The sequence below is a fragment of the Methyloversatilis sp. NSM2 genome (assembly GCF_038066675.1).
Taxonomy (GTDB): domain Bacteria; phylum Pseudomonadota; class Gammaproteobacteria; order Burkholderiales; family Rhodocyclaceae; genus Methyloversatilis; species Methyloversatilis discipulorum_A.
In genome coordinates, this window is the sequence record NZ_JBBUKV010000001.1 from 748333 (window position 1) to 804362 (window position 56030).

The following is a 56030-nucleotide window of genomic DNA, read 5'->3' on the forward strand; positions in this document are numbered from 1 at the left end:
GGTCCGGATCGCTGTTGCGCGCCAGTTCCGCTTCGCCGTAGCACAGGCAGAAGTAGGTCCGTTCCTCGGCCGCTTCGATGTAACAGCCGGTGCCGCGTATGCCTATCGTCGCTGCCGGCGTGGCGATGCGTTTCTGGCCGCGGTCGAACACCGACAGCAGCTTGCCGGTGATCACCCGCATCAGGTCGGCGGCGGCACCGCTGCCGAAGGCGACATGCGATTCGCCGCGCTGCAGGAAGGCGTCGCGACCGAGCACATAGATCGCTTCGGCGCCCGGGCCGGTACGTATCGTGTCGCCCGGACGGATTTCCATGTGAAAGTTCGCTGGCGCGCCATTGACGCTGACGTCGCCACGGAAGCCGCGCAAGCCGGTACGGCTGTCACGGGCGAGCGCTTCGCGCACCAGTGCGTCGAAGGCCAGCGGGGCGGCGGCACCGCCGGCAAGCAGGGTGGTCAGTACGCGTCTTCGATCCATGTCGTTTTTTTCCTTCTTCTGATGCAGCGATTATCGCGCGGGTAGGAGAACAGACCCGTTCATTCGTTCTCGGGCGTCACCGCATCGCCCTGACGGATCAGACCGCTGCGCAGCACGCGCGCGGTGATGCCGCCGTGGCCGCGCATCACGTTGTAGCCGCCCTTGCCCAGATTGGTTTCCATGCGCGAGCACGGGTCGCAGGTGCCGGTGTATTCCAGCAGCGCATCGCCGACGCGAAAGCGCTTGCCTTTGAGTGCCAGCAGATTCAGACCGCTGACCACGATATTGCGTCGCACGAGGCCGGGATCGACCTCGCCCAGACCGAGCAGGTCGGCCACTGTCTGCAGGTGTTCGGCCTGGATCAATGTGACCTGCCGCTTGCCGTCCGGGCTGGCGTAGCGGTCACCTTCGAGGCCGAGCGATTCGATGGCCTGCACCGTGTCGACGACGCGCAGCGGCTGCATCCGCGCCGGACGGACGCCTATCCAGGTGACCTGTCCGGCGTGTGCGAAGGTGGAAGTGAGTGTCTGAAGGGTGTCCATGGTCGTCGTTTCATCGTGCGCAATATGTCGGGACGGATGCTACTTCAGGCGAACAGTCCCTGCAGATACCAGCGATGCGGTGCCCTGTGTTCTCGATAGATCCACAACCGTTCCTGACGTGGTCCGACGGCGATGTAGTAATCGCGCAGTGCTTCGGCCGGATGGTCGTTGTCGCCAGCGTCGTCCCACCAGCCGGCCTCGATCCGTTCGGCGCGGCCGAGGCAATGCAACGGCCCGTTGCGCCAGGGCTGACCGTCGCGTTCGGCCAGCAGTTCGGGTTCCGGCAGCAGCCACAGGGGACGCTGCGGCTTGCCGGCAGCCGGCTGCGCACGACCCGGTTCATCCCGCCGCTGCGCCCGTTCCGGTCGGTGGTCGCCACTCGCCGACAGGCTGTAGACCGCATCGCGACCGAGGCGGGCGCGCAGCCGTTCGACCAGCACGTCGCGGGCTTCCTGCCTGTCCTGTGGCGAGGGCGCCTGGGTGCCAAACAGGTCGCGGCTGCGGCCGGGCAGCTCGATCCAGTCGGGTGCCCGCAGTCTCAGCGCGGTGACCGCTTCCGGCAGGGTGATGCGCGCCAGATGCTCGCGCGTCAGCGATGCAAGCAGGCGGGCGTCGTGGGAAGGGGTACCGGTGCGCAACTCCAGCCGGGTGGGTGCTTCGTGCTCGTGCTGCAGTTCGAGCAGGCATTCGGCGATACCGGCGTGTGCCGCGGCCAGCTGGGTGCACGCACTGTTGAACAGCCGGCTGGCGGCGAACAGCAGTACATCGGCATCGTGACGCGGTACCGGCAGTTCGATCCGGCTGTCGATTTCCGGAGGCGGCGAGAAGAACATGCGCGGATCGGCGGTCTGACCGAGCGCCTGATCGATCAGGCGACGCAGGGCCTGTGCATCGCGCAGCGCCAGTGCGTCGCGCGGCAGCTTCATCGCGTCTCCCACGCTGCGCAGACCGGCTTCGCGCAAGGTGGCCAGTCGTGTCTCGCCAGCTTCGGTCACGTCGAGCGGCAATGCGGCCAGCGCTGCCGGCAAGGCTCCTGGACCGCGTATCGTTCGCCCGGGTGTGCCGAGAGCCAGCCAGCGTGCAGCACGCGGTGTCGGTGCACAGGCGCTGAGTGCATGAAAGCCAGCGGCAGCCAGCGCACTGCGCAAGGCACGCAGCAGACCGTCGAGGCCGCCGAACAGACGGATGCTGCCGGCGACTTCCAGCAGCAGTCCGTCGGTTGCCAGGGCGACATGAGGGGTGAAATGCAGAGCGCAGCCGGCGGCGTCCTTCAGAGCCGCATCTTCCACCCGGCTGTCGCGCGGGCTGATCAGCAGGTCGGGCGCTAGTGCCAGTGCGTCGGCCACCCGCTGGCGGGGGCGCACGCCCTGAGCCAGCGCTGTCGCATCCAGCGCGACCACACGCTGCTTCTCCGCCACCGCCAGCGGCTGTGTGTGGGCCTGAGCACGGAAGCGCGCCTGCAGCGGCCACTCGGGAAAGACCAGTGCCAGCCAGAGCATGTTGTACGCAGATCCATGGCGCAGGCCTGTCAGCCGACCAGCGCCAGGACAGGGCGCTGGCGCGCGATGTCGGCACGCCGTACCGGGAGGCCCGGACGGGTGCCGAGGTGAACCGCTCGGTTGGCTGGGCGACCGCGTCGTTTCAGGATGTCGATGCGCACCTCGCCTTCCGCAGCGCCGGATACCTGCAGGCGCAAGGCGGCTGGCGAGGCCATATGTGCGTCGGAGGCGGGGCGGAACAGCACCAGCGGCAGCGCGGCTTCACGCACCGCCAGCTGCAGCCGGCGCAGCAGGGCCGTGTCCACCCGGTCGAGCCAGCCGGCGACTGCGCTGCACGCACCCGAGTTGAGTGCGTGACGCAGCGCCCAGACACGCTCGCCGGCACTACCCGCCTGAATCATCAGCATGCGAGGCGTGCACAGGCCCGCGGCGGCGAGCGCCGAAACATTCGGATACCAAGGCGGCGCCACCCAGGCCACCCAGCCATCGGCCTGACTGGCTTGCGCCAGCATGGGCAGCAGCAGGGAGACTTCACCGTGCCCGCAGCAGTCGGTCAGCACTTCGCTCATGTCGCCAATCGGCCAGCCTCCGCCGGGCAGTTCGGCGTCGAGCGCCGGATGACCGGTGGACACGGTGGGGCACGCGTCCGCCGCCGTGTCGTTGGCACGCCAGACATCCGGACGGTGCAACAGGGTATGCAGGCTGGAGGCGCTCATCGCGTCAGACCGCGTTGCCGTTGCGGATCAGCCCCACCATGACGCCCTCGATCACCAGCGGGTCGCGCCGGGTGTCGACGACGATGGGGCTGAACTCGGGATTTTCCGGCAGCAGCTCGACCTGTGCGCCACTGCGGCGTAGCCGCTTCACGGTCACTTCATCGTGCAGCCGGGCGACGATGATCTGGCCGTTGTGTGCTTCGGAGGTGGCATGGACGGCGATCAGGTCGCCGTCGAGGATGCCAGCGTCGCGCATGCTCAAGCCCCGCACCCGCAACAGATAGTCGGCGCGTGGCGAGAACATCGACGGGTCTACCTGATAGCGTCCCTGCACGTGGGCGTCGGCAAGAATGGGATTGCCGGCCGCGACCCGGCCTATGAGTGGAATGCCTGCCGGCTCGGACAGCCGGATGCCGCGTGCGCGGCCTTCGTCGAGACTGATGACGCCCTTGCGTGCCAGTGTGCGCAGATGGCTTTCGGCGGCGTTCGGCGAACGGAAGCCGAAGGCCTGCGCGATCTCGGCCCGCGTGGGCGGGCTGCCACGTTCGCTGACGGCGTCACGAATCAGTTGCAGGATTTCCTGCTGGCGGGGCGTCAGGCTGTCGTTCGACATGGGGCAGGTGCTTGCTGTACGAGAACTGTATTTTTATACAGTTATTCGTAAAGGCGCAAGCAGGCCGGGTGTCGATTGTCGACAATTGTTACAGGGTGGTATTTGTTCGCGTGCACCCTGCCAGCCAACGCCGGTCCGTGTGGTTTGTGCAGTGCGATGAAAAGAAATGGATTTTTGCCGTGGCGCCCGGATGACAGGATGTTCGGGCGGGGATCTAATACCGAAGTACTAGGTTCCGGCTGTCGATATTCTTGACAGTGTTGCGGCGCAGCAGGTCCGGATGCTTCGACCAGGCAACAAAAAAGCACCCGAAGGTGCTTTTTTGTTTTCAGGCAGGTGAAGCTCAGCCCATGCGACGCTTTGCCATCAGGCCGATCATGCCTAGGCCAGCCAGCATCATCATGTACGTATCCGCTTCGGGCACAGCTGTGACAGCCACAGAGAGGTCGACGCTCTTTTTCTCGATGAAAGCTGCTGTCGGGAAGGAACCCGGCGGATTGTAAGCAGCGAGAATATTCTGAATCGTGAAGGTTGCGGACTTGGATGCTTCGTCCAGCGTTACCAAGGCAGTGGCGGACCAGTCAGAGGTCGAAAAATCGAACTCTGAGTTGGCAGAGAAGCCGCTTGCTCCGATAGAAGACACACTGGTCGGCGCACCACCAACATCCAGGCTTCGACCACGCAACTGGCCCGTCGCGCTGACGCCTGAGCCCGTCCCGAAGAAGAAGTAATCGCCGGCTTCAACCAAGGACGCACCATTAATCAGGTAATTGTCCTTTGCTGTAACGGTCAGGGCGAAGGTCGAATTCGTTACCTGAATACCGTTTCCGTAGCTTGAGGCGGAAAAACCCGGGCTGCCGGAGGGTGCCCAGGTGATGGTGTTGCCAACCAGGATTGGCGTTCCAAACAGACCAGTCAGTGCGTCGTCGTAGGTAAGGTCGAAGAAGGAGCCGCTCAACGTGACACTTGCGGCTTGTGCGCCACTTACGGCGAAAACGCCGCTAAGCGCTGCTACAAGCAGGGTTTTCTTCATATTCCTGTCCTTTCACAAAAAGTGACAAAGTGGAGCCCAGATTTTTGCAAGAACATCAGCCCCCCACAATCCGGGATGACGCCCTCATTTGCAACGACAAGTAAGGGGTCATTCCGCACACTGCGAGCAGCCCAGCGTTCTGATGAAAAAGGAATGCAAGACTCAGGCCACTTTCTGTTTGTCATTGCTCTTTCTGAAGAAAAATTTTCAACTATTTGAAGTTATTCAATAAAGTCGATTGTTGACGGACGTTCGACTCAGCCGGGGTGTGATGCTCTTTGGTGCGTCAGGGCCACATTTGTGCAATGCGGCGACGGCTTTTTTTACAACGGCGCAGCAAGCCTGCCTGCTAGAATCCGCCGGACTCCAGAGCGTGCGATGTTTCGTGGTCGCGTCGTGTGGATGGGAGGTGCGCATGTTGAATGCAGGACAACCCGCTCCGCTGTTCGAACTGCCGGATGCCGATCTGGAACTGTTCAATCTGGGCGACCAGCTCGGGCAGCACCTGATGGTGCTCTACTTCTACGCCAAGGACGACACGCCGGGCTGTACGGCCCAGGCCATCGAGTTCAGCGATCTGGACGACGATTTCCGGCGTTGTGACTGCACCGTGCTCGGTGTCAGCCGCGACGAATGTTTCACACACGCAGATTTCCGCGACAAGCACGGCCTGACGGTCAGGCTGCTGTCGGACATCGATGGCGAGGTCAGTCGGCGCTACGGCGTCTGGCGCGAGCGCGAGGTCGACGGAAAGCTGCGGTTCTGCATGACCCGCTCGACATTCATCATCGATCGGAAGGGTGTCATACGTTACGCGCAATATGGCGTGAATCCGCGCGGGCACGCCGGGGAAGTCCTCGAACGCGTGCGCGCACTGCACATGAAAGGAATCAGGAATGCTCATCAGCAAGAACTCGGTCGTCACCCTTAAGTACAGCGTGACGGATCCGGACGGCAATATGGTCGATCCGGGCGAAGCCCCGCTGGCCTATCTGCACGGCGGTTACGGCGGTATTTTCCAGCCGATCGAGGAAGCACTTGAAGGCAAGACCGTCGGCGACGAAGTGGTCGTGAAGCTGCAGCCGGAAGATGCCTTCGGCGAGTACGACGAAGAACTGGTCGAGATCGAATCGCGCGCGAACTTCCCGGACAATATCGAAGTCGGCATGCAGTTCGAGCGCGTCAGCGAAGATGGCGAGGAAGAGGGCCTGTACACCGTGACCGACATTGCCGACGACCGCGTCGTGATCGACGGCAATCACCCGCTGGCTGGCACCGCCCTGGTGTTCTCGTGCTCGGTGTCGGCAGTGCGTCAGGCGTCGGCGGAAGAGCTGTCGCACGGTCACGTGCACGGCGACCACGGCCACCACCACTGAAATCGTCCCTCGCCGGGTGCCGACGAAGGCCCCGGCGTTCTCCGCCCGCTGTCGGGCGCTGCATCGAAATCCTGTCGGGGAATATCCATGTCGCGTGTGCTGGTCACCGGTGGCGCGGGCTATATCGGCTCGCACACCTGCATCGAACTGATGGCTGCGGGCCACCAGGTGGTGGTTGTAGACAACCTGTGCAACAGCAAGCGCGAATCTCTGACGCGCGTCGAACGCATCGCCGGGCAGGGGCTGCAGGCCTTCGTGCAGGCCGATGTCCGCGACCGCGCCGCGATGCGCGCGGTGTTTGCGGCGCACGACATCGACGCGGTGATCCACTTCGCCGGCCTGAAGGCGGTCGGCGAATCGGTTGCGAAGCCGCTCGAGTACTACGACAACAACGTCAGCGGCACGGTGGCGCTGTGCGAGGTGATGGCCGAAGCCGGGGTGAAGACGCTGGCCTTTTCGTCCTCGGCCACGGTTTATGGTGATCCGGCGTCGGTGCCCATCCGCGAGGATTTCCCGACCGGGCCGACCAATCCTTACGGCCGTTCGAAATGGATGGTCGAGTACCTGCTGCAGGACCTCGTGGTGGCCGATCCGTCCTGGCGCATCGCACTGCTGCGCTACTTCAATCCGGTCGGCGCGCACGAATCCGGCCTGATCGGCGAAGACCCTAACGGACTGCCGAACAATCTGATGCCTTTCGTCAGCCAGGTGGCGGTGGGCAAGCTGGCCGAGTTGCGCGTGTTCGGCGGTGACTGGCCGACGCCGGACGGCACCGGCGTGCGCGACTACATCCACGTGCTTGACCTCGCTCAAGGCCACGTGCGCGCCATCGACTACCTTGCAGAGCATGCCGGTCTGCTGACGGTGAATCTGGGTACTGGTCGTGGCTACAGCGTGCTTGAGGTCGTACGCGCCTTCGAGCAGGCAAGCGGACGCGCCGTGCCGTACCGTATCGTCGATCGGCGGCCGGGGGACATCGCTCAGTGCTACGCCGACCCGGCGCACGCAAACCGGCTTCTGGGCTGGGTTGCGCGGCGCGACCTCGCGCAGATGTGCGCCGATGCGTGGAACTGGCAGCGCAGCAACCCGCAGGGCTATGCCTGACGCGCGTCGCGCGCGAAGGACAGAAAGTCTCGGCGCGCCGCGATAGATGACGACCGCCGCTTCGTGCTAAATCAGCAGCTCGCCGTCGGTCGGAACCAGCCCGGGAGGATTGCCCATGCATCTGCAAGTCGTGTTCGAAAAGGCGCACGCCGCGGACAGCGGAAACAGCGCATCCATCTTCCGGCAGTTGCTCGACGCGCTCGAGCACGATGCGCCATTCGACCTGCAGTTGCTTTATCAGCTGCCCTATGCCGACTTCGACACCGCACTCAATGCGTTGCGCGAATGGCGTTCGCAGCGCTACGTGTGGCTGCGCGAACACGAGGGTGCTCAGCCCTGGCGCAGTCATCTGAGTTAGGGGCTGTCCGCGATTACCACATGTCTCACCTGGAGCTGAGTCGCGCGGCATGCTTGCCACGCGGTGCGCGGGCTGCACGAGTGAGCTCACGATCAGGTGCGGAAAACCGCCGAGAGGTGCTGTCACGGTGCCGTGATGGTGCTGTGTTAACCTGCGGTGCATGCTGCGTCATACACGTCTTTCCCGCGGTTTCACGCTGATCGAGCTGATGGTGGTGATCGCCATCGTCGGCGTTCTCGCCACCATGGCCATGCCCATGATGGAACTGGCGCGCGTGCGCGCGAACGAGGCCGAACTGCGCACCTCGCTGCGGCAGATCCGTACCGCGCTCGACGATTACAAGAAGGCCTGGGACGAGGGGCGCATCGAGAAGAAGGTCGGTGCCAGCGGCTACCCGCCCAGCCTCGACGTGCTCGTCAATGGCGTGCGCGACGTCAAGCAGCCGAACGACGTGAAGATCTACTTCCTGCGCCGGCTGCCGCGCGACCCCTTCCACCCCGATACATCGACGCCGCCCGAACAGACCTGGGGCCTGCGCAGCTACGCCAGCCCGCCGGACGAGCCGGTACCCGGCGCCGATGTGTTCGATGTCTATTCGCTGTCCGGCCGCACCGGCCTGAACGGCATTCCGTACCGGAACTGGTGATGTTCACTTTCGTCCGCAAACGCGGTTTCACGCTGATCGAGCTGCTGGTGGTCATGGCCATCATCGCTGTGCTGCTGACCATTGCCGCACCTCGCTACTTCGAACATCTCGACCGCTCGAAGGAGGCGACGCTGAAGCAGACGCTGGCGGTCACCCGCGATGCGATCGACAAGTTCCGCGGCGATCGTGGTGCCTGGCCGCAGAGCCTGCAGGACCTGGTCGACAAGCAGTACCTGCGCAAGCTGCCCTTTGACCCGGTTACCGACAGCAGCGAAACCTGGATCGTCGTGCCGCCGCGCGATTCGGCGACCGAGAGCGGTGTGGCCGATCTGAAGAGCGGTGCCGAAGGCACGTCGCGCGACGGCGTCGCCTATTCCGACCTCTGACGCGATGCGGGCGGACCAGCGGGGCTTTTCCTATCTGCTGCTGCTGTTCGCAGTTGCCGCGCTGGGCATTGCTGCAGCCGGCAGCGCGCTGATGTGGACCACGCTGTCGCAGACCGAACGCGAACGCGAACTGCTGTTCATCGGCGGCGAGTTCTCGCGGGCGCTGCAGCGCTACTACGACGCGTCCCCGGCGGAGCCGAAAACCTATCCGGCACGGCTGGAGGATCTGCTCGAAGACAAGCGGCATCAGGTGCCGATGCGTCATCTGCGCAAGATCTATGTCGACCCGATGACCAACAACCGGGACTGGGGACTTGTCATGTCGCAGGGGCAGATCCGCGCAGTACACAGCCGATCGGAAAAGGTGGCGCGCATCCACGTGCTGCCGCGCTGGGTCGATGCGACCGGCGACAAGGTGGCGACCGGCCTCAAGACGCCGCTCGCGCAGCAGTCCGCGCCCATCCCGGGTCAGCCGCAGGCCGTGCCCGGACAGCTCGGTCCGACGGCGCCGTCCGCTGCCCGTCCGGCGGGCGATCTGCGTCATGCCGACTGGCTGTTCGTGCCGGTTGCCGACACGCCTGCGCAGCAGGACACACCGGGTTCGTCGTCTGCGCCCGGATCGGCGGCGGGCAGTACTCCGGTCGTGGTCGGCGAGGGCGGTGATGTTCCGCAACCCGACGGTGCGGCGGGATCGCTGCAGGAGCAATACACCGGCAAGCGCTGAAGCGGCTGTCAAATCAGCCAGGCGGCCAGTGCGATGCCCAGCATCATGAAGGCGATGGCCACCTTGGCGACGGCGGCGATCAGCATGCCGAGCCAGGTCGCCACGCCGACGCGTGCGGCCTGCAGTGCGTCGCGTCGCGCGATGAATTCGCCGATCGCTGCGCCTGCCAACGGTGCGAACAGCAGGCCGATCAGGCCGGCGAACAGCCCGAGCACGGTACCGATTGCTGCGCCGACCAGCGCCAGCGTGCTGGCGCCCACTCGCTGAGCACCGATCACGCCCGACGCGAAATCGATCAACCAGGCGAGCACGGTGAGTGCGCCCAGCAGCGACAGCGTGACGCTGCCGATGTGGGTGAAGTCGTCCAGCCAGGCCATCATCAGGAAGCCGCCGAACATCAGCGGAATGCCGGGCAGGGCGGGCAGCACGACGCCGGCCAGTCCGATCAGCACCAGCAGTGCCGCGATCGCCCACAGCAGGATGTCCATGCCGCTCATTGGGCGAAGGCGGCGACCGCGTCGTCGACCACCGCCAGCAGGTTGCGCGTGCGGGCGTGCACCGCGCGCAGTCGCGTGGCGTCGTTACCGCCGCCGCGGACCATGCGATGCAGCGCGTCCAGTGCGTCCGACGAACGCAGTGCATCGGCGTGCGGTGCCAGCCGTTCGAGCGTGGCGGCGATGTCGTCGCGCAGCGGCAGCGCGGCGTGGCTGCGCGGATGCACGATCAGCCCGTCGAGACCGAAGCGGCAGGCCTGGAAGCGGTTGTAGGTGTACACGAGATAGTCGTCCTCCACCGGCTCCGGATCCTCGCCGGACAGGATGAGCCGGCACAGTGCCTGCAGGTAAACCGCGATCTGTGCTGCCCGATCGACGCCGAGCGGCGTATCGCAGACGCGCAGCTCTATCGTGCCGTACTCGGGCTTGGGCCGGATGTCCCAGTAGAAATCCTTCATGCTGCGCACGATGCCGGTGTCCTCCATCCGCGCGAAGTAGTCGCGCTCGAAGCGCGACCATTCGAGCACGAAGGGGGCACGGCCGCTGAGCGGGAAGGCGAATACCGAATTCAGCCGGGCCGAGTCGAACAGCGTGTCGCTGCCCTGTGAGAACGGCGACGACGCGGACAGTGCGATGAAGTGCGGCACATAGCGTCCGAGCGCGTGCAGCACGCGCAGTGCGCTGTCCGGATCCGGCATGCCGATATGCACGTGCTGACCGAACACCGTGAACTGCTTGGCCAGATAACCGTAGAGGCCGGACAGCTGCTGGAAGCGCGGTGCCGAGAAGATGCGCCGTTCCGACCACTGCTGGAACGGGTGGGTGCCACCGCCGCACAGCGATACATTGAGCCGCGTCGCATCCTTGACCAGCGCATCGCGCATCAGGCGCAATTGTGCAAGCAGCGTGGCGTGGCTGTCATGGATGCCGGTCGCCACCTCTATCATGCTGTCGGTCATTTCCGGCTTGATGTCGCCGGGAAAGGTCTGACGCTGCGCCAATTCCAGCAGGTCGGCCGCCGCCGACGCGAGGTCGCGGTCGTGTTCGCCGACCAGCTGCAGTTCGAGTTCGACGCCCATGCTGAGCGCCGACGAGGCGTGGAAGGTTTCGAGCGGCATCAGGCGTCCTCCGTCCTCTGTGCTTCGCCGGCCAGCACCAGCGCCCACTGGGCGAACACCGGCCCGACGAATTCCATCACGATCACCATGCCGGCGATGGCCGACAGCGCGCTGTCGGCGAGTCCGAAGCCGGCGGTGCGACTGTATTCGAGCAGCAGCAGCGCGAAGGTCGACAGTGGTGCCAGCGCCAGCCCGGTCAGCGCGCCCTTGCGTGTGCTGGTTCCGCTTACATGGGCAAAGGCGGCGGTCGCGCTCATCTTCGCTGCGATGCGGCCGAGCGACAGCAGCACGGCCAGCGCCAGTCCGGCAGCGGTGGTCGGCCAGGTCGCCATGCCGGCAACGAACACGAACAGGAACAGCGTCAGCAGTTCGCCCAGCACCCCGAAGTTGCGCTGCGCCGGCGTCAGCACCAGCCGCTTGCGCCGCATCAGCACGCCCAGCGTCAGCGCGGCCAGCAAGGGCGACACGTTGACGCCCTGGGTGAGCAGGGTGACCAGCATCACCGCCAGCGCGAACACGATGGTGACGCCACGTTCGTCGGCGCGCAGCCGGCGCAGCAGCCAGGGCAGTGGCACGCCGACCAGGATGCCGCAGCCGACCGACACGGCGAGGATGGCGGCGCTGTTCCAAACCGCGCTGACCACGCTGCCGGACGCCAGCAATTGCCAGTAGCCGATCGCACCCTTCATCAGCAGCACCGACAGCAGGCAGTTGATGGCGCACAGATGCAGCGCGCGTTCGGTTACCTGGCCGGAACCGCGCAGGTCGTTGACCACGCGCACCAATGCGGCCGGCGAGGTGGCCACCGACAGTGCGCCGAGCACCATCGCGATGTCCGGCGGCTGGCCCATCGCAATGGCGATGGCGCGCACCACGACGAAGGTGAGCAGCGATTCGGCAATCCCGGTCAGCGTGAGCCAGTAATTGGTCACCAGCCAGCGCAGGTTGATGCGGTGACCCAGCTCGAACAGGAACAGCGCGAGCGAGAAATTAGCCAGGAAGGACATGGCTGCCCGGGTTTCGGCGTCGTGCGGCGCGCCGCCCCAGGCACTGTAGACGATGCCGGCGAGCGAATAGACGCAAACGCGCGGTATCGCCAGCCCGCGGTGAAAGATCTCGCCGGCCAGCCACGCGAGCAGAAGAACAGCCGGCCAGCCGACCAACGTGAATATGCGACCTGCTTCGAAGATCATCGCGTCGCCTCCGTTCTGCACGCACTGCGCGCGGGAAGACAGAAGCCGTGCCTGTGCGGCACGACGGCGGATTTTTCTGCGGGGAATACGGACCGCTTCCAGGCGGCCTCTGTTGTTGCAGTGCGGACCGACTGGCGCCGGTCCGCTTATCGGGCCGGCGGTGCCGGCGTCAGGTAGCGCTGGAGACTATCACGCGGTGGCGACAGGAATCTTCCCGATCTTCGCCTGCCATTCCTTCGGACCGGTTTCGTGCACCGAGGTGCCGCCGGAGTCGACGGCGACAGTGACCGGCATATCGACCACGTCGAACTCGTAGATCGCTTCCATGCCAAGGTCCTCGAAGCCGACCACCTTCGCCGCCTTGATCGCTTTCGACACCAGGTAGGCGGCACCGCCGACCGCCATCAAGTAGGCGCTCTTGTGCTTGCGGATGGCCTCGATCGCCGCCGGGCCACGCTCCGACTTGCCCACCATCGAAATCAGGCCGGTCTGCGCCAGCATCATTTCGGTGAACTTGTCCATGCGGGTGGCGGTGGTCGGGCCGGCCGGGCCGACCACTTCGTCGCGCACTGGATCGACCGGACCGACGTAGTAGATGACGCGGTTAGTGAAATCGACCGGCAGCTTCTCGCCCTTGGCCAGCATGTCGGCGATGCGCTTGTGCGCGGCATCGCGGCCGGTCAGCATCCTGCCGTTCAGCAGCAGGGTCTGGCCCGGCTTCCACGAGGCGACCTCTTCCGGCGTGAGCGTGTCCAGATCGACCCGCTTCGAGGTCTTCGTGTCGGCCTGCCAGGTCACCGCCGGCCAGTCTTCGAGGCGCGGCGGTTGGAGCTTCGCCGGGCCCGAGCCGTCGAGGTGGAAATGCACGTGGCGGGTGGCCGCGCAGTTCGGGATCATCGCCACCGGCAGCGAGGCGGCGTGCGTCGGGTAGTCGAGGATCTTCACGTCGAGCACGGTGGACAGGCCGCCCAGGCCCTGGGCGCCGATGCCCAGCGCGTTCACCTTCTCCATCAGTTCCAGCCGCAGTTCCTCGATGCGCGTGAGCTTTTCGCCACGCGCCGCCTTGTCGGCGACGATCTGGATGTTCACCGGCTCCATCAGCGATTCCTTGGCCAGCAGCATGGCTTTTTCCGGCGTGCCACCGATGCCGATGCCCAGCATGCCCGGCGGGCACCAGCCGGCGCCCATGGTCGGCACCGTCTTCAGCACCCAGTCCACGATGGAGTCGGACGGGTTCAGCATGACCATCTTGGACTTGTTCTCCGAGCCGCCGCCCTTGGCCGCGCAGATCACTTCGACGTGGTCACCCGGCACGATTTCGTAGTGGATGACCGCCGGCGTGTTGTCCTTCGAGTTCTTGCGGGCGCCGGCCGGGTCGAGCAGCACCGACGCGCGCAGCGTGTTGTCCGGGTGCATGTAGGCGCGGCGCACGCCTTCGTTGACCATGTCGGTGACGCTCATCGTGGCGTCCCAGCGCACGTTCATGCCCACCTTCAGGAAGACCACGGCGATACCCGTGTCCTGGCAGATCGGGCGCTTGCCTTCCGCGCACATGCGCGAGTTGGTCAGGATCTGCGCGATCGCGTCGCGTGCCGCCGGCGACTGTTCCCGCTCGTAGGCCGCACCCAGCGCCTGGATGAAGTCGAGCGGGTGATAACAGGAAATGAACTGGAAGGCGTCGGCGATGGACTGGATGAAGTCGTCCTGGCGAATGGGCTGGCTCATGGAAAGGTCCTCGGGTATTGAAGGGGGCCGCTCGTGGCGGCCCGGGCTGCGCTCAGTGGTGCGTCTTGTTGAGCACCAGCGTCTGCGTCATCAGCTTGTCGGTGTAGGCCATGGCCATGGCCGACACGACGAACACCATGTGGATCACCACCTGCCACAGCACGATGCGGTCGTCGAGCTGGCCGGCGTTGATGAAGGTTTTCAGCAGGTGGATGGCCGAAATGCCGATCAGGGCGGTGGCCAGCTTCACCTTCAGCACGCCGGCGTTGACGTGCGACAGCCATTCCGGCTGATCCGGATGATCCTCCAGGTTCAGTCGCGACACGAAGGTTTCGTAGCCACCGACGATGACCATGATGAGCAGGTTGGCGATCATCACCACGTCGATCAGGCCCAGAACGATGAGCATGATGTCGGTTTCGGTCAGGTTGCCGATCTTGTGGATCAGGTGCGACAGCTCGACCATGAACAGATAGACATACACCGCCTGGGCGACGATCAGTCCGAAGTAGAGCGGGGCTTGCAGCCAGCGACTGGCAAAGATGCAGCTTTTTAGAACACGTCCAAGATTAGTCATGCGCAGTCGAATATAAGACAAAAGACGGCGCCGATATTACCATCCGGTTCTTGCAGCTTCGGTCCGCGAGCGTAAGCGGTCTGTAAGCCGCAAAGGCTGTAATCGATGGAAGAAAAACGAGCGCGTAGTTCTGCGCCTGTCGGCGGCCCACAAGGCCGTACGTTGCACGGCGGTTTCCATCCGCCTGCTTGCAGATTTGAGATGACGGAGGAGGTTGTATGTCTGAAGCTACGGAAGTTCGCGTGTACCAGCCCTCGCAAGACATGGTGAGCAATGCCGCCGTGTCCGGCATGGATGCCTACAAGGCTCTGTGCGCCGAGGCGGAACGCGACTATGAGGGGTACTGGGCTCGTCTGGCTCGCGAGCATGTGACTTGGCAGACGCCGTTCACGCGTACCCTGAATGAAGACAATCGCCCGTTCTTCAAGTGGTTCGAAGACGGCAAGCTGAACGTGTCCTACAACTGCCTGGATCGCAACATCCAGGCCGGTCTCGGCGACAAGACCGCGATCATCTTCGAAGCGGACGACGGTACCGTCACCCGCGTCAGCTACAGCGACCTGCTGGTGCGCGTCAGCCGCCTGGCCAACGCACTGCGTTCGAAGGGCGTCAAGAAGGGTGACCGCGTCGTCATCTACCTGCCGATGTCGATCGAAGGCATCGTCGCGATGCAGGCCTGCGCCCGCATCGGCGCCACCCACTCGGTGGTGTTCGGCGGTTTCTCCGCCCAGTCGTTGCGCGACCGCATCAGCGACGCCGGCGCCGTCATGCTGATCACCGCCGACGAACAGTGCCGCGGCGGCAAGAACATCCCGCTCAAGCCCATCGTCGATGAAGCCTTCGGCATGGGCGGCTGCGAGTCCTGCAAGACCGTCATCGTTTACAAGCGCACCGGTGGCGCCTGCAACATGGTTGCCGGTCGCGACGTGTGGCTGCACGAGGCACTCGAAGGCCAGGCCGACACCTGCGAACCGGAATGGGTCGAGGCGGAACACCCGCTGTTCCTGCTCTACACCTCGGGTTCGACCGGCAAGCCGAAGGGTGTCCAGCATTCGTCCGGTGGCTACCTGCTGCACGCCATCCTGACGATGAAGTGGACCTTCGACATCAAGCCCTCCGATGTCTTCTGGTGTACCGCCGACATCGGCTGGGTCACCGGCCACACCTACATCACCTACGGCCCGCTGGCCTGCGGTTCGACCGAAATCGTGTTTGAAGGCGTGCCGACCTACCCGGACGCCGGCCGCTTCTGGAAGATGATCCAGGACCACAAGGTGACCGTGTTCTACACCGCGCCGACCGCCATCCGCTCGCTGATCAAGGCGGCCGATGCGAACGACGCTGTGCACCCGAAGAGCTACGACCTGTCGTCGCTGCGCATCCTTGGTTCGGTCGGCGAGCCGATCAATCCGGCTGCGTGGGAGTGGTACTACCAGAACGTCGGCGGCAGCCGTTGCCCCATCGTCGATACCTTCTGGCAGACCGAAACCGGCGGCCACATGATCACGCCGCTGCCGGGTGCCACGCCGATGGTGCCGGGTTCGTGCACGCTGCCCTTCCCGGGCATCCAGGCCGCCATCGTCGACGAAACCGGCAATGACGTGCCTTGGGGCCAGGGCGGCATCCTGGTCGTCAAGAAGCCGTGGCCGTCGATGATCCGCACCATCTACGGCGATCCGGACCGTTTCGTGAAGAGCTACTACCCGGCCGACTTCCAGGGTCGTTACTACCTGGCGGGCGACGGTGCGATCCGCGACGCGAAGACCGGTTACTTCACCATCACCGGCCGTATCGACGATGTGCTGAACGTGTCGGGTCACCGCATGGGCACGATGGAAATCGAGTCGGCGCTGGTGGCGCATCCGCTGGTGGCAGAAGCCGCTGTGGTGGGCCGTCCGGACGATCTGACCGGCGAAGCCATCTGCGCCTTCGTCGTGCTGAAGCGTTCGCGCCCGACCGGCGACGAAGCCAAGCAGATCGCCAACGAGCTGCGCAACTGGGTGGGCAAGGAGATCGGTCCGATCGCCAAGCCGAAGGACCTGCGTTTCGGTGACAACCTGCCGAAGACCCGCTCGGGCAAGATCATGCGCCGCCTGCTGCGCTCGATCGCCAAGGGCGAGCAGATCACTCAGGACACCTCGACGCTGGAAAACCCGGCCATCCTCGACCAGCTGGCGCAAACCCTCTGATCGGGGCCCGCGGCGCGTCTCCCGCGCCGCGGCTCTGCCTGTTCCGGTGTGGTGCCGATGAGCTCAGCTGACGCCCCACCGATCTCCGGCCCGCCGCACGGCGGGCCGGATCTCCACCTCCCCCTGCATTGCCTGATCCGCCGCGCAGCCGTCTGCGTGTCCGCGGATGCATCGCTGCGCGAAGCGCTGACGCGCATGAACGACGAGCGTGTCGGTTCGGTGCTGGTGACCGAGGCCGGCCGCGCGGTCGGCATCCTGACGCTGCCCGATCTGCCGGGGCGTGTGCTGCTGCCTGGCCTGTCGCTCGATACCCCGGTGGCGCGGGTGATGAGCAGCCCGCTGCACGTGCTTGACGCCGACTGCAGCGGCGAGGACGCGGCGCGGCTGATGGCCCGCCACGACGTACGCCACATCGCCGTGATCGATCACGACCAGCGGTTGCTCGGCGTGATTGCACAGAACGATCTGTACGCGAGGCTGCGCAGCGACATCCGCTCGCTCGCCGGTCGCATTCATTCTGCGGGCGACCTGGACGCGCTGGCCGACGCCGCGCGTGCGGTGCGCCGCTTCGGTCTCGCCCAGTTGCAGGACGGCAGTTCGGCCGAGGCGCTGACGCTGCATCTGTCCGCGCTGAACGACGCGCTGACCGCACGCGCCATCGACCTCGTGCGCGCCACTCACCCTGACGGTGCGGTGTTCGACCGCGTGCGCTGGTGCTGGCTGGCCTTCGGCTCGGAAGGGCGGATGGAACAGACCTTCTGCACCGATCAGGACAATGGGCTGGTGTTCGAGGCGCCGCCTGGCCTGAGCGCCGACAGCGTGCGACCGGCGCTGCTGCGTGTTGCCTGCGACATCAACCGCGCGCTGGCGCAACTCGGCTTTCCGCTGTGCGAGGGCGGGGTGATGGCCGGTCAGCCGCGCTGCTGCCTGTCGCTCGACGAGTGGCGCCAGGCCTTCGCCGACTGGATCGCCGAACCGCAGCCCGAGGCGCTGCTGGCGGCCAACATCTTCTTCGATCTGCGGGGGCTGCATGGTGACGCCGCACTGGCCGACGCACTGCTGACGGAGCAGGTGACACAGGCTGCTGCCGGCTCCCGCTTCCTGCGCCTGATGGCACAGAACGCCTTGCGCGCACGCGTACCGCTGGGCCTGTTGGGACGCCTGCGCGTCGATGACGTGCGCGACGCACCGCACACGCTGGATCTGAAGGCAGGCGGCGCGCGCATCTTCGCCGACTGCGCGCGGCTGCTCGCCCTGCGCGAGGGCGTCGCGGCCCGCTCGACCAGCGCGCGCCTGCGGGCGCTTGCGCGGCAGGGCGGGCTGGCCGGCGACGACGTCGAGGCGATGATCCGCGCCTTCTTCGTCATCCAGCAGCTGAGGCTGCAGCGGCAGGGCGAGACGACAAGCATTCTGGCGACGGCAAACCGCATCGATCCGCGGCTACTCAATGCGCTCGACCGGGTGGTACTGAAGCAGGCTATGGTTCAGGCGCAGCGCCTGCTCGATCGCATTCGCATGGACTGGCAGCTGCCCTGAACCCATGCTGCACCGCCATATCGAGGCGATGTAAGCGGGCAGTAAGATTGGACTGCATCATGTGCGTCACGTCATGGGTGTTTATGTCGCGGCGATTCGCCGCTGCGCTTGCATGACGAAAACAAGGCGTCGCGGTGACTTCGCCGACATGACGCCACAGGAGGAGACCTGTATGCAGTTGTCAGAACGGCACCGTGAGTACTGGCGCCGGAATCTTCGCATCACCGCGGTTCTGCTGGCGATCTGGTTCCTGGTCACCTTCGTGCCGGTCTATTTCGCGCGCTCGCTGAACGAGATCATCTTCCTCGGCTGGCCGCTCGCCTTCTACATGGGGGCGCAGGGTGCGCTCATCGTCTATGTGATCATCATCGGCTACTACGCACGCGTGATGAACCGGCTCGATCGTGAGTACGGCGTGAGCGAGGACCGCTGACCATGCCTCACACGCAGGCAGCCTTCAATCAGCAGTTGAAGAAGATGTACAGCTGGTACGCCGGCGGCTTCTTCATCTTCGTCGCCTTCCTGGCGGTCGCCGAGCAGCTGGGCATGTCGTCGCAGTGGATCGGCTACATCTTCATGTTTTCGACCATCGCGCTGTACGCCGGCATCGGCGTCATGAGCCGTACCGCCGACGTGGCCGAGTACTACGTCGCCGGCCGGCGGGTGCCGGCGCTGTTCAACGGCATGGCGACCGGCGCCGACTGGATGTCCGCCGCGTCCTTCATCGGCATGGCAGGCACGCTGTACTTCAGCGGATACCAGGGCCTGGCTTTCGTGATGGGCTGGACCGGCGGTTACTGTCTGGTCGCGCTCTTTCTCGCCCCCTATCTGCGCAAGTTCGGCGAATTCACGATTCCCGATTTCCTTGGCGCCCGCTACGGCGGTAACCTGGCGCGCCTGATCGGCGTCGTCGCTGCGATCCTCGCGTCCTTCACCTATGTCGTGGCGCAGATCTACGGTGTCGGGCTGATCACCAGCCGCTTCGTCGGTCTGGAGTTCGAGGTCGGCGTATTCGTCGGCCTGGCCGGCATCCTGGTGTGTTCCTTCCTCGGCGGTATGCGCGCGGTGACATGGACCCAGGTCGCGCAGTACATCATCCTCATCGTCGCCTACCTGATTCCGGTGGTCATCCTGTCGACCAAGGTGACCGGCGTGCCGGTGCCGCAGGCGATGTATGGTCAGGTGCTGCAGAAGTTGACGGCCAAGGAGACCGAACTGTTCGCGGCGCCGAAGGAGGTCGAGGTCAATGCGCTGTACAAGGCCAGGGCCGACGATTTCGACCGTAAGATCCAGGGCCTGCCGGGCTCGCTCGACGCCGAGCGCGCGCAACTGACCGCAAAGCTCGACCAGCTGAAGTCGGCCAACGCGCCGGCCAAGCAGATCGCCGCCGCTGAAATGGCGCTGCGCAACATCCCGAAGACCGAGGCCGAAGCTCGGCGCAAGTGGGGCGAGGCGCGCAGGCTGGCCGAGGCAAAGGCCAAGCCGCCACTCGCGCACACCGAAGCGCACGTCGGCAAGGACCAGGCGGACTCGGACAGCAAGCGCCTGAACTTCATCGCGCTGGTGATCTGCCTGATGATAGGCACCGCCTCGCTGCCGCACATCCTGATGCGCTACTACACGACGCCCAGCGTCAAGGAAGCGCGCGAATCGGTTTTCTGGTCGCTGTTCTTCATCTTCCTGCTCTACTTCACGGCGCCTGCCTACGCGGTGTTCGCCAAGTGGGAGGTGTACAACAACCTGGTCGGCTCGACCATTTCCACCTTGCCGGGCTGGGTTGCCTCATGGGGCAAGGTCGGGCTGGTGAAGATAGACGACATCAACGCCGACGGCATCCTGCAACTGGCCGAACTGACGCTGAACACCGACGTGATCGTGCTGGCGACGCCGGAGATTGCCGGCTTGCCCTACGTGATCTCCGGACTGGTCGCCGCCGGCGGTCTGGCGGCGGCGCTGTCCACCGCCGACGGTCTGCTGCTGACCATCGCCAACGCGATGTCGCACGACGTCTATTACAAGGTGATCGACCCGAACGCCTCGACCCAGCGCCGGCTGGTCATTTCGAAGACGCTGCTGCTGGTGGTGGCGCTGATCGCCGCCTACACCGCTTCGCTGAAGCCGGACAACATTCTCTTCATGGTCGGGCTGGCCTTCTCGATTGCCGCGTCGGCCTTCTTCCCGGCGCTGGTGTGCGGCGTGTTCTGGAAGCGGGCCAATATGGCAGGTGCCGTCGCCGGCATGGTGGCCGGGCTCGGCATGTGCCTCTATTACGCGGCGATCACGCATCCCTTCTTCGGCGGCGACATCAGCAACGCGTGGTTCGGCATCGAATCGATTTCATGCGGCTTCTTTGGCATTCCGACCGGTTTCATTGTGCTCATCGTCGTCAGTCTTCTGACGCCGACACCCGACGCCGAAACGCAGGATCTGGTCGAACATGTCCGTTACCCCAATCTCGGCACCACGGCGCGCAGCGCGCCGACCGGCGGAGGCGTAGATCACTGAAGGCACGACCCCGCCTATCCCTAGACCGACCGCGCAACCCGCGCGAAAGTCGGCACCTGTAAGGCAAGAGGCCCGCCAAAAGCGGGCCTTCTGCTTTCTGGGCCACCGCATTTGCGGCGCGTCCGAGCGCAAACAAGCGGCAGGGTTTCTGATATAGTCTCGCGTCTTCGCGGAGAGGTGGATGAGTGGTTTAAGTCGCACGCCTGGAAAGCGTGTTTAGGTGAAAACCTAACGCGGGTTCGAATCCCGCCCTCTCCGCCACTGAAAAATCCTTTCGAATCAAGCGCCTGGTTGTTTTTCCGGGCGCTTTTTTTCGTTCACGGCCTCCGATTCCGAAGACCTGCGTCGGGCGCCAGCGCCGCCTTGACCGGTCATGCGCGAGTTCGCGCGTGCGTTTGCCCGGTCGTCGCCGACACATCCCTTGCCATCGCACATGCCGACGTCACCTGCTCAAGGTGTAGCTCACCGGTAATGCAGGTGTGTTTCCCGGGCGCGTCGGGAGGCGTCGGTCCACCATGACAGACGGTTTCTCATGGTGGTTGATATGACACGACATGGTTTCAGTCAGCCATCCGGCGGTGCGCCTCGGGTGGTTTCTCCGCGTGTGACGTCGTCCTCGATGCGTCTGGCGACCGCATCAGCGAGGTCTCGCCATCGTCATGTGGTGTCCGCGCGCTGCCGCCGCGGGTGACGGCGGCGCCGGTCGTCGTCGGTCGCCGCACGCCGCCTTGTTCCGGGCGTGTTTCTTGCACTGTCTTCGCCGATCAACCATGAGGCGTGTCCGGGCCTTGGCCAGCCATTTCGTCGGTGAAGCGCATTCCCTGAAAAGACTGCAGCTGCGTTACGCAGCGTTCTATCTCGGTCTGCTGCTGTTTTCCGGCGCGATGGGGTGGGGCGGGCTGCAGCTGTGGCAGGAGGCCGCCGGCGAACGCGACCGGTTGGCCGGAATGAGCGCGGAGGTACTGGAGATGCGCGGCAGCCTCTACCGTCAGATCAAGGAGGTGTTCGACCACGCCTTTCTCGGCGATGTCGGCGCGGCGCTCGAGTTCGCGCATTACGCCGACGACATCGATCGCCACTTCGACCTCGTCTATCAACAAGTGCGACAGCCCGAGGAGCGGACAGTCGTCGACGCGCTGCGTCTGGCCTACGAAGGCGTGCGCGGCTATGGCGAAGTGCTGCTGCGCGCATCGCCTGACGCGGCGCGTGCCGAGGGCAGCCGGCTCGACCTTCAACTGGAGCGCGGCGCATTCCACGATTTCGAACTGCGGCTCGGCGAGTTCGAAAGCCAGCTGCAGCAACAGCGTCGCGCGGTCGATCGCCGGCTCGGTGTGCTGCACGCGGTGGTGCCCTGGCTGCTCGCCTTGCCGCTGCTGCTGGCCACTGTCATCTTCATCGTGTTCCGGCGCTATCTGCGCAGCGCCGTGGCCGAGCCGCTCGCCGCCATCATGGACGCCACCCGCAACATCAGCCGCGGACAACTGCAGCACCGCGTGCCGGAGCGCGGTGCAGCCGAACTGGTCAGGCTGTCGCACGCGATCAATTCGATGGCGGCCGATCTGGCTGCCAGCCGCGAAGCGCTGCTGTGTGCCGAGAAACAGGCCACGCTGGGCGCGCTGGTGCCGGTGGTGGCGCACAACATCCGCAATCCGCTGGCCAGCATACGGGCCACCGCGCAGGTGATCGATGACGCCGCGTTGCCGGCCGACGTAAGGGAAGGGCTGGCCGGCATCATCGCCGCCGCCGACCGCCTGGATGGCTGGACCTATTCACTGCTGTCCTACCTGCATCCGTTGCAGCCGCAGCGCGTGCCGCTGCAGGTGACGGCGCTGTTCGACACCGTTGCCCAGCTGGCGCGCGATCGCATGGAAGCGCGTGGCATCCGGCTGCGGCGCATCGGCTGGGGCGAGGGCGGCATGGTCGAACTGGACGCCCAGCTGATGGAACAGGCGCTGCTCGGCCTGCTGATCAATGCCATCGAAGCGTCATCGCCGGGCGGCGAGATCGTGCTGCGGCACGCCAGCGTTGGCGGCCAGGTGTCGCTGTCGGTACGCGACCACGGCAGCGGCATGAACGGCAGTCCGGCGCTGCGTGGGTTGCGGCCGGTCGCCACCACCAAGTTGCAGGGCAGCGGCCTGGGCATTCCGTTCGCCGCAAAGGTGTGCGACGTGCATGGTGGCCGGCTCGAATTCATCCATCACGACCCTGGCACCGAAGCAGTCATGGTGCTGCCATCGAAGGAAGCGCATGTTGTCGAACCCTGGAACGATTGACGTCGACGAAACCTTGCCGCCGGCGCCATCCACCGCGGCGCGCCTGCTGCTGGTCGAGGACGAGGCGCTGTTCGCGCGCGCGGTGACGCGCCGGCTGGGCAGCGCCGGCTATGCCTGCCAGCACGCGACGACGCTGCTGCAGGCGCGCGAGGCGCTGGGTGGGTTTGCGCCCGACGTGGTGCTGCTCGATCTGCGTCTGCCGGACGGCCACGGCCTCGACCTGCTGGCTGAGCTGAATGGCGACAATCGTGCCGCGCCGGTGGTCGTGCTGACCGCCTACGGCGAGGTCGAGGACGCGGTGCGGGCGATGAAACTGGGGGCCGCCGACTACCTGAAGAAGCCGGTCGATCTGGAAGAGCTGCAACTGGTGGTCGAGCGCGTGCTGCGCACCGCCGGCCTCAGGCAGAAGGTCGATTACTCGCGCAGCCGCGAAAGCCATCACAGCCAGGTCAGTGAGAACGCGCTGCTGCTCGGCGACAGTCCGGCCATGCGGGCGGCGCGCGAACAGGTGGTCGCGCTGGCGGGGCTGACCGGCAGCAGCCTCGCGCCGCCGCCCACCGTGCTCATCGTCGGCGAAACCGGTACCGGCAAGGACGTCGCGGCGCGCCTGCTGCATCGCGCCGGGCCGCTGCAGGACCGTCCTTTCGTGCAGATCGACTGCGCTTCGCTGCCACGCGAACTGATCGAAGCCGAACTGTTCGGCCATGAGAAGGGCGCCTACACCGGTGCCCAGGGCGCGCGCGCCGGTCTGCTCGAAGCGGCCGAGGGCGGCACCGCCTTCCTCGACGAAATCGGCGAGCTGCCGCTGGACATGCAGGCCAAGCTGCTCAACGTGATCGAGCGACGCGTCGTGCGGCGCGTCGGTTCGGTGCGTGAGCGGCCGATTGCCGCGCGCTTCGTCGCCGGCACCAATCGCGACCTGCCGGCGATGATCGCCGCCGGTCAGTTCCGCGCCGACCTCTACTACCGGCTCAACGTGGTTACGCTGACCATGCCGCCGCTGCGCGAGCGCGGCAACGACGTGACCCTGCTGGCCCGCCACTTCGCGGCGCAGACGGCGCGCCGCTATGCGCTCGACGAACCCGGCTTCGACCCGGTCGCGCTGTCGGCGCTGCAGCGCTATCACTGGCCGGGCAATGTGCGCGAACTGAAGCACCTGATCGAGCGTGCCGTGCTGCTGTGCCAGGGGCGGGATATCGGTGCCGCCGACCTCGGCCTGCCGTCGGCGACCATCGTCAGTGCCGACGCCGCCGCGGTGCCGTTCGCGTCGATGACGCTGGACGAGGCCGAGCGCTGGCTGATCGAACGCACGCTGGACCGCGTGCGCGGCAATGTGTCGGAGGCCGCGCGTCGGCTCGGCGTGAGCCGCATGACCTTGCGCTATCGCATCGAGAAGCACGGTCTGCGCGGCGCGGTCGAGGACTGAACGCGGCCCGCAGCGGCGGAAACGAAAAGGGCTCCGCCGCATCGGAGCCCTTCGCAGCTTGCGACCGCGATCAGCCGCGCATCTTCTTCCGCGCCTGCAGGCCGATCAGGCCGAGACCGGCAGCCAGCATGGCCCAGGTCTGCGGTTCCGGCACCGGCGGCGTGTTAGGCATTTCGGTGAAGCCGGTGACGTCCCAGCCCATGTCATCGAGGATGGCGTAATCGAGTTCCGTCAGATGACGTCGCTCACCCATCGAAAGGCCCCACGCAAAAAGCGCTGTCTGCAGGGTACCGTCGTCGAGCTTGCCCTGGATGTTCGATGCAAGACGGGTGCTCGAAGAAATGATCTCCTCCATCGGAATTGCCTGCAGTACTCCGCGGGGGTTGCGCACACCGTATTCCTCTTTCGCGTGTGCGCCGTTGAACCGGCCCACTCCACTCAACAGCGGATACCAGGCATCGGACGTGACGTTCGCGCCGAGAATCGAGATCAGACCTTTCAAAGTCACACTGTAGAGATCCCATTTTCCGGCGAAGGATTCCCCCGTGCTTACATCGGTATCTGCGTACCAGTTCGCAGAGCTGTCATAGGTGATCGTGCCACCCCACATCGCAGGTTCGTCGGGCCAGTTCTCCTGACCGCGCGTCCTGGCGTTCTGCGCAAACTCGCCGAACTGCGACGTGGTACTGGTGACACCGTTGTAGGTGCCCATCTGGGACGCGATCGGTATGCTTTCTCTGGATCGGTTAAGGCCTACATTGCCGCTGCCGACAAAGATGCGCAGTTCGCCAGCGGCGAGGTTCGCGTTCTCGATTCTGGTCTGCAGTCCGGAATTGTTCGGCTGATTGAACTCGATGACATAGCCGTCGCCGCCCGGTGTTGACTTGATCGCCGTGAGGTCGTCGAACACCCGCGTCTCGAAGGCCTGTGCGGCCTGCTCGAGCGTTGCCCTACGATCTGCGGTGAAGAAGCCGCTGGTGTCGTGGCTGTAATCGAACACGATGTTCACGTAGGCGTGGGCGCTGCCGAAGGTCGATCCGAGTGCGAGCGCAAGGGCCAGTCTGCGGAAGTTGTTCAAGGTCTGTCCTCCTGTTTGTTGGATACGTGTGCCGCGCATGGGGTGACTGCGCGCAGTCATGACTTCATGCGGCACAACGCAAATTCCGTTCCTTCCGCGGGAGCGAATCACCGTTGCGCTGTGCGAGGCGGCCCGGCGCGCAGTGGCCGAATGCTTCGCTCGTATGAAGCCTTGTTGGCGGTGGTTGATGTCATGCAGGGTGGTTGATCACAACCACCTGTGCTGGACGTGGCGTACTCAGCGCCGGCGTCGTCGTGCGCGGGCGAACAGCAGCGGCAGGGCGCCCAGCCAGAGCAGTGCGGGCGCCGGTTCGGGCACCGGACTGGCGCTCCAGACGGCGCTCTGACCGGAGGTCGCCATCGTGCTGTCCAGCCATGCGCGGTAGGCGCCGGGCTGCACGAAATAGGAATGCTGCCCGTCGCTGGCCGAGGCGATGCCGATCAGCAGACCCGTGCTGTCGTCGGCTTGGCCGGCGAACAGCGAACCGCCGCTGTCGCCGCCCTGCAGCAGCGCATTGCTGTTGGAGGCGGGACCGACTGCGATGTACCAGACGGTCAGTTGCGCGCCGTTGTCGCCACCCGCGGTGTCGAAGGCGTCGACCAGCGTCGTGTAGGCCAGGCTCCTTTGTCCTCCATTGGCCGCGACCGCAGCAGTCGCCTCGGCGCCGGCCCTTGCCGAAGCTGAGTCGATCACCGTCGCATTGAGTGTCGGGAAGAGCGGCGCGTCGAGCGGTGTGGCGAGATGGAGCAGGGCGATGTCATGGCTCGGGAAGGCGGCGCCGGGCGCGACGTAGGCGGCGTCGATAGCGGCGCTGCCGTAGGCTGACTGGAAGGTGCTGCCGCTGTGCGCGACATGGGCCGCGGTCAGCACCCAGTTCGGCGCGATCAGGATGCCGTCCAGGCCGTTGCTGCCGACCGTGCCGAGGTGGCCGAAGGCATTCGTAGGGATGCCGCCGTTGAGGGCGTGCGAAGGCGCCGCCAGCATCAGGGCGGCGGATAGCGCGAGTGCGTGCAGCAGGGGTCGGTGCATCGTGGCCTCGGGGTGAGCGTGCGAAGGGCGTGCGGCTGCAAAGCAAAAAACCGGCCGCCGCCGCTGCAGGCGCGGCGACCGGACGCTGCGCTCAGCGCATGCGACGGCGTGCAGCGAAGCCGAGGACGCCGAGGCCGGCCAGGAACATCGCGTACTCGGACGGCTCCGGCACCGGCGCCAGTGCCGACGCCGCGAGGCGGGCGCTCGCATAGGTCGGCACATAGCCCGTCACATAGATCGAGTACTGGGTCTGGTCCTCTTCACCACCCTCCCACAGGCGGATGGCTTCTTCGGCCGTCGTCCAGCCGTTGGCGCCGGTGATCTTGACCCAGTACCAGGCCGAGGTGCCCGGGCTGCTGCCGTCCGGGTCGTCCACGTTTACGTCGGTTTCGAAGCGCACCCAGTCGGCATCGTAGGTACCGATGCCGGGCTCGTTCATGCCTTCGGCCGAGCGGCCGATCGAGCGCGCGTACTCGTCGGTGACCGGCCCGGTGATGTCGACCTTGGAGTAGCCGCCCTGCACGCTGGCAGCCCCGGCGAAGCCGCTGCGGAAGGCGTCGTTCACTTCGAAGGCGAGACCGGTCGAATCCCAGACGCTGGCATTCATGTCCAGCCGCATACCGAAAATGTAGGTGCCGGCCCCGTTGCCATAGACGCGGTCGGACAGGCTGCCGACCGTTGTCGTGCCGGCGGTCAGCGTGCGTGTGGTGCTGGTGAGCAGACTGAAGCCGGAGGTCGCAGTGGAGACCGAGCCGGCGCCGCAGGCGACGCTGGTCGAGTTGCCGGTGCCGCTGTCGCCGCACACCTGCATGATGGTGCCGGTCGATGGAAGCGATACGAAGGCGGCGTGCGAGGGGGCGGCGACGCCGGCCAGGGCGAGTGCGCCGGCGGCGCAGATCAGGCGATGTTTCATGATGCTCTCCTTGGGTGGACAGGCTGTTGAAACGGGAACCGGATGGCCCCGATACGCTGATTTCTGTTGTGACGGAGGCCGACGGCAATGCCGCCGGCCGCGATCTGCGCTCAGTGGGTCGGAACGAAGCCGCTGAACCACAGCGAGGTCTGTTCCTGGCCCTCGCTCTCGCCGGCGTTCCACAGCCGGATCGCATTGGCGCTCAGCTGGTAGCCGCTGGCGGTGGTGCGGACGTAGTACCAGGCGGTGCGCACCTTGCCGGGCGAGCCGGTGTCGAGGGTTTCGTCCTCGTCCTCGCCGCCAGCGACCTCTTCCTCGTCGTCGTCGTCATCGCCGCCGCCTTCTTCCGGTATCTGGACGAAGAGCGGCGAGAAGAAGTCGACCACGCCGAGGTCGAAGGTCTTCTCGCCTTCATTCAGGCCGACGCTGGTGCGGCCGACCTGGTCGATCGCCTGGTCGCTGACCCGGGCGTTGCGCCAGCCCGCCGCCAGCGAGGCGCTGCCGGAGAAGCCGTAGCGGAAGATGTCATCGACTTCGAACGGGTAGCCGGTGCCCCAGTCGCTGTCGTTCAGGATGACGCGGGTGGCGAATACGTAGGTGTTGGAGAAAGGCTTCTTCCAAACCCGGTCGAGCACCTTGCCCACCGTCACCGCGTTCACGACGATGTTGGTGCGCCGGGCATTCAGCAGCAGATAGCCGCCGGGGTTGGAGCCGGGCCATGCGCTGGTGCGGCAGGTGGGCGTCGGGTTGCACGAGGTCATGACCAGTGCGCCGGACATGTTCAGCGTGACGAAATCGGCCATCGCCGGTGCGGACAGCGCACCGCAGGCGAGCAGCAGGGCACCGGACAGCAAGGTTCTTCGCATCGTTATTCCTCCTGACTAGACATGGGCCGGCGCGCGATCTGCCCGCCGGATCGGTGTCCGCTGCCTGCAGGAACCGTGATTGGCTCCGCCCTTCCCGTTGGCATGGACTTATGCAGACTAGGAGGTGAAACGGAAATCCTTCAGGGATGAATGCCCTGCTGAAGAGGGGAATTCTTCACTTTGAAAAACATTGCAAAACAATGACTTGAGTATTGATTTCGCGAGCGCGAACAGTCTCCTCCCCGTCGCGCGAAGATGACTTTGGCGTGACCGCTGCCGGCGAGGCGCGGGGAGGGTTAGAGGTCCAGTCGATAGCTCATGCCCAGCCACACCGCGCGCGGTGCGCCCGGTGCGACCATGGTGGTGTTCAGCCAGTCGGCCGAGTTGTAGTTCCAGCCGCTTTCACCGATGGCGCCGTTCACGCTCGGCGCGAAGGGCGTGACGCCGAGGCGGCCGGCGGTGAAGTAGTCCTTGTCGAGCAGGTTGTTGATCTGCAGCATCGCGGTCCATCGACGATCGATCTTGTAGGTGGTCGTCAGGTTGAAGATGGCGTAGCCCGGCAGCTTGCCGCCGTAGCGAAAGGCGCGGCCGGGCGGTGTGGTGCTCTGGTTGATGACGGTGCAGGCGGGGTTGCCGCAGTAGAACGAGCCGGTTTCCTTGTCGGTGCCGCCCGTGGTGTGGTCGTTGTTCTCGTTGCCGCGCAGGAAGGACGGCGAGTGCGCGACCATGCCCAGCTTGAAATGCAGCTTTTCGGTCGCCTGGTAGCCCAGCGTGAGGTTCATGTTGTGCTTCGACACACCGGGCAGCGTGTCGCCCGGTTCGACATGGATCATCTGGTAGGTGCCGTATCCGCTGTTCAGCGACGCACCGGGGCTGGGTATGGTGGCGTTCGGTCGCGAGTTCTGGTTGAAGTCCGCGCTGCTGTTGTGCGGGCTGTTCATGTAGAAGTCGGACTCGAAGGTCGCTTCGGTGTAGGCGTAATTGACGCGAAAGTCGAACTTGTCCAGCTTGCCATTCACACCCATTTCCAGACCCTGGCGGCGGGTGTTGCCTATGGTGTCGAAGTAGCTGCGGCTGGGCGACACGCCGATCATGTAGATGTCGTTGCTCAGATCGGTGCGGAAGGCGGTGATGTTCCAGCCTATGCCATTGTCCAGCGTGCCGCGGGCGCCGATCTCGTAGGAGTGCGAACGGATCTGCGGCAGGAAGGGGTCGCCCGACATCGTGTTCGGCAGATGGCAGACCGGCGCCACGGTGGCCGCCGGTATTTCGAAGCCACCGCGGATCACCGTCGAGCGGTCGATGGCGCAGCCGAGTTCGATCACCGACGGCACGCGTGCCCCGCGGCTGTAGTTGGCGAACAGGTTCACGTTTTCGCTCGGCAGCCAGCTCACACCGGCGGCCGGGTTGAACGAGCGATAGATGTGCTTCTCCCGCTTTTCTGCGCGGGCCACGTTGGCCGGGTCGTAGGAAATCCACTCCGGGAAGTAGTGACACTCGTCCGGGTAGTTGCCCCAGCACAGGATGGAGCTCTGTGCTGGCGGCGCGTTGTTCAGCTCGGTCAGTTCTCCGGTCGATGAACGGCCGCGCAGCCAGTTGTTCACCTTGGTCACGTTGTAGCGGGCGGCAAACGACAGATGCAGGTTGTCGCGCGGCGTCCATGTTTCGCTCAGGTAGACACTGCGCGTTTTCGAACTGCCGCCGAAGTCGTTCACCTCGACCTCGTTGTGCGCGGCGTAAAAACGCGGATCGATCTGACCCGGCCCGTAGCCGACACTGCCGTAGTAGAAGTGGCGGTCGGCGTCGAGCAGGCCGAGGCGCTGGCTGCTGTAGTAGGTGGTGTCGCTGCGGTCGAGCGATGCGCCCACCATGAACTTGTGGCGCTCGAAGTTCCAGTTCAGCTGCAGAGACATGCCCTGGCCGGCCTGGTCGAGCGCAGTGCGCGTACCGCGTGCGATCGGCGTGCCGTCTACTACGCCCGGCTCGGCTGTGTTGTTGGCGGCACCGTTGGCGCCGTTGCGCACCTGCCCGAAGTTGGAATTGACGGGTGCTGCGTCACACGGCGCGTTCAGCGGAATGTTGTTGTCGGCGAAGTAGTCCTCGTCCAGATCGGCATAGGCGCAGTAGCGGTTGTACTGCGCGGTCACCGAGCGCCGGTCGTCCAGTTCCTCGAAACCTTCTTCGTCGATGTCGCCGTTGAAGCCCGAGCGCTCGCTGTTGCGCCGGTAGCTCATCGCGGTGATGTTGAAGCTCTCCGACACCTCGAACATGGCCGACCACTGGTACTGGTTCAGTTCGTTCTTCGTTTCGTCGGGCGAACTGAACACCGATTCAGGCCGGCGCTGGTAGTCCTCCAGCGGGATGAGGCCGTTGCCGACGAGGTCGGTGTCGACCTTGAGCATGGAGAAACCCAGCAGCAGGCGGTCGATGGCGATCTCGTTCTTGACGAAGAGCTGGCGCAGCGCGCTCGGCGAGTTGTCGCGCCAGCCGTCCTCGGCGAAGCCATGCAGCGCGACGAAGCCGGCGACCGGCCCCTTGCTGCCGCCAGCCGACAGCTGCATCTGATTGCGCCCCCACGAGCCGCCGAGATGCTTCGCCTCGACGCCGGGGTCGGTGAAGCCGCTCTTGGTGCGCATCGACAGCGCGCCGCCCAGTGTGTTGAGACCGAACAGCGGATTCGAACCCGGGAACACGTCGAAGCGCGACAGCGCGTTCATCGGGATCATGTCCCAGTTCACGACGTCGCCGAAGGGCTCGTTCATGCGTATGCCATCGAGGAAGACCGACAGCCCTTGCGGCGTGCCGACCTGCGGGCCCGCGGTGAAACCGCGGAACTGCACGTCGACCTGGAAGGGGTTGCCCTGGTAGTCGTTGACGGTGACCGACTGCATCTGCGAATTCATCAGATCGGTCAGCGACAGACTGTTGCTGTCGCGGATGTCCTTTGCCGTGATGCTCTGGACATTGGACGGGATTTCCTCCCGCGTCAGTCCGAGACCGGGCATCGGGCCGATGTCCTGCGGCCGCCGTTCACGGATCAGGATGGGGTCGAGGATGATGGCGTCCGCCCCGGGTTCGGCCTCGGTGGCCGGCGCCGGCGGCCCTGCGACCTCTTCGGGCGGCGGCGTCGGTGCCTGTGCCTGAGCGGCGTCTATGCAGAGCGCGGCCAGGCAGTACGCCGCGATACGCAGATTGAATTTCAACGGCTCCTCCTCCTGGCAGGCGGGGTGACCTGCAGCGAACGCCCTCGCCAGCCGGCGGGACGTCTTCCTTGTGTGCTTTCCGGCAGCGTCCGCGTACGGGCGGGACTGCCGAGGCTGGAGGCCAGAAGCAAGGGTGGGGCCAGACACGCGGGTGACCGGGCCCGGCCGCCGCATGCATGCAGGAGGTCGTATCCGGTTCTGGTCATGGTGGTTGATATGCACCAGGGTGGTTGTTTGCCTTCGTCATGGCCATCGACGCATCGGGCATGTCGCACCGGGCGAGCGGGAAGGCATCGCCGGCATGCGGGGAACACGGCGCGAAGTGATCGACCGTGCGGTGGCCGGCACGCTTCCTGCAAAAGGTCAGACCACGGCGGCTGCATCGCCGCACAACATTCACAGACAGGAGGATGGACATGCGACCCGTATTCAAGGCGCTGGCCGGTGTGCTGGCGTCGATGACGCTGGCTGGTGGCGCGCAGGCCAATATCGAATTCGTGTTCGACTACAGCCGTGACGGCAACGGTGTCATGACGAACGAAATGAAGGCGCTGCTCGAACAGGCCGCCGGCACGATAGAGGCGAGCATTTCCGACCAGCTGAGTGCGATCGCGCCGCAGGGCGACTTCGCGCCCAGCATCTTCTTCACGCCGCCGGATACCGGCACCTCGTCGCCGGCGGTCAACACCATCGGCGCCAACCAGATCTATGTGTACGTCGGTGGTCGATCGGCGCTCGGCGCGCCGCACCTGGCGCTCAGCGGCGCCGTGCGCAACGCGACGCGGCCGGCTTCGGTGCCGGCGAACGATCCGGCCTTCCTCGCTTACCGCGACGAACTGCGTAGCCGCGGCCAACCCGGCGCCATCGCGTCGACACCGACCGACTATTCGCCCTGGGGCGGCTCGCTCGCCTTCGACAGCGAAGCCAGCTTCTACGTCGACGACGACATCTCGACGCTGGAGTCCTTCGAGGGCCAGTACGACTTCTACACGGTCGCGCTGCGCGGCCTGCTGGGCATCCTGGGTTACGGCGTCGGCGGTGCGGGCACCCCGGTGGCGTCCTACCACGCCAATGTCGACAGCGAGAACCTCACCTTCGTCGGCGCCAACGCGCTTGCCGAGTATGGCGAGGGCGTGCCGGTGTACTACTACTACGACGCGGAGAACGATCAGGAAATCGTCGACGAGCGTTTCCTCGACGACAGCGTGGTCAGCACGGTCAATGGCGTGGCGCAGACCGCGCTGATGACGCAAACGCTGAATACCGGCGAGCGCCGTGCGCTTACCGCGCTCGATTACGCCATCCTGCGCGACATCGGCTGGCAGGCTGCACCGGTTCCGGAACCGGCTGAGTACGCGATGTTCCTCGCCGGGCTGGGCGTGCTGGCAGCGGTAGCGCGCAGGCGCAGGGCCTGAGACACCCGCCGGAATGAAAATGGCCTGCTTGCGCAGGCCATTTTTTTGTCCGCAAGCGGTCGGCGATCTACTGCAGCGAGCGGTAGTTGTGCATCACCTGCGGCACGTAGCGCTGCGTTTCGGCATACGGCGGAACGCGCCCGCCGTACTTCTGCACCGCGCCTTCGCCAGCGTTGTAGGCGGCCAGCGCCAGTTCGAGCTGGCCGTCGAAACGGGCCAGCAGGTCGCGCAGGTAGAGCGCGCCGCCCAGCACGTTCTGGTCAGGGTCGAAGCGGTCGGCCACGCCATAGCGGCGGGCGGTGGCCGGCATCAGCTGCATCAGGCCGGCCGCGCCTTTGGGCGATACCGCCTTCGGGTTGTAGGCCGATTCGGCACGGATGACCGCGTGCAGCAGGCTGGCGTCGACGCCGGCAGCGCGTGCGGCGCGTTCGATGCGCGGCGCGTGCAGCCGGGCCGACGGGGGCTCGGCGCGCGCCGCCACCGGTGCGGCTGCAGCGTCGCGCTCGCTGTGCAGCAGCAGCTCGAAGCCTTCACCGCCGGGCGCGTCGGTCAGCACCAGCGCGCCGTCGGCTTCCTGCTTCACATAGACGTCGGCCTGCGCGGCGGCGGCCCACAGCAGCGCGAGCAGCAGGAAAACGGAGCGGGCGGTCGTTGAATTCATCTGCAGGAAATACGCGGGCGATAAAGTTGCGGGTATTGCAAGCATGCTGCGGAATGTTTTCAGCGATATTGAAATAAAGCGGAAAGCATCGGCCTTGTTTGCTTGATGCGGTCGATGCACGGCGACTAGACTCGATACGATCATGACACGTCACATTACGGCTATGAACCGGATTTCTCAACGCGGCTTTACCCTGCTCGAACTGCTGGTGGTGATGGTCATCATCGGTCTGCTTGCCGGATACGTCGGCCCGCGCTTCTTCAGCCAGATCGGCAAGTCCGAGGTCAAGGCGGCGCGCGCGCAGATCGACGCGCTGGAAAAGGCGCTCGACCAGTTCCGCCTCGACAACGGGCGCTACCCGACCACCGAGGAGGGCCTGAAGGCACTGGTCGAGCGTCCGTCGACGACCAGCAAGTGGTCGGGCCCCTATCTGAAGAAGGCGGTTCCGCTCGACCCGTGGGAGCGTCCCTATATATATAAGGCACCTGGCGAACACGGTGAGTACGACCTGAGCTCGCTCGGCAAGGACGGCCAGGCGGGCGGCACCGAAGAAGCCGCCGACATCACGAACTGGTGACATGCTTTTCCGCATTCGCGCACTCGACGTCACCAATCGCATCACGCAGCTGCAGGTCGAAGCGTCCGACGAAGCGTCGGCACGCGCACAGGTCCAGGCCGACGGCCTGACCGTGCTGTCAGCGGCGCGTGCGCACACGCTGTCCTTCAACCGGCAGCGCTTTCCGGTGCTGCTGTTCTGTCAGGAGCTGCTGGCGTTGCTGCGCTCGGGCCTGTCGCTGGTCGAAGGTCTTGAGGTGATGGCCGAGAAGGAGGGCCGCACACTGTCGCGCACCGTGCTGAGCGCGCTGATCGACGCGCTGCGCCAGGGCAAGACGCTGTCGATGGCGATGTCCGCCCAGACCGCCATCTTTCCCGACCTGCTGGTGGCGATGATCCGTGCGTCCGAACGCACCAGCGACCTCGACCAGGCGCTCGAACGCTATGTCGCCTACAGCGAACAGCTCGACAGCCTGCGCGGCAAGCTGGTCGCGGCAGCCACCTATCCGGTGATCCTGCTCGTGGTGGGCATGCTGGTGGTGCTCTTCCTGCTGGTGTTCGTGGTGCCGGAGTTCTCCAAAGTGTATGAAGATATTTCCACCGAACTGCCGCTGGCGTCGCAGTGGCTGCTCGCCTGGGGCCATTTCGTCAAGGCGAATTCGGCTTCGTTGGGGCTGGGCCTGCTCGTGGTGGTGATCGGCATCGCCTGGACGGTGCGTCAGCCGGCGTTCCGGCAGGGGCTGATGGCCCAGTTCGAGCGCGTGCCCGGCATCGGCAGCCGGATGCGGGTGTTCCGGTTGGCGCGCTTCTTCCGCACGGTGGGCATGCTGCTGCGCGGCGGCATTCCGGTCGTGCAGTCGCTCGAACTGGTGCGCGAACTGCTGCCGCTGCCGATGCAGCAGAGCCTGACGCGCGCGCTGCTGTCGATACGCGAGGGGCGTGCCGCGTCGGACGCCTTCACCGAGGTCGGTCTGAGCACCGCTGTGGCGTCGCGCATGCTGCGCGTCGGTGAGCGCGCCGGCAATCTGGGCGACATGATGGAACGCATCGCCGCCTTCCACGACGAGGAAATGACGCGCTGGCTCGACCGCGCGACCCGGCTGTTCGGCCCCTTGCTGATGCTGGTGATCGGTCTGGCCATCGGCGGCGTCGTGGTGCTGATGTACCTGCCCATCTTCCAGCTGGCGGAGAGCCTGCAATGAGCGCGCTGCCGACGACCGCCGTGCCGTCTCCGATTCCCCACGACCTGCTGGCGCGCGCCCGCGCGCAGGCCGGGCGCGGTTCGGTCATGCAGGCGCTGATCGACCTCTCCGGCGGCACGCCGGACGACATGTGCGCCCGTGTCGCCGCCCAGCTCGGGCTGCGCGCGATGCACAGCGCCGACCTCAACGCGCTGACGATGACGCTGGGCGGCATCCGCTTTTCCGAGGCGCTGGCGCGTTCCGTGGTCGTGGCGACCGACGAGACAGGGGCACGCGTCGCCGTGGTCGCCGACCCTTACGATGCGGCGCTGCAGGACTGGCTGGCGGTTACGCTGCACGACAGCTTCGAGCTGCGCGTCGCCACGCGCGACGACATTACCGCCGCGCTGGCGCGCTTCGAGGAAAGTCAGCGTGCTTCCGCTGGCCTGCTGGACGAGGGCGAGCAGGTCAGCAGCAGTTCGGCCGAAGTGCTGTCGCTGGCGCGCATTGCCGACGACGCCAGCCCGGTCGTGCGGGTGGTCAACTCGACGCTGTACGACGCGCTGAAGCAGGGCGCGTCCGACATCCACCTCGAATCGGTGCCGGCCGGCATGCAGGTGAAATACCGTGTCGACGGCGTGATGGTGCGCGTCGGCCAGATCGCAGGCGCCGACACCGCCGAACAGGTCATCTCGCGCATCAAGGTACTGGCCGAGCTGGACATCGCCGAGCGGCGCGTGCCGCAGGACGGCCGCTTCAAGGTGGCCTACGCCGGCCGCGACATCGACCTGCGCGTGTCCATCATGCCCAGCGTGCACGGCGAGGACGCGGTGCTGCGGGTGCTCGACAAGGAGCACCTGACCGAAGAACTGAAGGCGCTGACGCTGGAAAGCCTGGGCTTCGACGACATTGCGCGCGCTGCGCTGCGCAAGCTGGCGGCCGAGCCCTACGGCATGCTGCTGGTGACCGGCCCGACCGGCTCCGGCAAGACCACCACGCTGTACGCGACCATCGGCGAAATCAATCACGGCCTGGACAAGATCATCACCATCGAGGACCCGGTCGAGTACCAGTTGCCCGGTGTGCTGCAGATTCCGGTGAACGAGAAGAAGGGCCTCACTTTCGCGCGCGGCCTGCGCTCGGTGCTGCGGCACGACCCGGACAAGATCATGGTGGGCGAGATCCGCGACGGCGAAACCGCCGAGATCGCCGTGCAGGCAGCGCTGACCGGTCACCTGGTGCTGACCACGGTGCACGCCAACAACGTGTTCGACGTGATCGGCCGCTTCCTGCACATGGGCGTGGACCCCTACAACCTGGTGTCCGCCCTGAACGGCATCGTCGCACAGCGCCTGCTGCGGCTGAACTGTCGCCACTGCGCGGCTCCGCAGGTGCCGGAAGCCGCGCAGCTCGAGGAATCCGGCCTGGCTGGTCTGATCGGCGCGGGCGGCTACGACTTCCGCGCCGGCACCGGTTGCGGCCACTGCCGCGGCACCGGCTACAAGGGCCGGCGAGCGATCGCCGAACTGCTGGTGCTGGACGACGAACTGCGCGAGCTCATCGTCACCCGCGCACCGATGCGACAACTGAAGGAGGCCGCGCGCGCGCGCGGCACGCGCACCCTGCGCGAAGCCGGCCTGGCCCTGGTGGCCAGCGGCGAAACCAGTCTGGCGGAATTGAACCGTGTCACTTTTGTCGTCTGAGGCGCTGACGCTCGAAGTCGGTCCGCACGGCGTGTCGCTCGGCCGGCACGGCGTGGCGCAGATGCTGTCGCTGGACAATCTGGCTGCCTCGCTCGACGCCTTGCCGGCCGAGTCGACGCCGCGTCGCGCTGCGCTGCAGGTGACGGTGGACAACGCCTGGGCGCGCTGGCAGGTGATCGAGGTGCCGCCCGGTGTCGTCGGCCACGATGAGCAGCACGCGCTGGTGCGTGCCCGCATGATCGAGGTGTTCGGCAGTGCCGCCCAGGGTTGGGTGTTCAGCTGGGATGCGCGACCGGCGGCAAGCGTGCTCGCCTGCGCGCTCGATGCCGCGCTGGTGCAGCGCCTGCAGGCCTGGTGTGCCGCACGCGGCGTGAAGCTGAAGAGCATGCAGCCGGCCTGGCTGCGCGCCTACGCCGGGCTGCGCGGTGACGCGGCGACCGGCGGATTCGCACAGCTGCGCCATGGCTGGCTTTGCATGGGCCTGTGGGCCGGTGGTCGCTGGCTGCACGTGCGCGGCGAGGCACTGGCCGATCCGGGCGGTATCGGCGCCGTGCTCGAGCGCCGGCTCAGCCTGTTCGACGGCGAACTGTCGGGCGGCCAGCTCTTCCTGCACGGCTCGCCGTCAGTGACGCTGCCGCGCGGCTGGCGCTGCGTGGCCGGAGGTGGCGCATGAGCAGACGCCCGGCCGTTCCCGAAATCGATTTCGTCGCCCGTCGGCGTGCGCCCGGCTGGCTGGGCTGGCTGGCTCTCGCGCTCGGTTGCGCCGCGGCTGCTTTCGCCGCCGAGCGTTACGACACGCTGGGGGGGCAGGTCGAGGCGCAGCGCGCCGACAACCGTCGCGCCGCGCGCGCCGCCGAACAGGCGCGCGTACTGGCGCGACGTGACCAGGAAGACGCCGGCCTGCGCACCCGGCTGGACGTCGCGCGCACGCTGTCGCTGCAGATGGCACGCGACTGGCAGCCACTGTTCGCCGACCTCGAAGCCCTCGCTGGAAAGCACGCCGACGTCGCGCTGCTGTCGGTCGAACCGGACGCCGCGCGCGGACTGCTGCGCGTGACCGGTGAGGCGAAGGATCTGAATGCACTGTTTGCCTACGCCGAGTCTTTTGCCGACGCGTCGTCGCTGGCGGCACCGCGCATCGAGGTGTTCGAATTCAAGCAGCGCGAGGGCATGCAGGTGGTTGCTTTCTCGCTGCGTCTGAACTGGAGGCGCGCATGAAACGGCTGCAGGCACATCTGGCTTACGCGCTGGCTCACGCGGGCTGGGCGGGCGCCGTCGGCGTGGCGCTGCTGGCGTTCGCGCTGGCCATCCATTTCGGCGCGGCAGCGCCTCTGCAGGCCGAACTGGACACGCTCGAGGCCGAACACGAGGCGCTGGCCGAGCGGGTGGCGCAGGGCGTCAAGGTCGAGTCGCCGCGCGAACAGCTGGCGCGTTTCGACGCGGCGCTGGTCGAGCGCAAGCGCCTGCCGTCGCTGCTGGCCGATCTGTCGAAGACGGCGACCGCCGGCAAGCTTGCGCTGGCGCGCGTCGAAAGCCGCGAGTCACAGCCGCTGGGTTCGGGCTACGCGCGCCAGGAATACGTGTTCCCGCTGCGCGGCAGCTACCCGGCGCTGCGCGCCTGGCTGGCCGACATCCAGCGTCTGTCGCCGGCGGTGCTGGTGGACGATGTCGTGCTGCGCCGCGAAGACATCGCGCGCGATACGGTCGACGCCACGGTACGCGTGTCGATACTGATGAAGGAGGCTTCATGAACCGCGGCCTCGTCATTGCGCTGATCGCGACGCTGCTGGCGGTGTGGTACGCGGCCGGCATCGAGGACGATGCCGGCGATGCGGCTGGCCTCGTCGCGGAACCGCGCGCTTCGCGCAGCACGGCGGTGGCGACTGCCCGCACGGCGGCGGTGGAGCAGGGGAGCGCGATCGCCGCGCTGCCGGTGCGGACCGCAGCCGAGGTCGGGCATGACCTGTTCGCCGCGCACAGCTTCCTGCCGCCGCCACCCAAGGTGAGCGTACAGGCCGGACCGCCACCGGCGCCGGTCGCGCCCCCCTTGCCCTTCCGTTACCAGGGCCGGATGACCGAAGGTACGTCCACCGTCGTCTTCCTTGCCCAGGGCGAGCGCATGCTTGTCGCGCGCCAGGGCGATCTGCTGAACAACCAGTACCGCGTCGAATCGGTGAGCGCCAGCGCCGTCACCTTCGTGTTCGAACCGCTCAAGCAGCGGCAGACCTTGTCCATCGGAAACGCCAAATGACTGCATTCTTCCCGCCCCGCCTGCGCGCGGCCTTCCTGCTTTTTGCTGCGGTGCTTGCACTTGCGGGCTGTGCCACCAACAAGGCGTTCGAGGACGGCAAGCTGGCGCTGATGGCCGGCGAGCAGGATCGCGCGCTCGGGCTGTTCGAACAGGCGGCGAAGCAGTCGCCGGACAACGCCGAGATCCGCGCCACGCTGTACCGGCAACGAGAAGTGGCGATCGCGCGCCACCTGGCGCAGGCCGAGGCCGCGCGCATCGCCGGCAACCGCGAAGCCGCTGCCGCCGCACTCGACCGCGTGCTGGCGATGGATGCACGCAACCCGCGCGCGATTTCAATGCGCGACCAGCTGCTGCGCGGCGTGCGCCACGATGCGATGGTGACCGAGGCGAATGCGATGTTCGTGCGCAAGGACGTGTCGGGTGCCGAGGCGCGCGTGCGCAATGTGCTCGGGCAGGACGGTTCGCACGCCGGTGCGCGCGAGCTGCTGCGTCAGATCGAGGAGACTCGGCCGAAGCAGCAGGCGCCGGCCGTGCTCGGCGACATGTTCCAGAAGACGGTGACGCTGGAGTTCCGCGACACCTCGATGCGCAACGTGTTCGAGGCGATCGCCCGTTCGACCGGCATCAACTTCGTGTTCGACAAGGATGTACGGCCCGACATCAAGGTGACGCTGTTTGTGCGCAACACGACGGTGGCCGAGGTGATGCGCCTCATCCTGATCACCAACCAGCTCGAACGCAGCGTGCTGTCAGAGAACACCGTACTCATCTATCCCAACACCGCGGCCAAGGTGCGCGAGTACAAGGAGCTGATCACGCGCACCTTCTTCCTGGTCAATGCCGAAGCGAAGCAGGTGCAGAACCTGATCAAGACGGTGATCAAGACCAAGGACATCTACATCGACGAGCGGCTGAACGTGATCGTGATGAAGGACACCGTCGACGCGGTCCGACTGGCCGAACAGCTGGTCGAGTCGGTCGACGTGGCCGAGCCGGAAGTGATGCTGGAAGTCGAGGTGCTGGAAGTCAGCAGCAACAAGATGAAGGAACTGGGCATCGATTTCCCGGACCAGATCGGCTACGGCATCCTGACGCCTAATATCAGCAATTCGGTCAGTACGGCGGCCGGCATCACGACGACGACGACGCTGGGCGGCCAGCTGCTTCAGGGCAACATCAACCTGAAGGACACCAACGGTCTGGTCGTTCCCTACGTCAGCAATCCCGGTCTGATCCTGAATCTGAAGGCGACCGACGGCGCGGCCAATCTGCTCGCCAACCCGCGCATCCGCGTCAAGAACAAGGAAAAGGCCAAGGTGCACATCGGCGAGAAGCTGCCGGTGTTCACGACGACATCGACCGCCAACGTCGGCGTGTCGGCCTCGGTCACCTATCTTGACGTCGGTCTGAAGCTCGACGTCGAGCCGCTGATCCACCCGGAGGACGATGTCGACATCAAGATGACGATGGAGGTGTCGAGCATCGTCAAGGAGGTGACCGGGCCGCAAAGCTCGCTTGCCTACCAGGTCGGCACGCGTTCGACCGCGACCTCGCTGCGTCTGAAGGACGGCGAGACGCAGATCCTCGCCGGCCTGATTTCCGACGAAGAGCGCACCAGCGCATCGCGCCTGCCGGGCCTAGGTCACCTGCCGCTGATCGGCAAGCTGTTCTCGAGCGAGCGCGGCAGCAACAACAAGACCGAAATCGTCCTGCTGATCACGCCGCGCATCGTGCGCAATCTGAGCCGCCCGGCGCACATCGCGCCAGCGCTGCCGGCTGGCACCGAGGCGGCGGTGGGTGCTGCGTCACTGTCGATCCGGCAGTCGGGCAAGGATCAGGGCATGCGCCTGTCAAGCTCGGGCGGCGGTGTTGCGCCATCTGCCGGTGCGGTGCAGTTCGCGTCGCCGTCGCGTGCGGTTCAGCCGGAACCGGCGCCGGCGCCGGAGCCAGAGGACGAGGCGGGCGGTGCCGAACTGCGCATGCAGTCGTCGGGCGAGGTGACCGCGGGTGGCGAGGCGGGTGTGATCGTGTCGATGACCGCGGGCGCAGGCGTGCGCAACGCGACGATAGAGATCGTCTATGACCCGAACGTGCTGACTGCGCTCGGAACGGTGACCGCCCCTGGGCGCGCTGCGGTGACCTTGTCGGCTGCAGGACCGGGGCAGGAGGCGCGCGCCGAACTGCGCTTCCGCGCGGCACCGAACGCGCCGGCAGGCGCCAGCAGCGTGCAGGTGGGCAATGTGGTGGCGCTGGGTGCGGACGGCAATCCGCTGCAGATCAATGCACCGTCGCCGGTGGATATCGTGATCCGCCCGTAAGCCGAACGCGTCGCCGATACGGCGACGTGCGCGCAAAAGAAAAGGGGAAGGCGGTCTGCCTTCCCCTTGTCCGTATCGCGCTCCGCGAAGGCTGTATCAGCCGGCCTTGCGGTGCGCGCGGGCTTCCTTTTTCAGACGCTTGAACGTATCCGGATCGGTTGCGCGCAGGTATTCGACGACTTCGACGTCTTCGCGACGGATCTTGCTGATGTCGATCTGTTCGACGTGCACCAGACGCAGCAGCGCTTGCACGGGCTTCGGCATGTTGCGGCCGCTTTCGTAGCGGGAGCCGCCGCTTTGCGTCACGCCGAGGCGCGACCAGAATTGCGACTGGTTCATGCCCAGCTTCTTGCGGATTTCACGTGCGTCGATGGTATCGGTTGCTTTCATGCTCGTTGTCCTTGATGAGTTGAACATCGAAACTTCGGTGCCGGTCCTTGAAAATCCGGTACCTGGCTGCCTGCCGCTTCGCATAGCTGCTTACTCCCGTGTCTATAACTAAAGTCATAGACAAAACCCAGTATAAATGATCACAACGTCCTGCACCAAACAGCTTTGCATATGTTTGCAAGTCGCTTGGTATTGTCGTGGACATCATTTTTCGCCAGACGTTTCGCCTCGACTTCCGATGTTCTGAAAGGGAAAAACCGACGCGCCCTGTCGCCGCGGGCGGATCAGTTACAATCGCGGGTTTTCGTACAACGTCCCGGAAGTTCAGATGGCTCTCATCGTCCAGAAATACGGCGGCACCTCGGTCGGCAAGCCCGACCGCATCAAGAGCGTTGCCCGCCGGGTCGCCGGCTACGTCGCCCGCGGCCACAAGATGGTCATCGTGGTGTCGGCCATGAGCGGCGAAACCAACCGCCTGCTGGGCCTTGCCAAGGAGATTTCGCCGACGCCCGATCCGCGCGAGCTCGACGTGATCGCTTCCACCGGCGAGCAGGTCACCATCGGCCTGCTGTCGATGGCGCTGAAGGATCTCGGTCTGAAGGCGCGCAGCTATACCGGTGGCCAGGTGCGCATCCTGACCGACGACGCGCACACCAAGGCGCGCATCCTGTCGATCGACGAACACAATATCCGCCGCGACCTCGATGAAGGTCACGTCGTCGTCGTCGCCGGCTTCCAGGGCGTGGACGAGAAGGGCAACATCACGACTCTCGGCCGCGGCGGTTCCGACACCACCGGCGTCGCGCTGGCCGCTGCGCTTGGCGCCGACGAGTGCCAGATCTACACCGACGTCGATGGTGTGTACACCACCGACCCGCGCATCGTGCCGGAAGCCCGCCGCCTCGACCGCATCACCTTCGAGGAAATGCTCGAGATGGCGAGCCTGGGCTCGAAGGTGCTGCAGATCCGCTCGGTCGAGTTCGCAGGCAAGTACAAGGTCAAGCTGCGCGTGCTGTCCAGTTTCGAGGATGAGGGTCACGAAGGCCCGGGCACGCTGATTACTGTCGAGGAAGACGTCAATATGGAACAACCCATCATCTCCGGCATCGCCTTCAACCGCGACGAAGCCAAACTGACCGTGCTCGGCGTGCCGGATCGTCCGGGCATCGCCTACCAGATCCTCGGACCGATTGCCGACGCCAACATCGACGTCGATATGATCATCCAGAACGTCGGCCACGACGGCTCGACCGATTTCTCGTTCACGGTGAATCGCGGCGAGTTCGCGCGGGCGATGGAAATCCTCGAAAGCGTTCGCCAGCACATCGGTGCGCGCGAGATCAAGGGCGACAACCGGATCTGCAAGGTGTCGGCGGTCGGCGTCGGCATGCGCTCGCACCCGGGTGTGGCCAGCAAGATGTTCCGTACGCTGGCGGAAGAGGGCATCAACATCCAGATGATTTCGACGTCCGAAATCAAGGTGTCGGTGGTGCTCGACGAGAAGTACCTCGAACTCGCCGTGCGCGTTCTGCACCGCGCGTTCGAACTCGATCAGCCGGCGCAGTAATCAGCCGGAATAAATCGCGCGCGGGTTTGACCGGAGCGGGGCTTACCGGTATGATTCGCGCGCTTTTGCAGTACCGGAGAGGTGGCCGAGAGGTCGAAGGCACTCCCCTGCTAAGGGAGCATACGGGCCAAAACCTGTATCGAGGGTTCGAATCCCTCCCTCTCCGCCAAGCAACCATTGATTCATGAAATGGTTGCAGTATTGAAAAGATGTGCTATAGTTCTGCCTCTCTGCAGCGCGCCCGTAGCTCAGCTGGATAGAGTACTTGGCTACGAACCAAGGGGTCGGGCGTTCGAATCGCTCCGGGCGCGCCACTTTACCGCAGAGAAACAAAGAGATAGGCCAGTCGATTGACTGGCCTTTTTCTTTTGTCCTTCCCCTCCGTGGCCGCATTCTGCGGCGACTGGCTTCCGTTCTTCATTCCTCACTTCGCCGTATGCGTGCGACGTGGGCGACATCGACCACCGTGTATCCATTCGTCACATTCCGTCGGTGTTCTTCGCAGCGGCGGCGCCAAGTGACCTTGGTAATATGACAAAGTCGTTTCATGACTTCGTTCAGGGAGGGGAAGCGGGTGGTCATAAGAAAAAAGAGTGCGGGGTTCGAGGAGGAGCGGGTCACGCCGGTGGCCTGGCTGAAGGCGAAGCTCGGTGTGCCCGAGCATGCGACGTATCTTGGTTTCGGCGTGCAGAAGGAGGGTGGGGCGCTCTTCCTCGCCGTCTGTGATCCCGCCGGTGCGCCCTCGGACTGGGGCTGGACCCCCTCGGTCGAGCAGGCGCGGAAGTTCGTCGGCTGGCGCGAAGCGGTCGATGCGTCCGAACGCTGTGCGGGCAGCGGCGTCGTGCTGTACTTCGACTATGGCGAGGAAATCTGGGTGTTTCCGGCGCGCTAGTCCGTCGGCGTGGCAGCGGTCCCGCCCGTGGGGCGGGACCGCTTTGTTCATCCGTAGCGCAGTTCCGTTGCCTTGCCCCAGAACACACGGTGTGCAAAGAAGGTGTAGGCGAGGATGGCTGGCACCGTGATGGCGCAGCCCGCGAGTATGAGATTGAGCGCAGCGGTGGAGCTCGCCGCCTGCCAGATCGTGATGCGATCCATCACGACGAAGGGGTAGAGGCTGTAGGCGAGGCCCAGTCCCCCCATAAGGAATACCCCGACGGTCAGGACGAAGGGCAGCCAGCAAAGCGTGCCCAATGAGCGTTTGCCGTTCAGTGTCCACCACAGTGCGACGAAGCAGGCGAAGGTGGCGAACGGTATCGGCAGCAGGCCGATGAATTGCGGCAGACTGAACCAGCGCGCGCTGACCGTATCGCTGACCCAGGGCGTGGCAAGCGAAATGAGGCCCATGCCCACGACGACCGGTATCAACGCAAGCCGTCCCCAGTGTGCTGCCCGTGATTGAAGTTCGCCTTCAGTCTTAAGCACCAGCCAGGTGGCGCCCATCAGCACATAGGCGCAGGGCAGCGCGATGGCGATCGCCAGCGCGAACAGGTCGTAGGCACCGCCGTCGGCAAAGCCGGTGATGAAGCGGCCGAGCATCCAGCCCTGTGCGACCGAGGTGACGGTCGAGCCGGCGAAGAAGACAAAATTCCACAGCGGCTTGTGCTTGTCCTGCGCCTTGACCCGGAAGTCGAAGGCCACGCCGCGCAGGATGAGGCCCAGCAGCATCAGTGCGATCGGCAGGTAGAGCGCGGTCATGACGACGCCGTGCGCTTTCGGGAAGGCGATCAGCAGGATGCCTACGCCCAGCACCAGCCAGGTTTCGTTGGCGTCCCAGAAAGGGCCGATGGACGCGATCATCATGTCCTTCTGACCGTCGTCGGCGCGATGCAGCAGCATGCCGACGCCCAGATCGAAGCCGTCGAGCACGACGTAGAGGAACATCGCCAGGCCCATCAGGCCCATGAAGATCACCGGCAGGATTTCGGCCCAGCTCATGCGCCACCTTCCTTCTTTGCGGGTTGGGTGCCGAGCAGTGTCGCCGCGCCGCCGGTGGGCGCAGGGTCATAGCTGTCGGACGGTTTCTCGGCCATGTAGCGCAGCACACTTATATATGCAGCGATCAGCAGGATGTAGGTGATCAGGTAGCCGGCCAGCGTGATCGCGATGTGCGGCGCCGGCGTCGTCGAAGCGACGTCGGCTGTCCTGATCAGACCTTGCACGATCCAGGGTTGGCGACCGATTTCGGTCACATACCAGCCGGCGACCGTGGCGATCCAGCCGGAAAAGGTCATCGCGGCGATGCCGACCATGAGCCATCGCGGCGCGTTTTCGGGCTGCCAGCCCCGACGTCGCAGCAGCCACCAGCCTGCCCAGCTCACCAGCAGCATCAACGTGCCCATGGCGACCATGACGCGGAAGCCGAAGAACAGCGGCTTCACCGGCGGGTGTGCCTCGAATTCGTTCAGGCCTTTCAGTTCGCCATCCCATTCATGGGTCAGGATGAAGGACGCCATCTTCGGAATGCCGATGGCCATGTCATTGCGTCGCTCGGTCTCGTTGGGCAGCGCGAACAGCAGCAGCGGTGCGCCCTTCTCGGTCTCCCATACGCCTTCGATTGCGGCGATCTTCTGCGGCTGATGGTGCAGCGTGTTCAGGCCGTGCATGTCTCCGACCAGGATCTGTACCGGAATCAGTACCGCCGCCAGCGTGATCGCGGCGCGCAGCGCCAGCGGTGTCGATGCGTTGGCCTTGCCGCGCAGCACCTGCCATGCCGACACGCCGGCGACCAGGAAAGCCATGGTCAGGAAGGACGCCAGCAGCATGTGGGCGAAGCGGTAGGGGAAGGACGGATTGAAGATGATTTCCATCCAGCTCGTGACGTGGAATTCACCGTTGATGATTTCGTAGCCGACCGGCGTCTGCATCCAGGAATTGAGTACGAGGATCCAGAACGCGCTCATCGTTGTGCCGAATGCGACCAGGAAGGTGGCAAGCAGGTGCACCCGCTCGCTCACCCGGCCGTGACCGAACAGCATCACGCCGAGGAAGGTGGCTTCGAGGAAGAAGGCTGTCAGCACCTCGAAGCCGAGCAGCGGTCCGGCGATGTTGCCCACCTTCTCCATGAAGCCGGGCCAGTTGGTGCCGAACTGGAAACTCATCGTGATGCCGCTGACCACGCCGAGCGCGAAGGTGAGCGCGAACACCTTGGTCCAGAAGCGGTAGGCGGTCAGCCAGGGCCGGTGGCTGGTCTTCAGCCAGCGCCAGCGCATGAACAGCAGCATCCACCCGAGCGAGATCGAAATGGTCGGGAACAGGATGTGGAAGGTGATGTTGGCGGCAAACTGGATGCGCGCCAGCAGGACGGGATCAAGATCCATCGGTGTATCTCACTCCTTGCTGCCGGATTTGAGCTGGCCGGTCAGTTCCAGCAGTTTCTGGACTCTTGCGCCCATGCGCATCAGCTTGGCCAATGTCTGGGCGTCGAGTCTCTGTACGTCGTCGAACCAGTTGCTCATCAGTTCGATCAGGTCGTGCATGCCTTTCATGCGCTCCTGGGCGACCTTGTCCTCGTCGCAGCTCGGTGTTTCGAGCAATGCGCTGCGCAGCATCGACAGGGTCGGTTCCATCTCGCGCCGGCGGCGCTCTTCCGCCAGCGTGCGGAAGATTTCCCAGGCGTCGCTCGGTGCTTCGAAATACTCGCGACGGTCGCCTGCCACGTGCCTCAGTTTCACCAGGCGCCACGACTGCAGCTCCTTCAGCCCCATGCTGACGTTGGAGCGCGAGTACGACAGCGTCTCGGCGATCTCGTCGGCGCAGAGCGGCTTCGGTGACACGAAGATGAGCGCGTAGATCTGGCCAACCGTGCGGTTGATGCCCCAGCGGCTGCCCATTTCGCCGAAGTGCGCAACGAAGCTATGTACCAGCGGTGTCATGATCTTCGGACTTTTCAAGCGCTATCTGAATGGTCGTTAATATAAATCAAATTTCAGAAAATACTGAAATTTCGGAAATATCTGATTGTGACTCTGGCCACGGACCCGTCGTGCGTGGAGGCGGCTCGTGTCGATCCGTGATCGTGGGCGGTATCGGCTCCGCCCGCGCGTCGGCGTTGCGGTGCAGCACGCAGGCAGACGGGGCGCGTCGGTATTGGTACAATCTCAGGTTGTCCTTCCGTTTCCCTAGCCGCCTTTACCGGAGATACCCATGGCCGCAGAACGTACCCTTTCGATCATCAAGCCCGACGCCGTCGCCAAGAACGTGATCGGCAAGATCTACCAGCGTTTCGAAGACGCCGGCCTGAAGATCGTCGCTTCCCGCATGACCCAGCTGTCGCGCGCCGAAGCCGAAGGCTTCTACGCCGTGCACCGCGAGCGTCCCTTCTTCAAGGATCTGGTCGATTTCATGATCTCCGGCCCGGTCATGATCCAGGTGCTGGAAGGCGAGGGCGCAATCCTGAAGAACCGCGACCTGATGGGCGCCACTGATCCGAAGAAGGCTGCGCCGGGCACCATCCGCGCCGATTTCGCCGACTCGATCGACGCCAACGCCGTCCACGGTTCGGACGCGCCGGAAACCGCCGCCGTCGAGATCGCCTATTTCTTCCCGGCGCTGAACGTCTATTCGCGCTGAGAGAGTAAACGCGTGACCCGCACCAACCTGCTGCAATTCGACGCCGAGGGCTTCGCCGACTTCTTCACGAGTCTGGGCGAGAAGCCCTTCCGCGCGCGGCAGGTGATGCGGTGGATACACCGCAATGGCGAAGGCGATTTCGACGCGATGAGCGACGTCGCCAAGTCCTTGCGTGCCAAGCTGGCGGACATCGCCTGCGTCGAGGCCCCGGTGCCGGTGCGTGACAGCACCAGTACCGACGGCACGCGCAAGTGGCTGATCGACGTCGGTGCCGGCAATGCGGTGGAGACCGTGTTCATTCCGGAAGAGCGTCGCGGCACGCTGTGCATTTCGACGCAGGCGGGTTGTGCGCTGGACTGCGCCTTCTGCTCGACCGGCAAGCAGGGTTTCAATCGCAATCTCGAAGTATCGGAGATCATCGGTCAGCTCTGGCTTGCCAACCGTGCGCTCGGCGCGGTGCGCGGCGGCGAGAACGACGGCGAACGCGTGATTTCCAACGTCGTCATGATGGGCATGGGCGAGCCGCTGGCCAATTTCGATGCCACGGTGGCGGCGCTCAAGCTGATGCTGGACGATAACGCCTACGGCCTGTCACGCCGTCGCGTGACAGTCTCGACTTCGGGCATCGTGCCGGCGATGGATCGCCTGCGCGACGCCTGCCCGGTCGCGCTGGCGGTGTCGCTGCATGCGCCGAACGACGCGCTGCGCGACGAACTGGTGCCGATCAACAAGAAGTACCCGCTGCGCGAACTGCTCGCTGCCTGCGTGCGCTATCTCGATCGCGCGCCGCGCGACTTCATCACTTTCGAGTACGTCATGCTCGACGGCGTGAACGACAGCGACGAGCATGCCCGGCAGCTGGTTGATATCGCGCGCCAGGTGCCGTGCAAGTACAACCTGATTCCCTTCAACCCCTTTCCGCAGGCGCCTTTCGGGCGTTCGTCGAAGGAGCGCATCCGCCGCTTCTCCGAAATCCTGATGGCCGAAGGCATCGTCACCACCACGCGCAAGACGCGCGGTGACGACGTCGATGCGGCCTGCGGCCAGCTCGCCGGCCAGGTGCTTGATCGCACCCGGCGCACCCGCAAGACCATTCCGATCCAGGAGGTTCCCGCACGGTGAAAAGACTGATTGCAGGCGCGGCCGCCGCGCTGTCCGCGGCATGGCTGCTGAGCGGATGCGCCGGTGGCCAGACCGCCCGGCCTGGCACCGCAGCATCGAACGCCGCCTCTACGCCGGCTTCCGACTATCGGCCGGTTGAGAACATCGTGACCGGCGCCGCCCGTACCCGCGCCAAATCGCACACCGAGCTCGGTCTGGCCTATCTGGAAGCCGGCAATGTCGCGGTGGCGCTCGACGAAGGCCGTCAGGCCCTGCGCGACGACTCGTCATACGGCCCCGCCTACAACCTGATGGGTCTTGCTCACATGTACCTGCAGGAACGTCCGCAGGCGCGGGAGAATTTCGAGAAGGCACTGCGCCTGTCGCCGAGCGACCCGGACATCAACAACAATTTCGGCTGGTTCCTGTGCCAGAGCGGTGAGCACGCGCGTGCGATGGAGCTGTTCAATACCGCGATCAAGAACCCGCTTTACGCACATCCGACCCGCCCCTACACGAATGCCGGCCTGTGTGCGGTGCAGGCGGGCGATCTGGCCGGGGCCGAGGTGAATTTCCTGCGTGCGATCAACGCAGATCCGGACAACCTGCAGGCTCTCTACAACCTCGCGGCGCTCTTCTACCGCCGGGCGAACTATTACGAGGCGCGCAAGTACCTCAGCGACTTCCACGCCAAGACCGACCCGGTTGCGGAAAGTCTCTGGCTGGCCGTGCGTATCGAACGCAAGCTCGGCGACAAGGCGTCGGAATCGGGTTTTGCCGGTCAGCTGCGCCGCCGTTTTGCCGGTACGCCACAGCACCAGGCGCTGATGCAGGGGAACTACGACTGATGACGGTCGATAACGCAGTACAGGAGTCATCTTTGCAGCAATCGGTCGGTGCGCAGCTGCGCCGTGCGCGTGAAGCGCGCGGCATGACTGTCGAAGGCGTCGGTGCCGCGATCAAGCTGGCTGCGCGCCAGGTCGAGGCCATCGAAGCCGACGCCTATGCCGAACTGATGAATCCGACCTACGCCCGTGGCTTCATCCGCAACTACGCCGCCCTGATCGGTCTCGATCCGCAGGCGTTGCTGGCGCAGCTCGATCAACAGCAGGTGCGGGCAACGCCGCAACTGGTCGAGCAGGCTGACGTCGGTGTCGCGATGCCGGTGCAGTCCCCGCGCCGCAAGTGGTTGCTGCCGCTGTTTGCCCTCAGCGTGCCGGTCGTCGTCGCCATTGCGCTCTACATGTGGTCCGAGTTCTGGACTGCGCCGCCGGGTGAGCAGGTGCAGGTGGAGCAGGAGGCGGTGATGCCGCCGCCAGACGCGGTGGCCGAGCCCGAGACCGAGCCGGCGACCCCGAGTGCCGACGCGCAGGCAGCCGATGCCGTCGCGACCGAAGCGACGCTCGCTGCCGCGTTGCCCGAGGCTTCGCCGCCGCCGGCCGAATCCGCCAGTGCGTCGCCGGTGACGGGGCAGCGGCAGCTTGCATTCACCTTCGCGGCCGATTCCTGGGTCGAAATCCGTGACGCGGAGGATCGCATCATCCTGTCCGAACTCAATCGCGCTGGCAGCTCGCGCACCGTTGGTGCAGTGTTCCCGGTGTCGCTGGTGATCGGCAATGCGAAATCGGTCCGCCTGAGCATAGACGGCACGCCGCATGATCTGGCCCCAGCGACCAAGGTCGATGTTGCCCGTCTGAGGCTCGAATGATGAGTGAACTGTCCTCTGCCATTTCCCGTCGCGCCACGCGCACCGTGCGCGTCGGCGGTGTGGTGATCGGATCGGCCGCACCGGTGGTGGTGCAGTCGATGACCAACACCGATACCGAAGATCACATCTCGACCGCGATCCAGGTCGCTCAACTGGCTCGCGCCGGCTCGGAAATCGTGCGCATCACCGTGAACACGATGGAAGCCGCTGCCGCCGTGCCCAAGGTGCGCGAGCAGTTGCTGAAGATGAACGTCGACGTACCGCTGGTCGGCGACTTTCATTTCAACGGCCACAAGCTGCTGCGCGAACACCCGGCGTGCGCCGAGGTGCTCGACAAGCTGCGCATCAATCCGGGCAATGTCGGCAAGGGCAGCAAGCGCGATGAGCAGTATGCCGCGCTGATCGACATCGCCTGCCGCTACGACAAGCCGGTGCGCATCGGCGTGAACTGGGGCAGTCTGGACCAGGCGCTGCTCGCCCGCGTGATGGACGAGAACGCGCGTCGCCCGCAGCCCAAGGATGCGGTCGAGGTGATGCGCGAAGCCATGGTCACCTCGGCGCTCGAAAGTGCGGCGCAGGCGGTCGAGTGGGGGTTGTCGCCGGAGAAGATCATCCTGTCCTGCAAGGTGAGCGGTGTGCAGGACCTGATCGCCATCTATTCCGAACTCGCGAGGCGCTGCGACTATCCGCTGCATCTGGGCCTGACGGAAGCCGGAATGGGTTCCAAGGGCATCGTCGCGTCGACCGCGGCGATGTCGGTGCTTTTGCAGCAGGGCATCGGCGACACCATACGGGTGTCGCTGACGCCGGAGCCGAACGGCGACCGCACGAAGGAAGTGATCGTCGCCCAGGAAATGTTGCAGACCATGGGGCTGCGTGCGTTCACGCCCATGGTCGCGGCCTGTCCCGGCTGCGGTCGCACGACCTCGACCTTCTTCCAGGAACTCGCCGCCGACATCCAGACCTATGTGCGCGACAAGATGCCGGAGTGGAAGACGCAGTACGACGGCGTCGAACGCATGACGCTGGCCGTCATGGGCTGCGTCGTTAATGGCCCGGGCGAGAGCAAGCACGCCAACATCGGCATTTCGCTGCCCGGCACCGGTGAAACGCCGGTGGCGCCGGTGTTCGAGGACGGCGAGAAGACGGTGACGCTGAAGGGCGACAACATCGCGGCGGAGTTCCGCGGCATCGTCGATGCCTACGTGGCCCGCACCTATACCAAGAAGATCGCCGGTAGCACCGGCCTCTGAACGAAGAACAATGAGCAAACTGCAAGCCGTTCGCGGCATGAACGACATCCTGCCGGACGAGGCGGAACGCTGGGAAGCATTCGAGTCCATCGTGCGTGACTGGCTGCGTGGCTACGGCTACCGGCCCATCCGCATGCCGCTGCTGGAACATACGCCGCTGTTCAAGCGCGCCATCGGTGAAGTGACCGACATCGTCGAGAAGGAAATGTATTCCTTCGAGGACGCGCTCAATGGCGAGAACCTGACGCTGCGCCCTGAGGGCACCGCCTCCTGCGTGCGTGCGGTGACCGAGCACAACCTGCTGTACGACAGCCCGCGCAAGCTCTGGTACATGGGCCCGATGTTCCGCCACGAGCGTCCGCAGAAAGGACGCTACCGGCAGTTCCATCAGGTCGGCGTGGAAGCGCTCGGCTATGCCGGGCCGGACATCGATGCCGAACTGATCATCATGTGCCAGCGCCTGTGGGACGACCTGGACCTGATGGGCATCAAGCTCGAAATCAACTCGCTCGGTTCGCCGGAGGAACGCCTGAAGCACCGCGCCGAACTGATCGCCTATTTCGAGGCGCACCAGGACCAGCTCGACGAGGACGCGAAGCGCCGGCTGCACAGCAATCCGCTGCGCATCCTGGACACCAAGAACCCGGCCATGCAGGCGCTGGTCGAGGCGGCGCCCAAGCTCTCCGATTATCTCGGCGAGGAATCGCTCGCGCATTTCATCGCGATCCAGGACACGCTGCGCGCGGCCAACATCCCGTTTCGCATCAACCCGCGCCTGGTGCGCGGGCTGGATTACTACAACCTCACCGTGTTCGAGTGGGTGACCGACCAGCTCGGTGCCCAGGGTACGGTGTGTGCGGGCGGTCGTTACGACGGCCTGATCGCCCAGCTCGGCGGCAAGCCGGCGCCGGCAGCGGGTTTCGCCATGGGCATCGAGCGCCTGATGGCACTGTGGGACGCGAAGCAGGCTGACGCGCTGGTCGATCGGGTCGAGGTGTACATCGTGCATTCCGGCGCCGGCACCCAGGCGGCCGCCTTCACGCTGGCCGAGCGTCTGCGCGACGGCGGTTTCGCGACGCTGATGCACTGCGGCGGCGGCAGCTTCAAGTCGCAGATGAAGCGCGCCGATGCGTCCGGTGCCATGGTGGCGCTCATCCTCGGCGAGGACGAGGTCGCGGCCGGCGAAGTGACTTTTAAGCCGCTGCGCGGTGGCGAGCAGATGCGCGTCAGTCTCGACGACGTTGGCGAGCATCTTGCCGCCATGCTGCTGGACGACTTCGTCAGCGACCGCGACGACATTTTCCAATAACGAACTTTCAATAACCGGATTACCGGGCAGGAGCCGACACCATGGCAGCACTCGATCTGGAAGAACAGGAACAGCTCTCCGCCATCAAGGCGTGGTGGAACCAGTGGGGCAACGCGATCACCTGGGTGGTGATCGCCATTTCGGCCGCCATCATCGGCCAGCAGGCGTGGGGCTGGTACAACCGCGACCAGTCGGTCAAGGCGAGCGCCGTGTTCGACACACTGCAGGAGGCGGCCCTGGCCGGTGACCTGAAGAAGACGCGCGAGGCGGCGGGAGAACTGACCGAACACTACGCCAGCAGCCCGTATGCGGCGCTGGGCGCACTGCTGTCGGCCAAGGTGCATGTCGAGAACAGCGACACCAAGACGGCCCGCGCGCAGCTCGAATGGGTGAAGGACAAGGCACCGGAGGACGTTCTGCGCGACCTGGCCCGCCTGCGTCTGGCCTACGTCATGATCGAGGAGCAGGCGTTCGACGACGCCGCGAAGCTGCTCGACGGCAAGGCCGAGGCGTCGCTGGAGGCCCGCTTCCTCGAAGCGCGTGGCGATCTGCACCTGATGCGCGACCAGCGTGACGAGGCGCGTGCCGCCTATCAGTCGGCGCTGACCAAGCTGGACGACATGATCAAGGCTGAAGGTGAGGCGGCGTCGCTCGCCCAGCAGGGCTATCGCAACGTGATCGAAATCAAGCTGGACGCTGTGGGAGGCAAGCAGTGAAACGTGCTTCGGCCCTGCTGCTCGTCGCGGCGCTGACCGGGTGTTCGTCGCTGTCGCTGGACAGCCTGAATCCGTTCAGCGGCCCGTCCAAACCCAAGGTTCCGCCGCTGGGCGTGATCCAGCCGACGGCGCAGCTGGCCGAGGTGTGGCGTTTCGGCGCCGGCAAGTCGGACAATTTCGTATTCGAACCGGCGGTGATCGGCGGTACCGTCTATGTCGCCTCGCGTGAAGGTTCGGTCGCACGCATCGACGACGGACGCCAGATCTGGAAGATCGACGCCGGAAAGAAGCTGTCGGGTGGTGTCGGCGCCAATGAGCGCATGCTGGTGGTCGGTACGGAAAAGGGCGAAGTGCTCGCGTTTTCCACCGACGGCAAGCCGATGTGGCAAGGCAGCGTCACGTCGGAAGTGCTCAGCGCGCCTGAAGTGTCGGACGACATGGTGTTCGTGCGCAGCGCCGACAGCCGCATCCAGGCTTTTGCCGCCGCCGACGGTGCCCGCAAGTGGAACTACCAGCGCGCCAACCCGGCCCTGACACTGCGCACGCACGCCGGGCTGATCACGACGCCGTCGCTGGTGCTGGCCGGATTCCCCGGCGGCAAGCTGGTGGCGATCAATCGCACCAACGGTTCCGCGGTGTGGGAATCCAACGTTGCGCTGCCCAAGGGCTCGACCGAGCTGGAGCGAATCGCTGACGTGACGAGCCCGCCGGTGATCGCCGGTCGTGAGGTCTGTGCTGCCGCCTTCCAGGGGCGCGTCGCCTGCTTCGAACTGAGCAGCGGCAATGCCGTCTGGACGCGGGATATTTCGAGCAGCGCCGGTATCGACATCGATACGCAGAATCTCTACATCAGCGACGACAAGGGCGCGGTGCATGCGCTCGATCGCGCCACCGGCGCCAGCCTGTGGAAGCAGGACAAGCTGGCCGGCCGCTTCCCGGGCAAGCCGCTTGCTCTGGAGGGATTTGTTGCGGTCAGCGATGTCGAAGGTATCGTGCACCTGCTGCAGCGCGAGAACGGTGCCTTTGCTGCCCGCCTGAACGGTGACGGCAGTGCCATCAACGCGGCGATGCAGCCCTACGGACGCGCATTCATCGCCCAGAGCCGCGCCGGCAGCGTGCGCGCGCTGTCGGCACGCTGAGGAATTGATTTGAAACCCGTACTGGTACTGGTCGGCCGCCCCAATGTGGGCAAGTCGACACTGTTCAACCGCCTCACCAAGACGCGTGATGCGCTGGTCGCCGATTTTCCCGGGCTGACCCGCGATCGCCACTATGGCAACGGCCGCATGGGCGACCGCCCCTTTCTGGTGGTCGACACCGGCGGCTTCGAGCCGACCGCGCGCGACGGCATCATGGTCGAGATGGCGCAGCAGGCCGAACAGGCGATCGCCGAAGCCGACGTGCTGGTGTTCATCGTCGATGGCCGTGCCGGGCTGACCGCGCACGACCGTGAGATCGCGGCCCGGCTGCGCCGGGTCGGCAAACCGCTGGTGCTGGCCGTGAACAAGGCCGAGGGCATGCGACGCGAGATCGTCGCGGCCGAGTTCCACGAACTGGGTCTGGGCGACATTCACGTCATTTCGTCGGCTCATGGCGAGGGCGTGCGCAATCTGGTCGATCATTGCCTCGAACCTTTCCCGCAGGATCCGCAGGACGAAGACGATGTCCGCGGCCCGAAGATTGCCGTGGCCGGCCGTCCGAACGTGGGCAAGTCGACGCTGATCAATGCGCTGCTC

General features: G+C 65.4%; 54 protein-coding genes and 3 tRNA genes (2 of these 57 only partly in view). 36 read left to right on the forward strand and 21 right to left on the reverse strand.

Annotated elements, in window-relative coordinates:
* The 6 genes from WJU27_RS03375 to WJU27_RS03400 all read right to left on the reverse strand — a co-directional run.
* On the reverse strand, positions 1-475 hold the 5' portion of the coding sequence (locus tag WJU27_RS03375; protein WP_020164980.1) for a hypothetical protein. The gene continues 188 nt to the left of window position 1, outside the view; the window shows 475 of its 663 coding nt (coding positions 1-475); its start codon is at positions 473-475; the stop codon falls past the left edge of the window.
* Positions 476-534: 59 nt separating this feature from the next.
* Complete coding sequence (locus WJU27_RS03380; protein ID WP_304008243.1) at positions 535-1017, reverse strand: MOSC domain-containing protein; 483 nt, start codon at positions 1015-1017, stop codon at positions 535-537.
* A 44-nt stretch (positions 1018-1061) separates the two neighbouring features.
* Entirely contained in the window at positions 1062-2516 is a 1455-nt protein-coding gene (locus WJU27_RS03385; RefSeq protein WP_341421124.1) for a Y-family DNA polymerase, read from the reverse strand.
* Between the two features lie 29 nt (positions 2517-2545).
* Positions 2546-3232, reverse strand: a complete 687-nt coding sequence (imuA, locus tag WJU27_RS03390; RefSeq protein WP_341421125.1) for a translesion DNA synthesis-associated protein ImuA — start codon at positions 3230-3232, stop codon at positions 2546-2548.
* Between the two features lie 4 nt (positions 3233-3236).
* A complete protein-coding gene (gene lexA, locus WJU27_RS03395; protein WP_341421126.1) occupies positions 3237-3845 on the reverse strand; it encodes a transcriptional repressor LexA in 609 nt (202 codons plus the stop codon).
* Between the two features lie 343 nt (positions 3846-4188).
* Positions 4189-4878: a PEP-CTERM sorting domain-containing protein gene (locus tag WJU27_RS03400; protein ID WP_341421127.1), complete on the reverse strand. Its 690-nt coding sequence runs from the start codon at positions 4876-4878 to the stop codon at positions 4189-4191.
* A 271-nt stretch (positions 4879-5149) separates the two neighbouring features.
* On the opposite strand from WJU27_RS03400, the gene WJU27_RS03405 reads away from it, so the two are divergent.
* The 7 genes from WJU27_RS03405 (at position 5150) to WJU27_RS03435 (ending at position 9472) form a co-directional block, all read left to right on the forward strand.
* Positions 5150-5809, forward strand: coding sequence for a peroxiredoxin (locus tag WJU27_RS03405; RefSeq protein WP_341421623.1), 660 nt, complete (start codon positions 5150-5152; stop codon positions 5807-5809).
* A complete protein-coding gene (locus WJU27_RS03410) occupies positions 5775-6254 on the forward strand; it encodes an FKBP-type peptidyl-prolyl cis-trans isomerase (RefSeq protein WP_019917925.1) in 480 nt (159 codons plus the stop codon). The genes WJU27_RS03405 and WJU27_RS03410 overlap by 35 nt, the downstream gene beginning before the upstream one ends.
* A gap of 87 nt (positions 6255-6341) precedes the next feature.
* A complete protein-coding gene (gene galE, locus WJU27_RS03415; RefSeq protein WP_296812042.1) occupies positions 6342-7358 on the forward strand; it encodes a UDP-glucose 4-epimerase GalE in 1017 nt (338 codons plus the stop codon).
* Between the two features lie 115 nt (positions 7359-7473).
* Complete coding sequence (locus WJU27_RS03420) at positions 7474-7716, forward strand: hypothetical protein (protein WP_296812039.1); 243 nt, start codon at positions 7474-7476, stop codon at positions 7714-7716.
* 160 nt (positions 7717-7876) lie between these two features.
* The gene (locus WJU27_RS03425) at positions 7877-8362 is read left to right on the forward strand and encodes a type II secretion system protein (RefSeq protein WP_296812037.1); all 486 of its coding nucleotides are present in this window, start codon (positions 7877-7879) and stop codon (positions 8360-8362) included.
* Positions 8362-8748 carry a type II secretion system protein gene (locus WJU27_RS03430; protein WP_020164973.1) on the forward strand — a complete coding sequence of 129 codons (387 nt, stop codon included), beginning with the start codon at positions 8362-8364 and terminating at the stop codon, positions 8746-8748. The genes WJU27_RS03425 and WJU27_RS03430 overlap by 1 nt, the downstream gene beginning before the upstream one ends.
* A 4-nt stretch (positions 8749-8752) precedes the next feature.
* The gene (locus WJU27_RS03435) at positions 8753-9472 is read left to right on the forward strand and encodes a hypothetical protein (RefSeq protein ID WP_341421129.1); all 720 of its coding nucleotides are present in this window, start codon (positions 8753-8755) and stop codon (positions 9470-9472) included.
* 8 nt (positions 9473-9480) lie between these two features.
* On the opposite strand, the gene WJU27_RS03440 is transcribed toward WJU27_RS03435, so the two are convergent.
* The 5 genes from WJU27_RS03440 to WJU27_RS03460 form a co-directional block, all read right to left on the reverse strand.
* The gene (locus WJU27_RS03440; RefSeq protein ID WP_020164971.1) at positions 9481-9960 is read right to left on the reverse strand and encodes a DUF456 domain-containing protein; all 480 of its coding nucleotides are present in this window, start codon (positions 9958-9960) and stop codon (positions 9481-9483) included.
* A gap of 5 nt (positions 9961-9965) precedes the next feature.
* The gene (locus WJU27_RS03445; protein WP_019917933.1) at positions 9966-11084 is read right to left on the reverse strand and encodes a YbdK family carboxylate-amine ligase; all 1119 of its coding nucleotides are present in this window, start codon (positions 11082-11084) and stop codon (positions 9966-9968) included.
* Positions 11084-12277: a cation:proton antiporter gene (locus WJU27_RS03450; protein WP_020164970.1), complete on the reverse strand. Its 1194-nt coding sequence runs from the start codon at positions 12275-12277 to the stop codon at positions 11084-11086. Before WJU27_RS03450 ends, WJU27_RS03445 begins: the two co-directional genes overlap by 1 nt.
* Before the next feature lie 189 nt (positions 12278-12466).
* On the reverse strand, positions 12467-14002 hold the full coding sequence (locus WJU27_RS03455; protein ID WP_341421133.1) for a fumarate hydratase: 1536 nt from the start codon (positions 14000-14002) through the stop codon (positions 12467-12469).
* Between the two features lie 52 nt (positions 14003-14054).
* A complete protein-coding gene (locus WJU27_RS03460) occupies positions 14055-14579 on the reverse strand; it encodes a TIGR00645 family protein (RefSeq protein WP_029143724.1) in 525 nt (174 codons plus the stop codon).
* A gap of 218 nt (positions 14580-14797) precedes the next feature.
* Here WJU27_RS03460 and acs point away from each other — a divergent pair, with 218 nt between their 5' ends.
* The 7 genes from acs (at position 14798) to WJU27_RS03495 (ending at position 24508) form a co-directional block, all read left to right on the forward strand.
* Entirely contained in the window at positions 14798-16768 is a 1971-nt protein-coding gene (gene acs / locus WJU27_RS03465; RefSeq protein ID WP_029143723.1) for an acetate--CoA ligase, read from the forward strand.
* 57 nt (positions 16769-16825) lie between these two features.
* A complete protein-coding gene (locus WJU27_RS03470) occupies positions 16826-18304 on the forward strand; it encodes a DUF294 nucleotidyltransferase-like domain-containing protein (protein WP_341421134.1) in 1479 nt (492 codons plus the stop codon).
* A gap of 172 nt (positions 18305-18476) precedes the next feature.
* Positions 18477-18737 (forward strand): DUF4212 domain-containing protein, encoded by a 261-nt coding sequence (locus WJU27_RS03475; RefSeq protein ID WP_341421135.1) that lies wholly within the window; start codon positions 18477-18479, stop codon positions 18735-18737.
* Positions 18738-18739: 2 nt separating this feature from the next.
* A complete protein-coding gene (locus tag WJU27_RS03480; RefSeq protein ID WP_341421136.1) occupies positions 18740-20809 on the forward strand; it encodes a sodium:solute symporter family protein in 2070 nt (689 codons plus the stop codon).
* A gap of 171 nt (positions 20810-20980) precedes the next feature.
* Positions 20981-21070 (forward strand) — tRNA-Ser (locus WJU27_RS03485).
* Positions 21071-21579: 509 nt separating this feature from the next.
* Entirely contained in the window at positions 21580-23082 is a 1503-nt protein-coding gene (locus WJU27_RS03490; RefSeq protein WP_296812018.1) for a sensor histidine kinase, read from the forward strand.
* Complete coding sequence (locus tag WJU27_RS03495; RefSeq protein ID WP_341421137.1) at positions 23057-24508, forward strand: sigma-54-dependent transcriptional regulator; 1452 nt, start codon at positions 23057-23059, stop codon at positions 24506-24508. The genes WJU27_RS03490 and WJU27_RS03495 overlap by 26 nt, the downstream gene beginning before the upstream one ends.
* A gap of 70 nt (positions 24509-24578) precedes the next feature.
* Here the strand turns inward: WJU27_RS03495 and WJU27_RS03500 are convergent, their stop codons facing one another.
* The 5 genes from WJU27_RS03500 to WJU27_RS03520 form a co-directional block, all read right to left on the reverse strand.
* Positions 24579-25586, reverse strand: coding sequence for a PEP-CTERM sorting domain-containing protein (locus WJU27_RS03500; protein ID WP_341421138.1), 1008 nt, complete (start codon positions 25584-25586; stop codon positions 24579-24581).
* 237 nt (positions 25587-25823) lie between these two features.
* Positions 25824-26615, reverse strand: coding sequence for a trypsin-like serine protease (locus WJU27_RS03505; protein WP_341421139.1), 792 nt, complete (start codon positions 26613-26615; stop codon positions 25824-25826).
* Positions 26616-26706: 91 nt separating this feature from the next.
* Positions 26707-27528 (reverse strand): FxDxF family PEP-CTERM protein, encoded by an 822-nt coding sequence (locus WJU27_RS03510; RefSeq protein WP_341421140.1) that lies wholly within the window; start codon positions 27526-27528, stop codon positions 26707-26709.
* Positions 27529-27638: 110 nt separating this feature from the next.
* Complete coding sequence (locus tag WJU27_RS03515; RefSeq protein WP_341421141.1) at positions 27639-28394, reverse strand: hypothetical protein; 756 nt, start codon at positions 28392-28394, stop codon at positions 27639-27641.
* Positions 28395-28690: 296 nt separating this feature from the next.
* A complete protein-coding gene (locus WJU27_RS03520) occupies positions 28691-31597 on the reverse strand; it encodes a TonB-dependent receptor (RefSeq protein ID WP_341421142.1) in 2907 nt (968 codons plus the stop codon).
* Between the two features lie 416 nt (positions 31598-32013).
* Between WJU27_RS03520 and WJU27_RS03525 the strand changes: the two genes are divergently transcribed.
* Positions 32014-33012, forward strand: coding sequence for a PEP-CTERM sorting domain-containing protein (locus tag WJU27_RS03525; protein ID WP_341421143.1), 999 nt, complete (start codon positions 32014-32016; stop codon positions 33010-33012).
* A gap of 67 nt (positions 33013-33079) precedes the next feature.
* Here WJU27_RS03525 and WJU27_RS03530 read toward each other — a convergent pair whose 3' ends face one another.
* Positions 33080-33673, reverse strand: a complete 594-nt coding sequence (locus WJU27_RS03530) for a lytic transglycosylase domain-containing protein (protein ID WP_341421144.1) — start codon at positions 33671-33673, stop codon at positions 33080-33082.
* Between the two features lie 163 nt (positions 33674-33836).
* Here WJU27_RS03530 and gspG point away from each other — a divergent pair, with 163 nt between their 5' ends.
* Genes gspG through WJU27_RS03570 form a run of 8 tightly spaced genes read left to right on the forward strand, consistent with a single transcriptional unit; the run spans position 33837 to position 41681 of the window.
* Positions 33837-34250 carry a type II secretion system major pseudopilin GspG gene (gene gspG, locus WJU27_RS03535; RefSeq protein WP_020164955.1) on the forward strand — a complete coding sequence of 138 codons (414 nt, stop codon included), beginning with the start codon at positions 33837-33839 and terminating at the stop codon, positions 34248-34250.
* A 1-nt stretch (position 34251) separates the two neighbouring features.
* Positions 34252-35430, forward strand: coding sequence for a type II secretion system F family protein (locus tag WJU27_RS03540; protein WP_341421145.1), 1179 nt, complete (start codon positions 34252-34254; stop codon positions 35428-35430).
* Positions 35427-37112 carry a GspE/PulE family protein gene (locus WJU27_RS03545; RefSeq protein WP_341421146.1) on the forward strand — a complete coding sequence of 562 codons (1686 nt, stop codon included), beginning with the start codon at positions 35427-35429 and terminating at the stop codon, positions 37110-37112. The genes WJU27_RS03540 and WJU27_RS03545 overlap by 4 nt, the downstream gene beginning before the upstream one ends.
* Positions 37093-37785, forward strand: a complete 693-nt coding sequence (locus tag WJU27_RS03550; protein ID WP_341421148.1) for a hypothetical protein — start codon at positions 37093-37095, stop codon at positions 37783-37785. Before WJU27_RS03545 ends, WJU27_RS03550 begins: the two co-directional genes overlap by 20 nt.
* The gene (locus tag WJU27_RS03555; protein WP_341421149.1) at positions 37782-38330 is read left to right on the forward strand and encodes a hypothetical protein; all 549 of its coding nucleotides are present in this window, start codon (positions 37782-37784) and stop codon (positions 38328-38330) included. Before WJU27_RS03550 ends, WJU27_RS03555 begins: the two co-directional genes overlap by 4 nt.
* Positions 38327-38863: a type 4a pilus biogenesis protein PilO gene (gene pilO / locus WJU27_RS03560; protein ID WP_341421150.1), complete on the forward strand. Its 537-nt coding sequence runs from the start codon at positions 38327-38329 to the stop codon at positions 38861-38863. The genes WJU27_RS03555 and pilO overlap by 4 nt, the downstream gene beginning before the upstream one ends.
* A complete protein-coding gene (locus WJU27_RS03565; protein ID WP_020164949.1) occupies positions 38860-39363 on the forward strand; it encodes a hypothetical protein in 504 nt (167 codons plus the stop codon). Before pilO ends, WJU27_RS03565 begins: the two co-directional genes overlap by 4 nt.
* Entirely contained in the window at positions 39360-41681 is a 2322-nt protein-coding gene (locus WJU27_RS03570) for a secretin N-terminal domain-containing protein (protein ID WP_341421152.1), read from the forward strand. Before WJU27_RS03565 ends, WJU27_RS03570 begins: the two co-directional genes overlap by 4 nt.
* Before the next feature lie 96 nt (positions 41682-41777).
* Here WJU27_RS03570 and WJU27_RS03575 read toward each other — a convergent pair whose 3' ends face one another.
* Positions 41778-42071 carry a helix-turn-helix domain-containing protein gene (locus WJU27_RS03575; protein WP_019917961.1) on the reverse strand — a complete coding sequence of 98 codons (294 nt, stop codon included), beginning with the start codon at positions 42069-42071 and terminating at the stop codon, positions 41778-41780.
* Between the two features lie 328 nt (positions 42072-42399).
* Between WJU27_RS03575 and WJU27_RS03580 the strand changes: the two genes are divergently transcribed.
* From WJU27_RS03580 to WJU27_RS03595, 4 genes are all read left to right on the forward strand, one after another.
* Positions 42400-43638 (forward strand): aspartate kinase, encoded by a 1239-nt coding sequence (locus WJU27_RS03580; protein WP_304003241.1) that lies wholly within the window; start codon positions 42400-42402, stop codon positions 43636-43638.
* Between the two features lie 75 nt (positions 43639-43713).
* Positions 43714-43807: transfer RNA gene (locus WJU27_RS03585), tRNA-Ser, on the forward strand.
* 68 nt (positions 43808-43875) lie between these two features.
* Positions 43876-43952 (forward strand) — tRNA-Arg (locus WJU27_RS03590).
* Positions 43953-44185: 233 nt separating this feature from the next.
* Positions 44186-44530, forward strand: coding sequence for a hypothetical protein (locus WJU27_RS03595; RefSeq protein WP_157257241.1), 345 nt, complete (start codon positions 44186-44188; stop codon positions 44528-44530).
* Between the two features lie 47 nt (positions 44531-44577).
* Here the strand turns inward: WJU27_RS03595 and WJU27_RS03600 are convergent, their stop codons facing one another.
* The 3 genes from WJU27_RS03600 to WJU27_RS03610 are packed head-to-tail and all read right to left on the reverse strand — an operon-like array spanning position 44578 to position 47528.
* Complete coding sequence (locus WJU27_RS03600) at positions 44578-45573, reverse strand: cytochrome d ubiquinol oxidase subunit II (protein WP_020164946.1); 996 nt, start codon at positions 45571-45573, stop codon at positions 44578-44580.
* On the reverse strand, positions 45570-46955 hold the full coding sequence (locus tag WJU27_RS03605; RefSeq protein WP_341421153.1) for a cytochrome ubiquinol oxidase subunit I: 1386 nt from the start codon (positions 46953-46955) through the stop codon (positions 45570-45572). Before WJU27_RS03605 ends, WJU27_RS03600 begins: the two co-directional genes overlap by 4 nt.
* Before the next feature lie 9 nt (positions 46956-46964).
* Complete coding sequence (locus WJU27_RS03610; RefSeq protein ID WP_232416035.1) at positions 46965-47528, reverse strand: GbsR/MarR family transcriptional regulator; 564 nt, start codon at positions 47526-47528, stop codon at positions 46965-46967.
* A gap of 253 nt (positions 47529-47781) precedes the next feature.
* Here WJU27_RS03610 and ndk point away from each other — a divergent pair, with 253 nt between their 5' ends.
* The 9 genes in view from ndk to der are tightly spaced (at most 41 nt apart) and all read left to right on the forward strand, a layout consistent with a single transcriptional unit that may run on beyond the window.
* Positions 47782-48207 carry a nucleoside-diphosphate kinase gene (gene ndk, locus WJU27_RS03615; RefSeq protein WP_008058959.1) on the forward strand — a complete coding sequence of 142 codons (426 nt, stop codon included), beginning with the start codon at positions 47782-47784 and terminating at the stop codon, positions 48205-48207.
* Positions 48208-48219: 12 nt separating this feature from the next.
* A complete protein-coding gene (rlmN, locus tag WJU27_RS03620; protein WP_020164943.1) occupies positions 48220-49329 on the forward strand; it encodes a 23S rRNA (adenine(2503)-C(2))-methyltransferase RlmN in 1110 nt (369 codons plus the stop codon).
* Positions 49326-50156, forward strand: coding sequence for a type IV pilus biogenesis/stability protein PilW (gene pilW / locus WJU27_RS03625; RefSeq protein WP_341421154.1), 831 nt, complete (start codon positions 49326-49328; stop codon positions 50154-50156). The genes rlmN and pilW overlap by 4 nt, the downstream gene beginning before the upstream one ends.
* Before the next feature lie 32 nt (positions 50157-50188).
* A complete protein-coding gene (locus WJU27_RS03630; protein WP_341421155.1) occupies positions 50189-51016 on the forward strand; it encodes a RodZ domain-containing protein in 828 nt (275 codons plus the stop codon).
* Positions 51016-52269: a flavodoxin-dependent (E)-4-hydroxy-3-methylbut-2-enyl-diphosphate synthase gene (gene ispG, locus WJU27_RS03635; protein WP_341421624.1), complete on the forward strand. Its 1254-nt coding sequence runs from the start codon at positions 51016-51018 to the stop codon at positions 52267-52269. Before WJU27_RS03630 ends, ispG begins: the two co-directional genes overlap by 1 nt.
* Positions 52270-52279: 10 nt before the next feature.
* On the forward strand, positions 52280-53578 hold the full coding sequence (gene hisS, locus WJU27_RS03640; RefSeq protein WP_341421156.1) for a histidine--tRNA ligase: 1299 nt from the start codon (positions 52280-52282) through the stop codon (positions 53576-53578).
* A gap of 41 nt (positions 53579-53619) precedes the next feature.
* Entirely contained in the window at positions 53620-54294 is a 675-nt protein-coding gene (locus tag WJU27_RS03645; RefSeq protein ID WP_341421157.1) for a YfgM family protein, read from the forward strand.
* Positions 54291-55433, forward strand: coding sequence for an outer membrane protein assembly factor BamB (bamB, locus tag WJU27_RS03650; RefSeq protein ID WP_020164937.1), 1143 nt, complete (start codon positions 54291-54293; stop codon positions 55431-55433). The genes WJU27_RS03645 and bamB overlap by 4 nt, the downstream gene beginning before the upstream one ends.
* Before the next feature lie 9 nt (positions 55434-55442).
* Positions 55443-56030: the 5' portion of a ribosome biogenesis GTPase Der gene (gene der, locus WJU27_RS03655; RefSeq protein ID WP_019917980.1), read on the forward strand. 741 nt of this gene lie beyond the right edge of the window; only the first 588 of its 1329 coding nucleotides appear in the window; its start codon is at positions 55443-55445; the stop codon falls past the right edge of the window.

What these genes read in the sequence shown, in the direction of transcription:
- gspG (WP_020164955.1), top strand. Translation starts at nt 33,837, where the DNA reads ATGAACCGGATTTCTCAACGCGGCTTTACCCTGCTCGAACTGCTGGTG.
- WJU27_RS03605 (WP_341421153.1), bottom strand. Translation starts at nt 46,955, where the DNA reads ATGGATCTTGATCCCGTCCTGCTGGCGCGCATCCAGTTTGCCGCCAAC.
- WJU27_RS03580 (WP_304003241.1), top strand. Translation starts at nt 42,400, where the DNA reads ATGGCTCTCATCGTCCAGAAATACGGCGGCACCTCGGTCGGCAAGCCC.
- WJU27_RS03380 (WP_304008243.1), bottom strand. Translation starts at nt 1,017, where the DNA reads ATGGACACCCTTCAGACACTCACTTCCACCTTCGCACACGCCGGACAG.
- imuA (WP_341421125.1), bottom strand. Translation starts at nt 3,232, where the DNA reads ATGAGCGCCTCCAGCCTGCATACCCTGTTGCACCGTCCGGATGTCTGG.
- WJU27_RS03645 (WP_341421157.1), top strand. Translation starts at nt 53,620, where the DNA reads ATGGCAGCACTCGATCTGGAAGAACAGGAACAGCTCTCCGCCATCAAG.
- pilO (WP_341421150.1), top strand. Translation starts at nt 38,327, where the DNA reads ATGAAACGGCTGCAGGCACATCTGGCTTACGCGCTGGCTCACGCGGGC.
- WJU27_RS03445 (WP_019917933.1), bottom strand. Translation starts at nt 11,084, where the DNA reads ATGCCGCTCGAAACCTTCCACGCCTCGTCGGCGCTCAGCATGGGCGTC.
- WJU27_RS03450 (WP_020164970.1), bottom strand. Translation starts at nt 12,277, where the DNA reads ATGATCTTCGAAGCAGGTCGCATATTCACGTTGGTCGGCTGGCCGGCT.
- ndk (WP_008058959.1), top strand. Translation starts at nt 47,782, where the DNA reads ATGGCCGCAGAACGTACCCTTTCGATCATCAAGCCCGACGCCGTCGCC.
- WJU27_RS03475 (WP_341421135.1), top strand. Translation starts at nt 18,477, where the DNA reads ATGCAGTTGTCAGAACGGCACCGTGAGTACTGGCGCCGGAATCTTCGC.
- acs (WP_029143723.1), top strand. Translation starts at nt 14,798, where the DNA reads ATGTCTGAAGCTACGGAAGTTCGCGTGTACCAGCCCTCGCAAGACATG.
- WJU27_RS03460 (WP_029143724.1), bottom strand. Translation starts at nt 14,579, where the DNA reads ATGACTAATCTTGGACGTGTTCTAAAAAGCTGCATCTTTGCCAGTCGC.
- WJU27_RS03455 (WP_341421133.1), bottom strand. Translation starts at nt 14,002, where the DNA reads ATGAGCCAGCCCATTCGCCAGGACGACTTCATCCAGTCCATCGCCGAC.
- WJU27_RS03480 (WP_341421136.1), top strand. Translation starts at nt 18,740, where the DNA reads ATGCCTCACACGCAGGCAGCCTTCAATCAGCAGTTGAAGAAGATGTAC.
- WJU27_RS03490 (WP_296812018.1), top strand. Translation starts at nt 21,580, where the DNA reads ATGAGGCGTGTCCGGGCCTTGGCCAGCCATTTCGTCGGTGAAGCGCAT.
- WJU27_RS03425 (WP_296812037.1), top strand. Translation starts at nt 7,877, where the DNA reads ATGCTGCGTCATACACGTCTTTCCCGCGGTTTCACGCTGATCGAGCTG.
- WJU27_RS03530 (WP_341421144.1), bottom strand. Translation starts at nt 33,673, where the DNA reads ATGAATTCAACGACCGCCCGCTCCGTTTTCCTGCTGCTCGCGCTGCTG.
- WJU27_RS03470 (WP_341421134.1), top strand. Translation starts at nt 16,826, where the DNA reads ATGAGCTCAGCTGACGCCCCACCGATCTCCGGCCCGCCGCACGGCGGG.
- WJU27_RS03600 (WP_020164946.1), bottom strand. Translation starts at nt 45,573, where the DNA reads ATGAGCTGGGCCGAAATCCTGCCGGTGATCTTCATGGGCCTGATGGGC.
- galE (WP_296812042.1), top strand. Translation starts at nt 6,342, where the DNA reads ATGTCGCGTGTGCTGGTCACCGGTGGCGCGGGCTATATCGGCTCGCAC.
- WJU27_RS03555 (WP_341421149.1), top strand. Translation starts at nt 37,782, where the DNA reads ATGAGCAGACGCCCGGCCGTTCCCGAAATCGATTTCGTCGCCCGTCGG.
- WJU27_RS03515 (WP_341421141.1), bottom strand. Translation starts at nt 28,394, where the DNA reads ATGCGAAGAACCTTGCTGTCCGGTGCCCTGCTGCTCGCCTGCGGTGCG.
- WJU27_RS03435 (WP_341421129.1), top strand. Translation starts at nt 8,753, where the DNA reads ATGCGGGCGGACCAGCGGGGCTTTTCCTATCTGCTGCTGCTGTTCGCA.
- WJU27_RS03525 (WP_341421143.1), top strand. Translation starts at nt 32,014, where the DNA reads ATGCGACCCGTATTCAAGGCGCTGGCCGGTGTGCTGGCGTCGATGACG.
- WJU27_RS03595 (WP_157257241.1), top strand. Translation starts at nt 44,186, where the DNA reads ATGACTTCGTTCAGGGAGGGGAAGCGGGTGGTCATAAGAAAAAAGAGT.
- lexA (WP_341421126.1), bottom strand. Translation starts at nt 3,845, where the DNA reads ATGTCGAACGACAGCCTGACGCCCCGCCAGCAGGAAATCCTGCAACTG.
- ispG (WP_341421624.1), top strand. Translation starts at nt 51,016, where the DNA reads ATGAGTGAACTGTCCTCTGCCATTTCCCGTCGCGCCACGCGCACCGTG.
- WJU27_RS03510 (WP_341421140.1), bottom strand. Translation starts at nt 27,528, where the DNA reads ATGAAACATCGCCTGATCTGCGCCGCCGGCGCACTCGCCCTGGCCGGC.
- WJU27_RS03440 (WP_020164971.1), bottom strand. Translation starts at nt 9,960, where the DNA reads ATGGACATCCTGCTGTGGGCGATCGCGGCACTGCTGGTGCTGATCGGA.
- WJU27_RS03495 (WP_341421137.1), top strand. Translation starts at nt 23,057, where the DNA reads ATGTTGTCGAACCCTGGAACGATTGACGTCGACGAAACCTTGCCGCCG.
- WJU27_RS03570 (WP_341421152.1), top strand. Translation starts at nt 39,360, where the DNA reads ATGACTGCATTCTTCCCGCCCCGCCTGCGCGCGGCCTTCCTGCTTTTT.
- WJU27_RS03410 (WP_019917925.1), top strand. Translation starts at nt 5,775, where the DNA reads ATGCTCATCAGCAAGAACTCGGTCGTCACCCTTAAGTACAGCGTGACG.
- WJU27_RS03430 (WP_020164973.1), top strand. Translation starts at nt 8,362, where the DNA reads ATGTTCACTTTCGTCCGCAAACGCGGTTTCACGCTGATCGAGCTGCTG.
- WJU27_RS03575 (WP_019917961.1), bottom strand. Translation starts at nt 42,071, where the DNA reads ATGAAAGCAACCGATACCATCGACGCACGTGAAATCCGCAAGAAGCTG.
- WJU27_RS03385 (WP_341421124.1), bottom strand. Translation starts at nt 2,516, where the DNA reads ATGCTCTGGCTGGCACTGGTCTTTCCCGAGTGGCCGCTGCAGGCGCGC.
- WJU27_RS03540 (WP_341421145.1), top strand. Translation starts at nt 34,252, where the DNA reads ATGCTTTTCCGCATTCGCGCACTCGACGTCACCAATCGCATCACGCAG.
- hisS (WP_341421156.1), top strand. Translation starts at nt 52,280, where the DNA reads ATGAGCAAACTGCAAGCCGTTCGCGGCATGAACGACATCCTGCCGGAC.
- WJU27_RS03400 (WP_341421127.1), bottom strand. Translation starts at nt 4,878, where the DNA reads ATGAAGAAAACCCTGCTTGTAGCAGCGCTTAGCGGCGTTTTCGCCGTA.
- WJU27_RS03505 (WP_341421139.1), bottom strand. Translation starts at nt 26,615, where the DNA reads ATGCACCGACCCCTGCTGCACGCACTCGCGCTATCCGCCGCCCTGATG.
- WJU27_RS03405 (WP_341421623.1), top strand. Translation starts at nt 5,150, where the DNA reads ATGCTCTTTGGTGCGTCAGGGCCACATTTGTGCAATGCGGCGACGGCT.
- WJU27_RS03565 (WP_020164949.1), top strand. Translation starts at nt 38,860, where the DNA reads ATGAACCGCGGCCTCGTCATTGCGCTGATCGCGACGCTGCTGGCGGTG.
- WJU27_RS03545 (WP_341421146.1), top strand. Translation starts at nt 35,427, where the DNA reads ATGAGCGCGCTGCCGACGACCGCCGTGCCGTCTCCGATTCCCCACGAC.
- WJU27_RS03420 (WP_296812039.1), top strand. Translation starts at nt 7,474, where the DNA reads ATGCATCTGCAAGTCGTGTTCGAAAAGGCGCACGCCGCGGACAGCGGA.